52 protein-coding genes, 3 tRNA genes and 1 other annotated feature are annotated in these 51,486 nt (G+C 48.6%); of the genes, 4 read left to right on the forward strand and 51 right to left on the reverse strand.

The annotated features are described in order from the left end of the window. Window positions 1–224: 224 nt before the first annotated feature. The 43 genes from ACKX14_RS11295 to ACKX14_RS11505 form a co-directional block, all read right to left on the reverse strand. Window positions 225–965 (reverse strand): ABC transporter permease, encoded by a 741-nt coding sequence (locus ACKX14_RS11295; RefSeq protein WP_422447678.1) that lies wholly within the window; start codon window positions 963–965, stop codon window positions 225–227. A gap of 2 nt (window positions 966–967) precedes the next feature. Next, entirely contained in the window at window positions 968–1,711 is a 744-nt protein-coding gene (locus ACKX14_RS11300; RefSeq protein ID WP_422447680.1) for an ABC transporter ATP-binding protein, read from the reverse strand. A 19-nt stretch (window positions 1,712–1,730) separates the two neighbouring features. After that, the gene (locus ACKX14_RS11305; protein ID WP_422447682.1) at window positions 1,731–2,702 is read right to left on the reverse strand and encodes an ABC transporter substrate-binding protein; all 972 of its coding nucleotides are present in this window, start codon (window positions 2,700–2,702) and stop codon (window positions 1,731–1,733) included. A 5-nt stretch (window positions 2,703–2,707) separates the two neighbouring features. Further along, window positions 2,708–3,298: a UbiX family flavin prenyltransferase gene (locus ACKX14_RS11310; RefSeq protein ID WP_422447684.1), complete on the reverse strand. Its 591-nt coding sequence runs from the start codon at window positions 3,296–3,298 to the stop codon at window positions 2,708–2,710. A 4-nt stretch (window positions 3,299–3,302) separates the two neighbouring features. Beyond that, window positions 3,303–4,199 carry a UbiA-like polyprenyltransferase gene (locus ACKX14_RS11315; protein ID WP_422447686.1) on the reverse strand — a complete coding sequence of 299 codons (897 nt, stop codon included), beginning with the start codon at window positions 4,197–4,199 and terminating at the stop codon, window positions 3,303–3,305. Then, window positions 4,189–5,622: a menaquinone biosynthesis decarboxylase gene (locus tag ACKX14_RS11320; RefSeq protein WP_422447688.1), complete on the reverse strand. Its 1,434-nt coding sequence runs from the start codon at window positions 5,620–5,622 to the stop codon at window positions 4,189–4,191. The genes ACKX14_RS11315 and ACKX14_RS11320 overlap by 11 nt, the downstream gene beginning before the upstream one ends. Window positions 5,623–5,695: 73 nt before the next feature. Continuing rightward, window positions 5,696–6,556, reverse strand: a complete 861-nt coding sequence (prmC, locus tag ACKX14_RS11325; protein ID WP_422447690.1) for a peptide chain release factor N(5)-glutamine methyltransferase — start codon at window positions 6,554–6,556, stop codon at window positions 5,696–5,698. After that, entirely contained in the window at window positions 6,553–7,647 is a 1,095-nt protein-coding gene (gene prfA / locus ACKX14_RS11330; protein ID WP_422447692.1) for a peptide chain release factor 1, read from the reverse strand. The genes prmC and prfA overlap by 4 nt, the downstream gene beginning before the upstream one ends. Before the next feature lie 36 nt (window positions 7,648–7,683). Beyond that, entirely contained in the window at window positions 7,684–8,535 is an 852-nt protein-coding gene (locus tag ACKX14_RS11335) for a DUF1385 domain-containing protein (RefSeq protein ID WP_422447694.1), read from the reverse strand. Between the two features lie 69 nt (window positions 8,536–8,604). Then, on the reverse strand, window positions 8,605–8,814 hold the full coding sequence (rpmE, locus tag ACKX14_RS11340; RefSeq protein WP_422447696.1) for a 50S ribosomal protein L31: 210 nt from the start codon (window positions 8,812–8,814) through the stop codon (window positions 8,605–8,607). 473 nt (window positions 8,815–9,287) lie between these two features. Continuing rightward, entirely contained in the window at window positions 9,288–9,866 is a 579-nt protein-coding gene (locus ACKX14_RS11345) for a UbiX family flavin prenyltransferase (protein WP_422447698.1), read from the reverse strand. 37 nt (window positions 9,867–9,903) lie between these two features. Continuing rightward, window positions 9,904–10,962, reverse strand: a complete 1,059-nt coding sequence (locus ACKX14_RS11350) for a TAXI family TRAP transporter solute-binding subunit (RefSeq protein ID WP_422447700.1) — start codon at window positions 10,960–10,962, stop codon at window positions 9,904–9,906. A gap of 19 nt (window positions 10,963–10,981) precedes the next feature. Further along, the gene (locus ACKX14_RS11355) at window positions 10,982–12,907 is read right to left on the reverse strand and encodes a TRAP transporter permease (protein WP_422447702.1); all 1,926 of its coding nucleotides are present in this window, start codon (window positions 12,905–12,907) and stop codon (window positions 10,982–10,984) included. Window positions 12,908–12,978: 71 nt separating this feature from the next. Next, window positions 12,979–13,140 (reverse strand): hypothetical protein, encoded by a 162-nt coding sequence (locus ACKX14_RS11360; protein WP_422447704.1) that lies wholly within the window; start codon window positions 13,138–13,140, stop codon window positions 12,979–12,981. A 3-nt stretch (window positions 13,141–13,143) separates the two neighbouring features. Beyond that, the gene (locus ACKX14_RS11365; RefSeq protein ID WP_422447706.1) at window positions 13,144–14,544 is read right to left on the reverse strand and encodes a UbiD family decarboxylase; all 1,401 of its coding nucleotides are present in this window, start codon (window positions 14,542–14,544) and stop codon (window positions 13,144–13,146) included. A 264-nt stretch (window positions 14,545–14,808) separates the two neighbouring features. After that, window positions 14,809–15,273: an Lrp/AsnC family transcriptional regulator gene (locus tag ACKX14_RS11370; protein WP_422447708.1), complete on the reverse strand. Its 465-nt coding sequence runs from the start codon at window positions 15,271–15,273 to the stop codon at window positions 14,809–14,811. A gap of 37 nt (window positions 15,274–15,310) precedes the next feature. After that, window positions 15,311–15,694 (reverse strand): prenylated flavin chaperone LpdD, encoded by a 384-nt coding sequence (gene lpdD, locus ACKX14_RS11375; RefSeq protein WP_422447710.1) that lies wholly within the window; start codon window positions 15,692–15,694, stop codon window positions 15,311–15,313. A 177-nt stretch (window positions 15,695–15,871) separates the two neighbouring features. After that, window positions 15,872–16,861, reverse strand: a complete 990-nt coding sequence (gene amrS, locus ACKX14_RS11380) for an AmmeMemoRadiSam system radical SAM enzyme (protein WP_422447712.1) — start codon at window positions 16,859–16,861, stop codon at window positions 15,872–15,874. 45 nt (window positions 16,862–16,906) lie between these two features. After that, a complete protein-coding gene (gene amrA, locus ACKX14_RS11385; RefSeq protein WP_422447714.1) occupies window positions 16,907–18,304 on the reverse strand; it encodes an AmmeMemoRadiSam system protein A in 1,398 nt (465 codons plus the stop codon). A gap of 127 nt (window positions 18,305–18,431) precedes the next feature. Then, the gene (gene rocF, locus ACKX14_RS11390) at window positions 18,432–19,325 is read right to left on the reverse strand and encodes an arginase (RefSeq protein WP_422447716.1); all 894 of its coding nucleotides are present in this window, start codon (window positions 19,323–19,325) and stop codon (window positions 18,432–18,434) included. Between the two features lie 193 nt (window positions 19,326–19,518). Beyond that, window positions 19,519–20,700 carry an MFS transporter gene (locus tag ACKX14_RS11395; protein WP_422447718.1) on the reverse strand — a complete coding sequence of 394 codons (1,182 nt, stop codon included), beginning with the start codon at window positions 20,698–20,700 and terminating at the stop codon, window positions 19,519–19,521. Between the two features lie 97 nt (window positions 20,701–20,797). Continuing rightward, window positions 20,798–21,763, reverse strand: coding sequence for a cation diffusion facilitator family transporter (locus ACKX14_RS11400; protein ID WP_422447720.1), 966 nt, complete (start codon window positions 21,761–21,763; stop codon window positions 20,798–20,800). Window positions 21,764–22,046: 283 nt separating this feature from the next. Further along, the gene (locus tag ACKX14_RS11405) at window positions 22,047–23,174 is read right to left on the reverse strand and encodes a saccharopine dehydrogenase NADP-binding domain-containing protein (protein ID WP_422447722.1); all 1,128 of its coding nucleotides are present in this window, start codon (window positions 23,172–23,174) and stop codon (window positions 22,047–22,049) included. A 36-nt stretch (window positions 23,175–23,210) separates the two neighbouring features. Beyond that, window positions 23,211–24,146 (reverse strand): quinate 5-dehydrogenase, encoded by a 936-nt coding sequence (locus ACKX14_RS11410; protein WP_422447724.1) that lies wholly within the window; start codon window positions 24,144–24,146, stop codon window positions 23,211–23,213. Beyond that, window positions 24,143–24,679: a helix-turn-helix domain-containing protein gene (locus tag ACKX14_RS11415; RefSeq protein WP_422447726.1), complete on the reverse strand. Its 537-nt coding sequence runs from the start codon at window positions 24,677–24,679 to the stop codon at window positions 24,143–24,145. The genes ACKX14_RS11410 and ACKX14_RS11415 overlap by 4 nt, the downstream gene beginning before the upstream one ends. A 120-nt stretch (window positions 24,680–24,799) precedes the next feature. Further along, window positions 24,800–25,762 (reverse strand): hypothetical protein, encoded by a 963-nt coding sequence (locus tag ACKX14_RS11420; protein ID WP_422447730.1) that lies wholly within the window; start codon window positions 25,760–25,762, stop codon window positions 24,800–24,802. Between the two features lie 144 nt (window positions 25,763–25,906). Continuing rightward, on the reverse strand, window positions 25,907–26,881 hold the full coding sequence (dusB, locus tag ACKX14_RS11425) for a tRNA dihydrouridine synthase DusB (protein WP_422447732.1): 975 nt from the start codon (window positions 26,879–26,881) through the stop codon (window positions 25,907–25,909). 35 nt (window positions 26,882–26,916) lie between these two features. After that, window positions 26,917–27,705, reverse strand: coding sequence for a type III pantothenate kinase (locus ACKX14_RS11430; protein WP_422447734.1), 789 nt, complete (start codon window positions 27,703–27,705; stop codon window positions 26,917–26,919). A 4-nt stretch (window positions 27,706–27,709) separates the two neighbouring features. Then, window positions 27,710–28,231: an ECF transporter S component gene (locus ACKX14_RS11435; RefSeq protein ID WP_422447736.1), complete on the reverse strand. Its 522-nt coding sequence runs from the start codon at window positions 28,229–28,231 to the stop codon at window positions 27,710–27,712. A gap of 148 nt (window positions 28,232–28,379) precedes the next feature. Further along, window positions 28,380–28,688 (reverse strand): ArsR/SmtB family transcription factor, encoded by a 309-nt coding sequence (locus ACKX14_RS11440; protein ID WP_422447738.1) that lies wholly within the window; start codon window positions 28,686–28,688, stop codon window positions 28,380–28,382. Window positions 28,689–28,701: 13 nt separating this feature from the next. Further along, a complete protein-coding gene (locus ACKX14_RS11445; RefSeq protein WP_422447740.1) occupies window positions 28,702–30,069 on the reverse strand; it encodes a radical SAM/SPASM domain-containing protein in 1,368 nt (455 codons plus the stop codon). Window positions 30,070–30,224: 155 nt separating this feature from the next. After that, window positions 30,225–30,671 (reverse strand): DMT family transporter, encoded by a 447-nt coding sequence (locus ACKX14_RS11450; RefSeq protein ID WP_422447778.1) that lies wholly within the window; start codon window positions 30,669–30,671, stop codon window positions 30,225–30,227. 90 nt (window positions 30,672–30,761) lie between these two features. Further along, a complete protein-coding gene (gene ftsH, locus ACKX14_RS11455; protein ID WP_422447742.1) occupies window positions 30,762–32,567 on the reverse strand; it encodes an ATP-dependent zinc metalloprotease FtsH in 1,806 nt (601 codons plus the stop codon). Between the two features lie 68 nt (window positions 32,568–32,635). Beyond that, complete coding sequence (gene hpt / locus ACKX14_RS11460) at window positions 32,636–33,178, reverse strand: hypoxanthine phosphoribosyltransferase (protein WP_422447744.1); 543 nt, start codon at window positions 33,176–33,178, stop codon at window positions 32,636–32,638. Window positions 33,179–33,187: 9 nt separating this feature from the next. Beyond that, a complete protein-coding gene (gene tilS, locus ACKX14_RS11465; RefSeq protein WP_422447746.1) occupies window positions 33,188–34,630 on the reverse strand; it encodes a tRNA lysidine(34) synthetase TilS in 1,443 nt (480 codons plus the stop codon). A gap of 321 nt (window positions 34,631–34,951) precedes the next feature. Continuing rightward, complete coding sequence (gene spoIIE, locus ACKX14_RS11470; protein ID WP_422447748.1) at window positions 34,952–37,303, reverse strand: stage II sporulation protein E; 2,352 nt, start codon at window positions 37,301–37,303, stop codon at window positions 34,952–34,954. 380 nt (window positions 37,304–37,683) lie between these two features. Continuing rightward, window positions 37,684–37,758 (reverse strand) — tRNA-Glu (locus ACKX14_RS11475). A 16-nt stretch (window positions 37,759–37,774) separates the two neighbouring features. After that, window positions 37,775–37,851, reverse strand: a tRNA-Met gene (locus tag ACKX14_RS11480). 108 nt (window positions 37,852–37,959) lie between these two features. Beyond that, window positions 37,960–38,036 (reverse strand) — tRNA-Met (locus ACKX14_RS11485). A 173-nt stretch (window positions 38,037–38,209) separates the two neighbouring features. Next, entirely contained in the window at window positions 38,210–39,010 is an 801-nt protein-coding gene (locus ACKX14_RS11490) for a putative hydro-lyase (RefSeq protein WP_422447750.1), read from the reverse strand. A gap of 17 nt (window positions 39,011–39,027) precedes the next feature. Next, entirely contained in the window at window positions 39,028–40,032 is a 1,005-nt protein-coding gene (locus ACKX14_RS11495) for a 5-oxoprolinase subunit C family protein (RefSeq protein ID WP_422447752.1), read from the reverse strand. 59 nt (window positions 40,033–40,091) lie between these two features. Then, a complete protein-coding gene (gene pxpB / locus ACKX14_RS11500) occupies window positions 40,092–40,823 on the reverse strand; it encodes a 5-oxoprolinase subunit PxpB (RefSeq protein ID WP_422447754.1) in 732 nt (243 codons plus the stop codon). 12 nt (window positions 40,824–40,835) lie between these two features. Then, entirely contained in the window at window positions 40,836–41,606 is a 771-nt protein-coding gene (locus ACKX14_RS11505) for a LamB/YcsF family protein (RefSeq protein ID WP_422447756.1), read from the reverse strand. A gap of 229 nt (window positions 41,607–41,835) precedes the next feature. On the opposite strand from ACKX14_RS11505, the gene ACKX14_RS11510 reads away from it, so the two are divergent. The 4 genes from ACKX14_RS11510 to ACKX14_RS11525 all read left to right on the forward strand — a co-directional run bounded on the left by ACKX14_RS11510 (window position 41,836) and on the right by ACKX14_RS11525 (window position 47,714). Continuing rightward, window positions 41,836–43,308 carry a sodium:solute symporter family protein gene (locus ACKX14_RS11510; RefSeq protein WP_422447758.1) on the forward strand — a complete coding sequence of 491 codons (1,473 nt, stop codon included), beginning with the start codon at window positions 41,836–41,838 and terminating at the stop codon, window positions 43,306–43,308. Further along, complete coding sequence (locus ACKX14_RS11515; protein WP_422447760.1) at window positions 43,289–44,734, forward strand: sensor histidine kinase; 1,446 nt, start codon at window positions 43,289–43,291, stop codon at window positions 44,732–44,734. Before ACKX14_RS11510 ends, ACKX14_RS11515 begins: the two co-directional genes overlap by 20 nt. Window positions 44,735–44,994: 260 nt before the next feature. Beyond that, window positions 44,995–46,158: an NRAMP family divalent metal transporter gene (locus tag ACKX14_RS11520; RefSeq protein ID WP_422447780.1), complete on the forward strand. Its 1,164-nt coding sequence runs from the start codon at window positions 44,995–44,997 to the stop codon at window positions 46,156–46,158. A 218-nt stretch (window positions 46,159–46,376) separates the two neighbouring features. After that, on the forward strand, window positions 46,377–47,714 hold the full coding sequence (locus ACKX14_RS11525) for a sigma-54-dependent transcriptional regulator (protein ID WP_422447762.1): 1,338 nt from the start codon (window positions 46,377–46,379) through the stop codon (window positions 47,712–47,714). Window positions 47,715–47,853: 139 nt separating this feature from the next. Here ACKX14_RS11525 and rplL read toward each other — a convergent pair whose 3' ends face one another. The 8 genes from rplL to ACKX14_RS11565 all read right to left on the reverse strand — a co-directional run. Next, complete coding sequence (gene rplL / locus ACKX14_RS11530; RefSeq protein WP_422447764.1) at window positions 47,854–48,234, reverse strand: 50S ribosomal protein L7/L12; 381 nt, start codon at window positions 48,232–48,234, stop codon at window positions 47,854–47,856. Window positions 48,235–48,339: 105 nt separating this feature from the next. Beyond that, entirely contained in the window at window positions 48,340–48,858 is a 519-nt protein-coding gene (gene rplJ, locus ACKX14_RS11535; protein ID WP_422447766.1) for a 50S ribosomal protein L10, read from the reverse strand. 24 nt (window positions 48,859–48,882) lie between these two features. Then, window positions 48,883–49,052: a sequence feature (ribosomal protein L10 leader region), on the reverse strand. Beyond that, a complete protein-coding gene (gene rplA, locus ACKX14_RS11540; RefSeq protein WP_422447768.1) occupies window positions 49,051–49,752 on the reverse strand; it encodes a 50S ribosomal protein L1 in 702 nt (233 codons plus the stop codon). (Overlaps the previous feature by 2 nt.) Before the next feature lie 111 nt (window positions 49,753–49,863). Beyond that, the gene (rplK, locus tag ACKX14_RS11545) at window positions 49,864–50,289 is read right to left on the reverse strand and encodes a 50S ribosomal protein L11 (protein ID WP_422447770.1); all 426 of its coding nucleotides are present in this window, start codon (window positions 50,287–50,289) and stop codon (window positions 49,864–49,866) included. Between the two features lie 41 nt (window positions 50,290–50,330). Continuing rightward, a complete protein-coding gene (gene nusG / locus ACKX14_RS11550; protein WP_422447772.1) occupies window positions 50,331–50,858 on the reverse strand; it encodes a transcription termination/antitermination protein NusG in 528 nt (175 codons plus the stop codon). Between the two features lie 26 nt (window positions 50,859–50,884). Continuing rightward, window positions 50,885–51,091 (reverse strand): preprotein translocase subunit SecE, encoded by a 207-nt coding sequence (gene secE / locus ACKX14_RS11555; protein WP_422447774.1) that lies wholly within the window; start codon window positions 51,089–51,091, stop codon window positions 50,885–50,887. Window positions 51,092–51,110: 19 nt separating this feature from the next. Continuing rightward, complete coding sequence (gene rpmG / locus ACKX14_RS11560; protein ID WP_422447776.1) at window positions 51,111–51,260, reverse strand: 50S ribosomal protein L33; 150 nt, start codon at window positions 51,258–51,260, stop codon at window positions 51,111–51,113. A gap of 149 nt (window positions 51,261–51,409) precedes the next feature. Continuing rightward, the coding region (locus ACKX14_RS11565) for an EF-Tu C-terminal domain-related protein (protein WP_422447782.1) at window positions 51,410–51,486 on the reverse strand (77 nt) is incomplete at its 5' end.

Here is a 51,486-nt window from a genome sequence, read left to right on the forward strand (position 1 = left end):
TATCATGGCAAACCCGCCGCCCAGGGTAAATGCGCCGATTTTAAAAAAAGCCCAAAACATGAGCAAAAGTTCCCCCGCCCCCAGCTTTTTTATTTTTCCAGTCAACGCATATCACGTCCCTTTTTGTAATTTCTCCTTTAATGCTATTATATCATGCCTTCTTTTACCTCACCAAACTTTTGGAGATTACATTTCGGCTGCAGGCGGTCCCGCTTATTATGGTTTTACCTTTTCCACCTGCAAAAAATCCTATCCAGAGCGTCAACAACTGAAAATAAAATCAATCCCATCCCGCCGAGAACCAGAATTCCCGAATACATGTCGAGGTAATTCACCCTCATCCATGCATCCATAATAAAATAACCTAAGCCGTATTCGGTTCCGAAGGTCTCTGTAAAAAACAAAACCGAAACGGCCGTTCCCGCACCCAGCCTCACGGCGGTCAGCAATTCCGGCGCCGCGGCAGGCAGTATAATCTCTTTGAAAACAATTATATCCCCGGCGCCCAATGATTTCAGGGAATAAAACGTCTCTTTAGGTATGTTTCTCACCGTGTCGCGCATTGTGATTACGATTTGAAACACCGTTATTAGAATTATCATGGTGATCTTGGACAATTCACCCAGGCCGAACAGAATCATCACGATAGGCAACAAAGCGATTTTCGGCACGGGATATGTAAAATACATCACCGGCGCCAAAACCCTGTCCACAGGTCCGTAGTAACCCATTAAAAGCCCTAAAAAAGAGCCCATTAGCACCGAAATAACCAGGCCGGCGACAATCCTGTAAATGCTTAAGGCGGCGTGAATCGCGATCTTTGAAAAAAACACTTTCCGCAAGTTGTAAAAGACGGCAACCGGCGGAGGAAGCGCGGGACTTTTCACCGCAGCGGATGCAATATGCCATAATACAAAAAATAGAAAGAAGATAAAGATATAACGGCCGGTGTTTTTTACCTTCACTTCTATCTTCCCTTTATCAATTCTTTTAATTTAGATTTAATGCTGCAGTAAAGACCCCTGTCCCCGGCTTCACGGACGCCAAAGAATGGGTTATCCATGGTTTTGACGATTCGACCGGGAGGGCCCGTCATGACGGCTATTTTCTTCCCCAGATAAATCGCTTCCTCGGTACTGTGGGTCACGAACACCGTTGAAACGGAATCGCCTTTCCACACATCTAAAAAAAGGTCCTGCATTTCTTCCCTGGTTATGGCGTCGAGTGCGGAAAAGGGTTCATCCATAAGCAAAATATCGGGCCTCAGAATAAACGCTCTGGCTATTGCCACCCTTTGTCTCTGGCCTCCGCTCAACTCCCCGGGATACCTTGTAAAAAGGCCGGAAAGGCCCATTCGGGACAGTATGTGTTCGGCATACTCTCTATCGATTTTCGTAATTTTTTTCTTTATTCTCAACCCCAGCAGCGAATTTTCAATGACGTTTTTCCACGGCAAAAGACCGTAATCCTGAAGGACGAGGCCTATTCGATGCTTCCTGGGATCGATGGGGGTTTTATCTATAAAAACTTCGCCTTTAAATTCTTTTATAATTCCCGCCAGCACGTAAAGCAGTGTGGATTTTCCACATCCCGACGGGCCTATTACGGCAACGGTCCCCCCTTTTTCCACATCCAGGTTTACCCCCGCCAGAGCCCTGAATTTTCCTCGGGAAGTTTTGTAAAAAACTTCGAGATTTCGAACCGTGATCATATAAAACGCCCGCTTTAATTTAATCTATGAATCTACCGTCCACCACTTGGTCAAAAGAATACGCCTTCTTTATCAGGCCTTTTTTCACCAGCCAGTCCATCACCCCGTCGAAATCCTCTTTAGACGGCAGTTCCGCCTTTGTGTATTCCGGAAGGGCTATGGCGCCCTTAACATCTTCGGGGAACCCGGCCTTTTCTATCACAGTATCAATATAAGCCGACTTTTCATTTTGTTTAAGATATCCTACGGCTTGGTTATACGCCCTGTAGAAGGCCTTTATTTCGTTCTCTTTTTTTTCTAATGCCTGCTGAGTAAACAGCAATACCCCCGGATTAATCCCCAACCTGTCGGTGCTCTCAATAACCCTTGCACCATTTTTTACGGCCAGTGTGGCCAGCGGGTCAGGAAGTGTTGCGGCGTCTATTTTCCCTTTTTGGAGCATCTCAAGCCTTGCGGGTATTTGAGGTACCGCCACCTTGTTTACATCGCCGGGGTCTATGCCGTATTTTTCTAATATTTTATCGGTGGCATATTCAATAATGGTGTTGGTTGATAATGCTATATCCCTGCCCTTTACCTTTGCCACCTCATTGATATTTTTTTGTTTTCCTGTAAGCAGTTTGTAAGTCCCGTCGGTGCGGGAGGTGATCTTAACCTTGAATCCTCCGTCGTTGGCAAAAGCCGCCGCCAGAATATCCGAAACCGCTCCGTCTATTTTGCCGCTTTGAAGGGCGCTATCCCTTTCCACGGCGCTTTTAAAATGCTCAAGGCGCACCTCAACTCCCTGTTCTTTGAAATATCCCTGCGCCTCAGCAATGATAAGGGGTATAGAATCCACATCGGGAAGCACACCGATTACCAGCGGGCCGCCCCCCTGACTTTCAGCCGCCTCTTTGCTTTTCCGCGCCGAACTGTCCGAACACGCGCTCAGCAAAAGTATCAGGGAAATCGATATCAAAATCGCCGCCATTTTTTTGATTTTTTTGCTCATGATTTTTAAACTCCTTTCCACCCGTCATATAGTTGATTTGGAATGTTCAGAATGTCCAAAACCCTTCCCACTATGAAATTGACCATGTCGTCAATGGTTTTTGGATTTTGATAAAAGGCAGGCATGGCAGGTATAATCGAGACACCCATTTTGCTGAGTGCCAGCATGTTTTCGAGGTGTATTGAGTTCAACGGTGTCTCCCTGGGAACTATGACGATTTTTCTTTTTTCCTTCAAAAATACATCAGCGGTTCTCTGCAGTAAATTGTGTGACAATCCGTGAGCTATAAACGCCAGGGTCGACATGGAGCACGGTATTATTACCATTGCGTCTGCCTTGAAGGAGCCGCTGGCTATGGGCGCAAAAAGATCATTTATGTCGTAATTTTTAAGAGTACCGCCGAATGATTTTTCAAATTTGCCTAAATGTGAAATTAAAGCCTCCGTATCAAGCCCCAATTCATGCTTTAAAACCCTGCCCCCGTTTTCAGTGACCGAAAGGTGGACCTCGTGTTTCCCCTTTAAAAGCTCTTCTATTAATCTTACTCCGTATATGCAGCCGCTTGCGCCCGTTATGCCGACTACAAACCTTGCCATCCAATCACCTCAAAATAAAAATGTCCATAGAAGAAAATATAAAAAAAATCACGCTGACTATCTGATTAATGTCATAAGAAGCTATGGTCACATGTTTTAAGTCCGCGGGGGAAACCAGTTTGTGTTCCGCGTATAGAAAACACGAGATAATAACAAGGCCCAGCAGATAGAGGTAACCCATATCCATCAAAAAGTAGAGGTAAAATAACAGCCCCACAGAAATCCCATGAAAAGCGGCAGATACCTTAAGTGCGTTTTCTACGCCGAATTTCGCCGGAATCGAATGAAGGCCGTGGCCGGTATCAAACTCCACATCCTGAGAACCGTAGATGATGTCGAATCCCGCAACCCAGAACATCACCGCCGCGCCGAGAACAACGGCAGGCCACTGTATTTTGCCCGTGACCGCTATCCAGGCTCCCACCGGAGCTCCGCCGCAGGCAAGACCCAGCACCACATGACACAACCACGTAAACCGCTTGGTATACGAATATATCAGGAATAAAAATATAGCCAGCGGCAGCAATTGCACGCAAAGGGGGTTTAGTTCAAATGCGGCTAATACCAGGGCTGCAAAGCAGAACACAACTATTAAGAAAGCCTCATATTCTTTAACTATGCCCATCGGTATATGCCTTCCGGCGGTCCTCGGGTTTTTGGCATCTATATCCCTGTCCACCAGCCTGTTCAACGCGTTGGCCCCGTTTCTCGCCCCGAAAAGGGCCACCACGGCCCACAAAAACACCCTTACGGGCGGAAACCCTCCCGCGGCCCAGAACATGGCAATGAGTGAAAACGGCAGCGAAAATAACGTATGGGAAAACATGACCAATTCCCCGTAAGTCTTCAGCCGGCCCAGCATGGCACCAACCGGCGGTACTGCATGGCCTTTAGAATCCATATTCCTTCCACCTTCTATCGACCATTTCCTTTATTTTCGGGTCCATTACAATATCGTCAGGCCACTCTCTTTCATATCCTTCTTCCTTCCACTTTTTAGTCGCATCGATTCCCATTTTGCTGCCGTAATGCTTCACAGGCGAAGCGTGATCCAGAGCGTCCAGCGGCCCTTCAACTATTACCACATCCCTTCTGGCGTCGATATTGTTGAATACCTTCCACGCCACTGTCGAAAGGTCTTTCGGGTCTACATGCTCGTCCACTACAATTATAAGTTTCGTGTACATCATCTGGCCGATTCCCCACAGGGCGTGCATCACCTTTTTTGCGTGGCCGGGGTATCTCTTTTTTATCGATACTATTACGCAGTTGTGAAATACGCCTTCCAGCGGAAAATTTATGTCCACGATTTCGGGGCACTGTATTTTTAAAAGCGGTAAAAAAATCCGTTCGGTAGCCTTTCCCAAAAAGCAGTCTTCCATAGGGGGTTTCCCTACAACCGTGGCCGGATATATGGGATTTTTTTTGCGCGTCATGCACGTCAGGTGAAAGACGGGATAAAGGTCTTTAACCGAGTAGTATCCCGTGTGGTCCCCAAAGGGGCCCTCTTCCCTTAATTCATCGATATCCACGTATCCTTCCAGGATAAATTCCGCATTGGCGGGTACGTAAATATCGTTGGTCTTACACTTGACCAACTCAAGAGGCGCCTTCCGCAAAAACCCCGCAAATATCATCTCATCGATTTCTTTGGGGAGAGGGGCGGTAGAAGCATATATCGTGGCGGGGTCGCAGCCCAGCGCCACAGAAACGGGCATTTTCTCCCCCAGCCTTTTATATTTTTCATATATTTCCCTGCCGTCTTTATGGATGTGCCAGTGCATGCCCGTAGTTTTTTCGTCGTAAACCTGGAGCCTGTACATGCCCATATTCTGTGCGCCCGTCTCGGGGTCTCTCGTAATTACCAGGGGAAGGGTGATAAATTTTCCTCCATCCCCGGGCCAGCATTTTAAAACCGGCAGTCTGGAAAGATCCGGTTTTTCGACGACTTCCTGACAGGCGCCCTGCTTGACCTTTTTTGGAAATATTTTTGCAAGTTTTGCAAGTCTCGCGCCAGCTCGTATTTTATTGAACAATCCTGTGTAATGGGATATATCCATCAGGTCCTCTATTTCTTTCGCAACATCATCCAGGCTTTCAACTTCCAGCGCCAGGTTCATCCGCTCGTAAGTTCCGAAGGTATTGACTAAAAGCGGAAACTCCGAACCTTTCACATTTTCAAAAAGCAGTGCGGGGCCTCCCGATTTTACCACCCTGTCCACTATTTCGGTTACTTCCAGTTCGCTGTCCACCTCTGCCTTTATTCTCTTGAGCTGGCCCTTTTGCTCCAGCACCCTTACAAAATCCTGTAAATCTTTATACATATCTCGACACCCCGCCTTTTGATATTGGGAAATGTGAAGCTTTTATGAAAATGTTTGAAACCGGCCGGGCAGTTTACAGCTCCGGTCTCTTAACGGCGGATACCACTCTGTCTAACCCGGCGTAGTCTTTTATAACTTTTTTAACTTCAAACCCGGCTTTCTCCAGTAAAGCCTTTACCGGTGCGGCCTGGTTCCATCCGATTTCGAAGATGATGCGCCCCCCCGCTTTTAAAAATGCCGGGGCTTTAGATATTATTCTCCTGTAAATTTCAAGGCCGTCCGGGCCGCCGTCCAATGCCATAACGGGCTCCCTTTTTACATCTTCCGGCAGGGTCTCGATTTCGCCGCTCGGGATGTAAGGAGGGTTTGAAACCACCGCATCAAGATCTCCTATGCCTTTTTTTTCGAAAGGCTCCCACAGATCGCCGCGCATGAAAAAGACCCGCTCTTTCACCCGGTGTTTTACGGCGTTCTCCCGGGTCACTTCGCCGGCGGTTTCCGATATGTCGGAGGCATATACCACCAGCCCGGGATTTTTTACGGCCAGGGTTACCGCGATGGCTCCGCTGCCGCAGCAGAGGTCCGCCGCCCGGGGATTTCTCAAGTCTTTTACAGCCTCCAGGGCCTCCTCCACCGAAAACTCGGTCTCCGGCCTGGGGATAAATACCCCCGGCCTTACGGAAAATTCCAGGCCGTAAAACTCTTTGCGGCCCGTTATGTAAGCCACCGGCACATGCCGGCGGCGAAGGTCCAGAAGCCCTTCATAAACGGCCAGCTGTTTCCCCGTCAGCTCCACTTTATTTTCCACCATAACCTGCAGGCGGCTCATGCCCAGAACGTGGGCCAGGATTAATTCCGAGTCCAATACCGGGTTTTGGACGCCCGCGGCGGCCAGCCTCCTGCGGCCATAAAGCAGGGCTTCCTTTACCGTCACCGGACCACCTGCTCCCCTTCCGTTTCGGATTTTGAAAGTTTCTGCGCCTGGTCTTCGGCGATAAGCCCTTCTATTATCGGGTCAAGGTCGCCGTCCAGTATGCTGTCAAGCTGGTGAAGGGTAAGGCCGATACGGTGGTCCGTCACCCTCCCCTGCGGAAAATTATATGTTCGGATTCTCTCGCTGCGGTCGCCGGTCCCCACCTGGCTGCGCCGGTTTTCGGCGATTTCCCTGTTCTGCTCCTCCCGCATTTTCTCGAGCAGCCTGGATCTCAGGACCTTGAGGGCTTTTTCACGGTTTTTGAGCTGGGATCTCTCGTCCTGGCAGGTGACCACCATGCCGGTGGGGATATGGGTTATGCGCACCGCCGAATCGGTGGTATTGACTCCCTGACCGCCGTGGCCGGAAGCCCTGAATATATCGATGCGCAGGTCGTTGGGGTTTATCTGCAAATCCACTTCCTCGGCTTCGGGCAGGACGGCCACCGTGGCGGTGGAAGTATGAATCCTGCCCCCGGATTCGGTGGTGGGGATCCGCTGGACGCGGTGAACCCCCGACTCGTATTTCAACCGGCTGTAGGCGCCGGAGCCTCTGATTTCGAAAATTATCTCTTTGTAGCCTCCAAGCTCGGTAGGGTTGGAGCTCATGAGGTCTATCTTCCAGCCCTGGCGCTCGGCGTACCTGCTGTACATGCGGAACAAATCCCCCGCAAAAAGGGCCGCTTCTTCTCCGCCGGCGCCGGCCCTTATCTCCATGATGACGTCTTTTTCGTCATTGGGGTCCCTGGGCAGGAGCATTATCTTCAATTTTTTTTCCAGGTCCTGTTTTTTTTCCTCCAGGGAAACCAGCTCTCCTTTAATCAGTTCTTCCATCTCGCCGTCTCCGGAGGTTTCCCTGAGCAATTCCCTGTTTTCTTTTATTTCACTGACTACCTTTTTATATTCCCGGTAGCATGCCACGATCTCTTCCAGGGAAGCGTGTTCCTTTGTAAGCTTCCTCCATTCATCCTGTCTTGAAATAACGGCAGGGTCGCTTATCCTTTCCGTCAGTTCCTGGTACCTTTTTTCAACTGCTTCCAATTTTTCCAGCATAAAAATCACCTTCCGGTAAACGCGTATCTGAATACTTCATATCACGCTTTTTAGAGCCTCTATTGCCACTTCCAGCTGGGATTCGTCCGGTTCGCGGGTGGTGAGCCTCTGGAGCCACATGCCCGGGGCGTTTAAGAGTTTAACCAGGGGAGACCGGCTCCTTCCTGCCAGCCTTACGAATTCGTAGGATATCCCCGCCACCACCGGCAGCATCAAAATCCTGGACAATATCCGGGCGATAAGCCCGGGCCAGCCGAGAACGGAAAAAAGCAGTATGCTCACCACCATAACCACCATCAGGAAGCTGGTGCCGCAGCGCGGGTGGAGGGTCCTGTATTTTTTTGCATTTTCCGCCGTCAGCCTCTCGTTGTTTTCATAGCAGTGCACGGCTTTATGTTCCGCCCCGTGATATTCGAAAACCCTCTTGATATCTTTCATGGATGATATGGTAAAAAGGTAAATTAAAAAAATGGCTATCCTTAATATACCTTCTATAATGTTAAGTGCTATCGGGCTTTCGATGCTCTTACCTATCAGTTTTACCGCGGCGGTGGGTATGATGATGAAGAGCAGTACGGCAAACCCTACGGCCGACAGCAGGGCAAGCGTTATATCCCTGCCGGTGAGCTTCTCTTCTTCGTCGCCTGCAACGCCGGCGGAATAAGAAAGGGCCCGGATGCCTATAACGAGCATTTCCACCATTGCCAGCATGCCACGCAGCAGCGGGAGCTTAAGGAATTTATACCGGTCGGAAAGGGAGTGGTTTTCTTCCCTTTTAATTATAATCTCATCGTTTTTTCTCACGGCTATGGCTGTAAACTTGGGCCCTCTCATCATTACCCCTTCTATTACCGCCTGGCCGCCAATGCTCGGTTTTACGGGTTTCATGTTTAACCTCTCCCTGCATAAGGCACTCATATTAATAAAGGCTAGAGGTAACCTCTAACCTTTAAACGCCTACTCTTCATCCTTTATGCCGTATCTCTTTTTAAATCTCTCGACACGGCCGCCGGTATCCACCAGCTTCTGTTTACCGGAAAAGAAGGGATGACACTTGGAGCATATTTCCACGTGAAGTTCCGGCTTTGTGGAACCCGTCTCAAAGGTGTTTCCACATGCGCATTTGACTATGGCTTTGCCGTACTTCGGATGGATTCCTTCCTTCATCATTATCACCTCTCTATCGTTTATTCAACCGCATTATGGTGCTAATTCCGCAAACCTGTAAAAAACCTATAAAAAAACACCTTTGTTATTATAGCACACGTTGCCGTTTTTCACAAGGGTCTATGGTGTTTGTTTTGTTATGTGAGTCCAGACATGTTTCCGTAGTTTTTCTATTTATCTTTATTTTGGTCGTTTTGTGTCTCTTGTTTTACTTACCTTCATGTATGTATATTCCTTTCTGATACGCTGGCCTTCTACTACTTTCCGTTTTTCCATACACAGTATTGTTATGTTCTTTCTCCAATGTTATTACATGTCCGCAAAAAGGCTCGCTTAACAAATCACATTTAATAAATATTATCACATATAAATTATAACATAGAAAAAAGGGATTGAGATTTTTAAAACATAATATATATCTCAACCCCTGCTCACTGGCTATTTTGAACACTTATTTTTAAAATATTATTTTCCTATACAGCCTCTTTCTCAATGGAACAATATCCCCATCTTTTTAGATTATCAATTTCTATCCCGAATTGGTCGAGAACCCTTCCTACCGTCTGGTTTATTACGTCATCAAGCGTCTCAGGTTTTGTATAAAATGCGGGTACCGGAGGCATGATGGTAACTCCGATTTGCGACAATTTTAACATGTTTTCAAGATGCATTGGATTCAGCGGTGTCTCTCGCACCATAAGGATTAATTTCCTTTTTTCTTTTATAGTCACATCAGCTGCTCTTATAATAAGGTCCTCGGTATAACCATGAGCTATACCCGACAATGTCTTCATACTGCAGGGAGCCACTATCATGCCGTCACATTTGAAAGACCCGCTGGATATAGGGGCGGCTAGGTCATCTTCTTCATAGACAAAATCTGCCAAAGCTTCGACTTCTTCAACAGTATAGTTAGTTTCTGTTTTTATGGTTTCTTTTCCCCATTTACTTATCACAAGATGGGAACTTACCCCTTTTTTATTCAACTCTTCTAAAATCCTTATACCATATATTGAACCAGAGGCTCCAGTAATAGCAACTGTGAGTATCATTATAATCCTCCCCGGTGTTACCTACTTCTTTAGTTATTTATTTTAGTACACCAATTTCTCTATAATATTTTTCCGCTCCCTTATGCAATGGAGCTCCTAGATTTTCTACTAATTTATCTGGAGTTAGCTCTTTTAACGCTACGTGGACAGTTTTTAAATATTCGAGGTTTTCGTTAATTGACAAAGATATGTTATATGCTAATTCTTCAGGTGCATCTTTTGGTACAATTACAACTGTATAAGAAGTTATTGTTGGTATAGCACTATCGTTAAATTTATATGTTTTAGCCGGCACTTCTCCTTTACCATAGCCGTACTTTTCAACCAGTTTATTTATTACTTCTTCTTTAATCGGCAACATCACCAAGTCTTTATTTACAGATGCTTCTTGTATAGGTGAAGCAGGTGCTAATGTCATGGTGCTGAATCCATCAAGAAAACCGTCGGAAAGCATGTCTGATGAATCTCCCATATTTTTGAAAATTACTTGACCGCCCCACTTTTTAATGTCATCATATGTTATACCATACTCGTTAATCATTCTCCTGAAAGCTAGCTCACCAGTAGAACCCGGTGCATCAACAGATACTTTGATAGGAAGTTTTTTAGAAATGATTTCATCTATTGAATTTACCCCTAATTTTTTTGTAACTACAAATTGTAATTGACTTGGATAAAGTGAAGCAATGGTGGCGATATTGTCAATTTTCTGCTTAAACGGATCACCCCCGGTTATTGCGGATGCCGCAATAGCGCTATGGGTTAGGCCGATTTGGGCTTGGTTTTGCGCAACCCGGGTAACATTTGCCACTCCATCACCTGGTACTACTGTAATGGCAGAACCAGGAAAACTTCTGTTTATGGTTTCTGCAACCCCACTCATAACCATATACCATACTCCGCCGGGCGAACTGCCAGCAAATGTTACTCTTATAGGTTTACGATTGGAATTTTGATTTTCATTGTTTTGTGTTTCATTGATTTTTGAACCTGTGTTATTTTTATCATTTTGAGAGTTACTGCCGCAAGCCGTTACCATTGTCATAATCAGAAGTGCTGCTATGAGCAACACTAAAACAGACCATCTTTTTCTCATCCACATTATAAGCCCTCCCTTAATTATTATCTTTTGAGGTAATTGAATTTACTACTTTGCCCAGGCTTATGCTTAACGCAGCTAAAATCACAGCCACAATTGTAAGATACAATATTCCCGTAATTGACATAAATCCGGAAACCGCCAGGATAATTCTTTGCAATACATTCAAGTTTCTTCCAAACCACCCCTCAAATGCTGCTGCTATAAGGGCTACTCCAAAAATTCCGGATATAGCAGCTATAAATATTTGAATTGGCGAACCTATTAACAATAAGGCATTTTGATATATAAATATATACGGCATAATAAAGGCTACCAACCCAATTCTGCATGCCAAAAATCCGACCCTCATCGGCTCCGCATCAGCTATACCTGCCGCAGCAAATGCAGCAGTGGCTACAGGAGGCGTCATCGTTGCTACCGCTGCGAAAAATAATATAAACATATGAGCTGCCATAGGCGGTATACCAAGGTTAATTAATACAGGACCTGCTACAACTGCCGCAAGGAGGTATGACGGAGTTATATTCATTGCAAGGCCCAATATCAATGCTAGCAACATAGTAAATATTAAAGTGAATATTTCCGCATTTCCTGATAGAGCCATTAAATAGGAACTAAATTTTGTACCCACTCCTGTGAGATTAATAATACCGATCATAATACCTGATGTGGCACATGTCGAGATGACCAGTATTCCACTTCTTGTTCCATCTTCCAGGGCTTTTAGTATTTTTGTCCATCCCATTCTAGTTTCTGGTCTCAACCAGCTTATTATCAAAATAATTATTGTTGTCTCAAGCGCAACTCGTGATGGACTTAATCCTTCCATTAATCTTACAACCAAATATACGAGCGGGATAAAAAAGCCCAGACCCTTAATTAAAGTTTTTGCCAAAGGAGGTATTTCATCTCTTGATAATCCTTTCATCCCTAATTTTGCAGCTCTGAAATCAATTGCAAAAAAGATGGCTAGATAATATATAACTGCAGGAATTGCTGCTGCGGCTGCGACACTTATATATGGAACTCCAATAACTTCTGCCATTAAAAAAGCTACAGAACCCATAACTGGGGGCATAATTGTTCCTCCGGTAGAAGCGCAACATTCCACTGCTGCAGCAAAATCTGCAGGATAGCCAGATTTTTTCATCATCGGAATTGTTATAGTTCCCACACTGGAGACATTAGCTACGGGACTCCCTGAAATCATACCAAAAAGGCCGCTGGCGATGATACCTACCTTTGCAAGACCTCCTCTGCTCCACCCTGCCAATGATGATGCAAATTCAAATAAAAAGTCTCCTGCTCCTGAAGTTTGTAAAAAAGCACCGAAAATTATAAAAAGGATTATGTATGTCGATGCTATACCTAGAGCCTGCCCCCAGATTCCATCTGTTGTCAGGAACAATTCATCTATAATAGAACTGATAGAAAATCCATTATGCCCGAAAAGGCCCGGGATTACATTGCCATACAATGCATATAACAGGGATAGGATTGATAAAATCGATAACCATGGTCCGATTATTCTCCTTGTTCCTTCTAACAAAAGTATCATTGTTATAATCCCCATTAATATATCAAAACCTGTTACTACATCAGAAAACGGAAACCGTGTTACCAATCTATTTAAATTTGCCACTATATAAATACCTACTGTCATAGACAATCCAACAAAAACCCAATCGTACCATGGTATATAATTTTTTGATTTACTTCCCGGAGCTGTGTAAATCATGAAAGTTAAAGCGAAGAATAAGCTAAAAGTTATTCCCCTATGTAGTATAGGAGTTGGAAAGCCTATAACACTCCATAGATTATACAATGTGGTAACTATCGCTATTGTTTTCACTAATTTTGCTAATCCAGGAGGTAGTTTTCTCTTTTCACCTTCGCCCATTATATACTCAACTATATTTACTTTTTCATTTTGTGGCACGACATGAATACCTCCTTCTGTTTAATTCTTTGGCAGGGCTAATGCCCTGCCGTATTCATGTATAAATTTTCTTACCCCTGCTCCTCGATTATCTCTTTGGCTTCTTCGTCGATGAATCTTTCTCCGCAGAATGGGCACAGGAGTTTACACTGTTTTTTATGCCTGAAGTCGTCCTTTGATGCATAGAATTTTTTTTCACATTTGGGGCAGACAACCCAAAAAATTCTCGCCATCCCTTACACCCCCTGTATCCATTCTTCCAGTTTTATTCTTTTCATTACTTCTTCAGGAACTTTAATGCGTTCGGCAAAAGGCCTGCTCACGGGTTTTGTAGCATCGATGAGCATTTTATCGCCTACGGCGTGAATGGTGGAAGACGGATCTAGAGAACCTCCTCTGACTTTCCTGATGATGTCCACATCTTCACCGGCCTGTACCCTTGTGGCCACTGCCCACAAAACTTCTTTCTCATTGAAGGGGTCAATGTCGCTGTCCACTACTATCACATGCTTTAATTCATCGTGATAGGGCAGCGCAGCGATGGCCGCCACTTTACCTTCGCCGTCAACCTTTTTATCTATGGAGATATATGCGTGGAAACGGCAGCATCCGGATATGGGGAAATGAACAGCTTTCACGCCGGGCACCGACTTCTTGACTTCCTCATATATTCCCGCTTCTTTCGGTATACCTCCCAATATGGAAGTATCGGGGTGGCCGACAAGTATGTTCATATAGTAGGCATCTTTTCTGTAAGTAATTGCTTTTACTTTCACAACCGGTGACCATCTCTGAGGTCCATAGTAGCCGGTAAATTCTCCGAATGGCCCTTCAGCGTCTCGGAAGTTGGGTATTACTTCTCCTTCTACCACGATTTCCGCATCAGCCGGAACCAGCAGTTTATCGCCATAAGCTTCTGACGGAACCAGCCTTAAAGGTTCATTCAAAATCCCTCCTATTACTTCATATTCGTCGGTCTCCATGCTCACCAGGGCCTCGGATCCCAGATAGAAACCCGGATGATGCCCCAGCACATGGGCAACAGGCAATGCTTCGCCCTTTTGCGCCGCTCTCATGCAATAATTCCACAGGTGTCTGGGTGACATCCATAGTCCCAGCTCATCTTTTCCCCGGACCAGCATCCGGTGGTGAGAGGAATTATAGACTCCAGTGTCTGGGTCCGGAGCTATGACTGCGTCTACGAGATAAGGATAGCCGTCCATCTCGTGGTGGGTGATAACCGGAAGTTCTCTCAAATCCACCTCATCGCCGACTTTTATGACCTCTTTTACCGGTGCTTCATCTTTACTCACTATAACGGGCTTTATCAGATTTTGGCTTCTCTTTGCAAATTCCATACTGGTTTCCATGCGCCACTGGTCTTTAGAAAGGCCCAGGGCCACTGCGCATTTTTGCCTCGTAGCGAACATATTGGTCAAAACTTTGAACTGGCTGAGTTCCCCTTTGAGGTTTTTAACATTTTCAAAAATCAAAAGCGGATACTTATCCTGGTTTTCCAGATGCTGCTGAATGGCGGTAATTTCAAATTTGGGGTCGATTTCCCTTTTGATTCTGATAATGTCTTCAGGCATTTGTTTTTCCAAATCTTTGATAAAACTCCTCAGATCCTTAGGCATTCCTGCACCTCTCCCTTTTAAACTTTTAAATTTCTGTACTAAAGTCGAATAAAAAAACCGATTTCCCCCTCCGTGCATAATGTTTTAATTATATGTTTTATTCGCATTATTCAACATAAATTTGAAATTACCTTTCTACAATGCACGAAGTTGAAGGGTAAATCGGTCTTTTTAATATTCTTTGTTTTTTAATTTTGTCGAAATATAATACTTTGTATGTCAATTATCTTTTAAAAACAGGCAAATGACGTGTAGATATTGCTCTTAACATATTCTAAGGCCTCCGCTCTTGGATTTAAACCCCCGAATCAAAATATAACTTCTGACACTCATAATGCCGTTTAGAGAATAAATGTGTTCCGAGAGGAACTTTTCCAGATGTTCTTTATTTTTCAGTATTGCATGCACATGAAGGGTGCTTGGACCACTCATCTGATTTACGCTCTGCACATACTTTTGTTCAGCCAAGGTCTTAGCTATACTTTGCAAATGACGAGGCTCCACATCTATCTCAAAGAACGCGGACATTTCAAACCCCATCTTATAGGGGTTTATGACGATAGTGAATTTTTCGATGATTCCATTTCTTACAAGCATATTTACCCTTTCCCGCACAGCTGAACGGGACATGTTGAGCTTTCTACCCAGATCTGCGTACGTCATTTTACCGTTTTCTTGTAGCATTTCCAGGATTTTTTGGTCAATTTCGTCGAGCTCGGTGTATTTCACAGTTTCACCTCGCTTAAAAAAATTTGAGGAATTATAATTATTTTTTTATAAAATGGCTCAATATCATGTCCGTTAGCAACCGTCCGGAATTTTTCAATCTTTCTATATCTTCTATAGTGGCATTTTCAATGTGTACTCCTGCAGTGACCACCACCAACCGGTTCAACTTTTTGCAAATTTCTTCCGCTAAAGGAATGGCAATGCCGTCATCCTTATGTCCCAGCAAGTTAAATACCGATGTAGTACAGCTGATGCTACCGTCGCATTTTAAGCTTTGCCGGGGTTGGCTTATTACCACCGTGCCAATATGGGGCTTTTCTCCACCTCCCAGGTATATGTTTACTCCTTCTGGAACAACCGTCACCACCGCCTTTAGATTCAAGCGGCCTTCACCAATGGTTTCAACAAAAACTTCTTTCATAAAACGACCTCTTTTATAAACTTATGTCTCTTTTATAATATTAAATATTATACGACATTTTAAAGGTTTTACCTGCATAACAATTGCGATTCATAAAAAAAATCAAAATGTTACAGATCGTGCTCATTTTTGCTAACATATTTCCCGGGAAATAGACATTTTTATATGCATGCCGCACTATTTTTCGACTATGGGTACAGCCTGCCCGCAATTTTTGCACCTGCTGTCTTCCATTTCGACTTTTATGTCGTATCCCCTCCGGCAGATGAGGATGGCACCGCATTTCGGGCAGCAGGTGTTGTTTCCCTCATCGTCGATTATATTTCCCGTATACACGTAATCGAGGTACTTCTTTGCTATAGAGCTTGCCCGCTTTATGGTCTCCACCGGGGTGGGAGGAAGGTCCAGCTTGTAATTCGGGAAATAGCGTGTCAGGTGAAGCGGGATATCTTTTCTCAGCGAAGACAGCCACTTTGCCAGGGCTTCCACCTCATTTTCCCCGTCGTTCATTCCAGGGATAAGAAGGGTGGTGATTTCCACATGGCAGTCCCGCTGGGCCCTCTCCACCGTCTGTATAACCGGCGAAAGCCTGCCGGAGGCCAGATCCCGGTAAAAGTCTTCGGTATAGGCCTTGACATCTATGTTCATGGCGTCGATGTAGGGCAGGATCTCCTCCAGCGGCTCCCTCTCGATAAAGCCGTTGGTCACCAGCACGTTCTTCAAGCCTTCCCGGCGGGCAATCCCGGCGCACTCTATAACGAATTCATACCATATGGTGGGCTCGTTGTATGTGTAGGCAATGCCTATATTTTGCTTTTGCCTTCTGGCCGCCCGCACCAGTTCTTCCGCAGTGACCCCTTCGGTGGGCACATCGGTAAGCTGGGCTATCTGCCAGTTCTGGCAGAACTTGCACCGGAAATTGCACCCGAAACTGCCGCATGAAAAAATCCAGCTGCCAGGGTAAAAATGATACAGCGGCTTTTTTTCGATGGGGTCCATTCCCCAGGAAGAAACCCGACCGTAATTTAAAGAATACAGTGTGCCGTCGATGTTTTTCCTCACTCTGCAGGTTCCCGTCCGGCCGGGAGCAATCCTGCAGTGGTGCGGGCAGAGGAAGCAATGTACCGTTCCGTCTCCGTTTTTTTCATAATACATGGCCTCTTTCATAAGCCTTGAATTACCTTCCTTATTATATATTCCTTATTATATAATTTAACAATGCCTTTCCACTTCAAACCTTTCTATTTTATAATCCTCATGCGGGCTTATTCCGGCCTTTCTCAGGGCGATGTTGAGCTGTTCTTCCACCGTGTCCACACCCTCCAGGGCCGGCAGCAGCAGCCCTGACCTGAAGCCTTTTTTCACTATCACCCCGTATTTTCTGGGGTCAAGCTGGTCCGCCGAGTCCACAGGCTCGGGCTTTGTCAGGACATCCACAGAATACGTGAGTTCGGGGAGTTCTTCGGGCCGCACGGGGTAAAATCTCGGGTCCTCGCATCCGGCGCTTATGGCGTTCCGCCTGATCTCTTCGGCTATGTTTTTCTTTGTGGGCAGGAATGTGCCTATGCACCCCCGCAGCTCTCCGTGTTTTTTGATGGAAACAAACACACCGGCCCTTTTTGTCAGCATCTCCTCCGGAAGGTCTTTCGGGATGTCAATTACTCTCCCTTCCCTGACGTATGTTTCAAGGGTCAAGCGCGCCAGCCTCACGTAAGGGTCTTCGTTTTCCCGCCGCCTCCTGATTTCCTCCCGCCCTTTTTCTTTAAGTTCAGGCAGTTTGCTCCGGTCCGGCTCACCGGGGGAAAATTCCGCCACGCAGTAGCCCACGCCGAAGGGGCCTTCATATGAAAGAATCCGCGGCGTTACCTTAAAACCGTCTAAAGCCCCGAGCATTATCCATATGGATCTTAAACCGCATTCCCCCGCTTTTTCTATAAGGCTGCGCTCCAACGCCAGAATGCCTTCCACATCAAAATTCCCGAGCAGTGTCACAAGTTTTTCGTCAAATACCTTCCCCTGAGGGCTGTATCCGGCCGGGGCATCGGGGGTCAGCCTGTGGGACAGATCCCCGCTGGCCACCACCGCCACCTTTCTATCCAGCGCAAAAGCTGCTTCCTGGATCACCTTCCCGAAGGCGTAAAGGTCTTCGTAGGGCAGCATCCCGAAAGCTAAGGGAAGGAGCTTGAACCCGGAAGCAGATTTGGTAATGAAATACATCGGGACGAGTACGCCGTGGTCCAGCGTCTCCTTTATACCGTAGCGGGAAATATTCACACCGCTGGACTTTACCGCCGGCAAATTTCTTTCCGAAGCCCTTTTGATGATTTCTTCTTTTAACTCTTCATCGGCCTCAAACTCCATCTTTACTCCCGGCGCCCCGAAAGAGGAAAGACTGCCTTTCAGCGCGAAGTCGTAAATGCACACGGCATCCTGAAAGACCGGCCCGTGGGGCGAGATTATCACCACCGTATCCGGAGCCAGGTCCTTTATCCGCCTCCCCGCCGATTCGCAGGCCGCAATGGAAGACGCCACCTTTTCCGTTTCCCCTCCCCCCACTTCCTTTACCATAATGGGTGGATGAGGCATAAGATAACAGCTAACGACACCCATGGGTAAAACCTCCCCTGCATTTTATAAAAAAATATCCATTAATCTCGCCTTTCCCCTTTATATATTATTGTCTCAATCATTTTCCTCTCCAGTATATTATAATGCCCATTAATTGCCTGTGTGAGCACTACAAAATCTTCTCCCCGAGAGCCGATGCAATAAGCCCTACGGCCACCCTGGCCGTTTCGTTCCCCCTGTCCAGTATGGGGTTTACCTCCACAAATTCAAGGGAACGCAGTATTCCAGCTTCATGCAGCATCTCCATGGCAAGGGCCGCTTCCCGGTAGGTGATACCTCCCCGCACGGGCGTCCCCACGCCCGGCGCTACTGAGGGGTCCAGCACGTCCATATCAAAACTGAGATGCACTCCTGCGGTCGCATCGCCCGCCAGCTTGACGGCCATTTTTACAACCTCTCTCATGCCGTACTGGTCGATATCGTTCATGGTAAAGACATGAATACCTGATTGCCGGATTAACCTTTTTTCATCCCGGTCAATCGACCTCACCCCTATCAGAACCGTGTTCTGCGGCAGGACTTTTGGAGAAAATCCCCCGATCCCGGTCAGAGATTTGTGGCCCACGCCAAGGCTGGCCGCAAGACTCATGCCGTGGATGTTTCCCGACGGCGTGGTGGTATCGGTGTTAAAATCTCCGTGGGCGTCAATCCATATGACGCCGATATTTTTTAAGACCCCGCTCACACCGGCCAGGGTGCCCAGGGCAATGCTGTGGTCTCCTCCCAGCACCAGCGGAACGAATCCGCTTTCCAGGGTCCGGGCTACCTCTGCGGCCACCCTCTCGGAAGACTCCACGATTTCCTGGAGGTATTTGAGTTTAGCATCTTTAATCCTGCGGCTCTCCGGGGTGGGAACCTCTATGTTCCCGCCGTCTACCACTTCAATCCCGTTTTCCTCCAGGCGCTGCTGAAGATGGGCATATCTTATGGCGCTGGGGCCCATGTCGACGCCGCGGCGGTCGGCCCCGAGGTCCATGGGCACGCCTATGATTTTCACCTTCATAAAAACACCCCACGTCAAAGTATATCACAATCAATAATATATCACTTTCTGTTAAATTTAATTATACTAAAACCGGCAGTATTGTTGAAGCTTTACAGACCCGTTATGCCGGGTCTAAAAGGTTTGCCCGGCCAAGCTGTATGAGACTTTGTCAAAACCCTGACCGCAATTTGATGACAAATTTCAAAGGCGCTTAAAAAGCGCCTTTTTCAACGGAAAACGCACGAGAACCCTGTTTAATAAACGGAAGATACAAATACTGGAACACAAAGTACCCCGTCAGCGGGATCAGAGACAGAACAAGGTACAACCATTTAAAATCCACATACTGGCTCAATCCCCCGAGCATGGCCCCCATGGCAACCCCCAGGTCGAAGGCGGCGGTATATATCCCAAGGGCCATGCCCCTGTAGTCCACGGATATATTAAGCACCAGGAGGGCGCTCAATACTGGAAACAATACGGCGTAACCCAGGCCGTATACTATGGCCACGGCGATAAGCTGGTAGAAGTTCGACACGAAGCTCATGGAAACAAAAGAAACGGTAAGCAGCACCAGGGATACGGCCACCAGTTTCTCCAGGTGCCTGTTGCTCCACGGCCCCATGACCAGCCGGGTGGCCACTACGGCCACGGTATTTATCACGAAGAAATACTCTATCCCGGAAATCCCCCTTTCATCGGCAAAAACCGGGAGCATCGCCGAAATGGCCCCGAAGGTAACAAGGCCGCAGAAAAGCACCAGGGTTGGCAGGTATACGTTTTTCTTAATAAGGACCTCCGTAAATCCGTAGGAACGCCTTTCCTCCGCCTTCCCGCCTGCATCGCGCAGCAAAAATGCAAACAATGCGGCGATCAGGGCCAGAATTACGGTGGTTATTACGGGGCCGTCAAAGCCATAAATTTCCATCAATTTTACACCCAGGGCGGGAGCAAGCCCTTTGGCCGTAATGCACGCAATGCTGTGATACCCCATGAACTGGGCCACAGTGGCGGGGGATGATATGTCCGCCACAAATGTGGTGGCGGCCACTGTAAAAGCCCCAACGGTAAACCCGTAAACCATCTGCGCAAGGCTAAAACCGACTGGAATCACCGGAAACCTTAAAAGCAACGGCGTCAGGAAAAACAGGGCTATGGACAGGAGCATAAGCCTCCTGCGCCCCATGCCATCCACCCAGGTGCCGCCCAGGGGCCTTGCCACCAGCGAACTGAATGAAAAAAAGGCTATTATCACGCCTATGGTAAATTTGTCAATGCCCAATTTCAGCATATAAATGGGAAAAACGGGCATCATCACATAATATGTGGCAAGAAAGGCAACGGTCGCTATGAGATCGTATACGAAGTTCCTGGTGGTACTGTAACTTGCCATGACAATGCCCCCTCCAAAAAAATTTTACATACCATTATAACATAAAATTAATCAAAATTCACACCCGATATTCTATTTTCTGTCATCGGATTCGCCTTCAGGGGCCGGCGGGTATCAAATCTATTTCGGGCTCAACGTGGACAATCACCCGGGAGTTGGTATTGGCTTCTATTACTCTCTCCACCTGTTCGGATATGTTATGCGCCTCCACCAGCGAAAGATTGCTTTCCACCTGAATATGAAGGGAAATCACCTTGTGGGCGCCGTAGTCATGAACATTAATTTTATGAACCCCCTGGACTCCCGGCACCGAAAGAGCCAGGGAGGTAATCTTATTTATCATATCCTTTTCCGCAACCTCACCGATGAGCTTTGAGGCCGACTCCCGGCAGATGCTGACGCCGGTGTAGATTATAAGGGCGGAGACGCCCAGTCCGAACACGGCGTCCACCTTGAAATAACCGTAGTTGGTCGCCACTATGGCTATCGCCACAAGAACCGATGCTATGCCGTCGGTCCTGTGGTGCCAGGCGTCGGCGATAAGAGCCGGCGCACCGGTGCGGCGGCCCAGTTCGATGGAAAATCGGGCCATCCATTCTTTGAAAACGGCGCCAAAAAACATTACCAGGGCCACCGGATAGCTCCCTCTTACGGGTGTATTGATTATCAAGCGCTGGTATGAGGATTTTCCAAATTCCACCCCCACCAGTATCAGCATTATGGCAATTATCAATGTCGCTATAAACTCTATCCTCCCATGCCCGTAGGGGTGCTTTTCGTCGGCGGGCGAGCTTGAAAATTTAAAACCGAGCAGCACCACCACCGATGTAAGAATGTCGGAAGCCGTATGGACCGCATCCGCCATCAGGGAAATGCTGTTCAGCATTATACCGAAAAATATCTTCACCGCGGCAAGAGCCAGGTTGCCGACGATGCTGACCCACGCCTCAAGATAAGCGTATTTTTTCCTGACTGTCTCATCCGTTATCTTGTCGGACATCTTCTTTTCTTTTAAAAAAAACGATATTAAAAAATCTACACTTCGGGTTACCAACCTGTTCAAACTGCTTTACCTCCTTTATCCGCTTCGCACTATAAAAAAAGCTTGCGGGACAGAACCCACAAGCTTAACTTGCTGCGCATTTCAAGCGCCCGGCTTTTCTGCCTGTTCTCATTACGATGATAATTGTAACATTAACCGCAGCCAAAGTCAAGTGTGACAATGGTTTTCGGGTGATAACGGTTATTGGTATCTTTCATTGATATAAAAAACAAAAAGCCCGCCCTTCTTTAAACAGGGTCAGGCTTTATCTGCCGATAATGAGAAATTTTATCGTGTCCGGCATCTATGTGGTTACCGGACACACCCTGCCGGTTAACCCCCGGCCGCTTTTGTCCGCCCCCTCCAGTTTTTTCTGGGCGTTTTTCTTGATTTTCTCTATCTGCTCTTGAGTAACGGCCCTCTCGAAACTCCTGAAACCGGCCAGTTTAAAGCCGTGCTTTTTCGCCAGCCTAGAAATTTCCTCAACCTGCTCCACAGTGAGGTCCCTGCCCAGGGTAAAGTTTTCGTAGCGCCTTTCCAGTGCCAGTATCATGGTCTCCGCCATGCAGGCGTAGGATGTTTTCGGGGGAAATCCGAAGTTGAAGTGAAAGTCAACATCCCCCGGCACTTCCACAACGCCGCCTTCAATTATGAGCACGTCGTCCCGCTTTTCGGCCACCTCCCTGGATACGTCTCTGGGCCGCGCCACATCGCATACCACGGCGCCGGGCTTTAAATCCCCGGCGTCTATAACCGAATCGACGCTGCTGGTGACGGTGATCACCACATCGGCTCTTTTTAATGCGCTGTGGACGTCGGAAGAGATCCTTACCGAAAGCCCGGTATCATTTAAAATCCTGTCGGCGATTTTTTCCAGCTTTTCAGTCCGGCGGCCCACCAGCGTCAGGAACCGGCATTCTCTTGCAAGGATCTCGGCACACACCCTGCCTATGGAACCGGTGGCCCCCACCACCACCACTTCGGCATTTTTTATGTCATGGCCCATTATCCCGGCGGCCTTCTTTGCCCCTTCCAGAGCCGTGGCGACGGTATAGCTGTTGCCGGTGGTAACGGGGATGTTTAAATTCTTAGCAATGGTTATCCCCGCATCGCCCACCACCGAAGTAAAGGCCCCCAGGCCGACGATCCTGGCACCCAGTTTTTCCGCCAGCTTGCCGGCTTTGATTATCTTTTTCAGCACGTACTCCTCCGGCAGTGTCATCATCTGCCTGGTGGTAAGGGGGCATCCCACGAACCAGCCCTCCACTTCATTGTACGGGCTCTTCACGCCGGTGATGTGGGACACCCTGACCGGCGGCATATTTTTCATGATCCCTTCCACAATTCCTTCCGGCAGCTTCTTCATAAACCCGAATTTTCTTGAGACATCGGATATGTCAATTGGATGAATTATGAATGCAAAATTGTCCACAGCAAATCACCCCATACCCAGATTATAAGTTGTCGATCAAACCGCCGCTCCGGCCGGGAGCGCGGCCGCATCGTTCAGGGTTTCAATTCTCGGTGCAAATCCTATTTTATCCAGCAGTTCTTCGTAGTCGGCGGGCGTCAGCTCTTTGTAAGGTTTGGTTGAAAGAGAGACGAGCACCCCTTCCATAACATTGGTGCCAAAGGACCTGCCCTCCAGTTCCGGCGTCGTGGTTATAAGCATGCCGGCACCCCTTTCCCGGAGCATTTTTACATCCGCCGGCGTCACCGTGTTGGTTATGATGATTTTTCCGGAAATGTCAGGGGGCATATACCTTCTTATGAAATGGAAGTCTCCGGCTATGATATCGGCCTCGTCATAAAAGCGCCGGTAGCGGGGGTCTACCTTTTCCTGCTTCTCCCCGGTGGGATAGAGCATTTTAAAGGGAAGGCGGCATATGAACGGCGCCACGATTTTGGCCAGCAGGTCCAGGGTTTTCAACGAGCGGATGGGCACGGGAATCCCCAGGGCAAATATGAGATCTCCTATGATCAGATCGCAGCCGGCTCCGGCCAGCGCTTCTGCCATGCCGAAGCGATCCATGGCGGACACCAGCAGGACCCTTTTGCCCTTAAAATCCACCTTCTTTTCGACAACCAGGTAATTTATTACTTTCCTTTCGAGGGTATTCTTGAGGCCCGAGCCGTCAACTATGGGCGAGATTTTCGCCGCCCGGGCGATGGGCACGGCGTCTCTTATCATGTACCTCCTGTTGCCTGCCGAAAGGTAAAGGTCTATCCCCCCCATGCCGAAGGCACTGACCTTGCCATCCATCTCTTTTATTATTTCTATCGCCTTTTTTATGTCACCGTCGGTGCCCCGGCGCTCTATTATAAACTTTTCCCCGAGAATTTCCGCTTCCACTTTGTGATCCCGTTTCGAAGACCCCAAGCTCACGCTCAGCACGTGTTTCATAAATCATCACCTTTTTTTAGTTTTCTTATGATTTCTCTCAGATTTTCGGGGTTGACGTATTTATCCTCGGTTATGGGAGACTTGCCTATGTTCAGGGCCACCACTTCCTTGTCCAGAAGGGCTCTGAAAAGCCTCAGCCTCTGGTCCGAACCCAGGATGATGACCACATCGCACTGCCTCACCTTGTATATAAGGCTCATGACCTCATTCAGGAGTTCTATGCCCGTCCTGGAATACACAAAATCCCAGCGCTCTTTGTCGTTCATGAGCAGGATGAAATCCACTCCTTCCTGGCGGGCCATCTCCCGGATCTCCTCCACGTTCAGGAGCGGGAAACCTATCAGGGCTATGGTCTTTCCCTTCCGGATCTCGCCCAGGTTTTCCAGCCTGGATATAAAAGTCCTGTCGGTGCCGAATTTTTTGGCAACTTCTGCCTGGGAAAGGCCCTGCCGCCTCAATGTCAGCATTTCCTCTATGGTCCCCGTCAACTTGGACATGCTTATGAGTTTATCGCCGATTCTTATGAGGTCCATGCTGCGCAACTCCCTGTGTGCACGCTTTTGTGCTCAATGTTATTTTATGTTATGGAGGAAAAAAAATCAAGAGAAGGATTCGAAAAAAAGCAGTAAAAAAGAGAGCATATTTTTGCCCTCTCAGTGCCACGGATCCTGGGGAAATTTCATTATCACCCTTTTATAGACAGCCAGCTCCTCGGGGGTATCGTCGTGAAACATGCCTTTTTTCAACCCCTGGAGCTTTCTCAGATCCTTTTGGGTGGAAATCCCCATGTCTTTTGTAATCCTTGAGACGGTTTTAGTCCTGGCGGCGTCCAGGGAATCGACCAGGCTGGCGCCGCTTTTCAACTGATTTTTTAGTTCTTCGGTAAGATAAGATGAAGCCATCCGGGTCAGCGGGTTTCCGCATATGCCGCTCCTCGTCACCCCGAACACCTCCGGGAGTTTTCTGGCAATTCCTATTTCCACCGACCATTTGAGTTCTTCGGTTTCCCGCATCACACATTCTCTCAAGGTTTTGGGGGTGCACAGGGCGTAGTTCTTCAGCGAGCGGATGATGGCGTGTTCCAGTGTGTGGGCTTTCTCCGGCTCCACCTCCGACCCTATCCGCCCAACGATGGCCACATTTTTGCCCGTTTCATACTCAAAGCCGTATATGGTTATCTCTATATTTTTCCTGTCGGAACCGAAGGTGGTATAACCCCCGGCCGGGTGCCAGCCCGCTCCGCAGATCACCGGATACCCCTCCGACCGCAGTTCCTGTATATCAAGTTTTTCCACCCCAAGCGCCACCAGGCCTTCATCGGTATATTCAAAATTCCTCGCCCTGGCCCTCTCGCGGCCTATCACCCGGGCGAAAAGACCCTGTTTGTCCGGCGCCGTCGGAATGTTTCCCATCCAGAGGTCTTCAATCCTGGCCAGGACGCCCACGGGGTAAAAGGTTTCATCCTCCGATGAAATGGGGAAGAGAAAGACTTCACCGCCAATGCCGGCACCGGACAGCATTTTTGAAAAATAGGGGTCGAAAAAAACACCCTGTAAAACTCCGCCGTCGGGGCGGGGCAAAACTCCGTTAATAATGGGAAGGGCAAATAAGTCCAAACACTTTACCTCCTTTATTTTAGAATGGCTCCACCTGCGCTTGGGGCAAAACTCCATCGCCAGTGATGATATCCGGCGTCGCATCTCACCCTCCGCTTCGCCGTGCCGCTCCAGGCGTATAGCAAGGTATCTTCAGAACAGTCATCATATTGTCCGGTTTAAGTTGGAAAAGTAATCTTCGAGGGTGCGCTTTATCTGGTTTATATCTTTGCTCTGCTGGATTATCTGCTTTACCGGTGCGGACCGGGGTAGGCCTTTGAGATACCATGCCAGGTGTTTGCGCATTTCCAGCAGGCCGACGCGCTCTCCGTGAAAGGCTACGGCCCTGTCCAGGTGCAGCATCATGGTTTTGAACCTTTCTTCCAGGCTAACGGGAGGAAGATTTTCGCCGGTTTTCAGGAAATGCCTGATTTCCCGAAATATCCAGGGGTTTCCAAGGGCGCCACGGCCCACCATTATGCCGTCGCAGCCGGTCTTTTGTAAAATGGCCGCGGCATCTTCGGGGGAGAAGACATCCCCGTTGCCTATAACCGGGATGCTTACCGCCTTCTTCACTTCCCTTATCACATCCCAGTCCGCCCTGCCGCTGTAAAATTGTTCCCGGGTTCTGCCGTGTACAATTATTACGGCCGCTCCGCTCTTTTCCGCCATTACAGAAAATTCCACGGCGTTGGCGTGTTCTTCGTCCCATCCCTTGCGTATCTTCACCGTCACCGGCTTACCGGCGGACTCAACGGTTTTCTGTATTATTCTGGAAGAAAGCTCCGGGTCTTTCATCAGAGCGCATCCGTCGCCGTTTTTCACTATCTTCGGCGTGGGACATCCCATGTTGATATTTATAAAATCGAAGGGTTCGCCTGCGATCTTTCGAACGGCTTCGACGAAAAAAACGGGGTCATTGCCGAACAGCTGCACTCCTATGGGATGCTCATGGGGACCCGTCTTGAGCAGTTTAAAAGTCTTTTCATCATTATAATACAGGCCCCGGGTGCTTATCATCTCGGTTATGAGGATGTCGGCCCCCATTTCCTTGCAGATGCTCCTGAATGGCAGGTCTGTAATGCCCGCCATGGGGGCCAGAAACAACGGGATTTCGGGAAGATCAGAATTAAATAACATTTGCCGCCTCCGGTATTTAAACTTTGAGGGAAAACCTAATGTTTTCCCTCAAAAGATTCGGTGTTCTTTTCATACAACAGCCGCAATCCGTCCAGTGTAAGCATCATATCGACGGTGTCTATAGACCTCGTTTCGCTGCATATAAGGGGGGCAAGCCCTCCCGTGGCCACGGTAAATATGCGGCCTCCCCCCATCTCTTCTTTCATCCTGCCCACTATCTCGTCCACAAGACCCACGTATCCATAGAAAATGCCCGCCTGCATGCTGGCGGCTGTGTTCCTGCCGATTATTTTGTCGGGTCTTGCGATTTCGACGCGGTAGAGCCGGGCCGCGCTTTTAAAAAGGGCTTCGGTGGATATGCCGATACCCGGGGCAATGGCGCCTCCAAGGTAATCAAGGCCCGCCGTTACTGCGTCAAAAGTGGTGGCGGTGCCGAAATCCACGATGATTACCGGACCTCCGTATTTATGATGCGCCGCCACGGCGTTTACTATGCGGTCGGCCCCCACTTCCCGGGGATTTTCATACTTTATGTTGATCCCCGTCTTTATGCCGGGGCCCACGACCAGAGGCTTTACTGAAAAGTATTTTAAGCACATCTTTTCGAGTACGGGGGTTATTGTGGGCACCACCGAAGATATTATGGCCCCACGGATGGATAAAATGTTCACACCCGCGTCCCTCAGCAGAGATTTCAACATGATACCGTACTCGTCTTCGGTCTGTTCCTTATAAGTAGCCATTCGCCACGACGCTGTGAGGTTATGGCCGTGGTATATTCCAAAAACAATGTTGGTATTTCCCACATCTACCGCCAGCAGCATTTTTTCACCTTCTCATTCTTTTGAGAGTCCTGCACAAGACGGTGGTGATCGCCATGGCTACGACGATTTCCGGAATTCCATGGGTCAGGGCTATCCCCAGGGCCACGGGTCCGGCAAGGTAACCCCTTAAAACGGCAATACCCAGCACGCCCGCGGTATTGGTGAGGGTACCAAAAACCGCCGCCAGGGCGTAGCTTCCGGTGGCGCGATATACGCCATGGGATACGACACCGATGAAAATTCTCGGCAGGACGGCCACAAGAGGATCTGCAAAAAGCGCGTTGCCAGCCCTCAAAAAGCTGTAAAGGCCGAAAATAAGCCCTGTAAGAGCCCCTACCAGCGGTCCCTCCAGGACTCCGCCGAGAATGGCCGGGATGTGCATGATGGTGGCATGGCCGGCGGCGGTCGGCACGGGTATGAACCCGAGAGGGGTCATCCCCAGCACTATGGAAACCGCCCCCAGAAGGCCGGCCACTGTCACCCTCCTGGCCTGCAATCTCCTGACCACGGCAGACTCCGTCTTCATTTTTATCACCTCCGTTCCGGCTCATCGAGGATGCCGGACGATTTGAGCTGTGCTCAAACAAATTTTATCAGAATTTAAGATGGCGCGCAATACGGCGCAAAATAAAAAAATTCCGGTGCTTTCGCCCGGAATTTCAGAAACTGTTTTATCAAGCGCCTTCGAGGGCTTCCATCCGCAAATTGAACAATATGGTTTCCAGGTACATCAGGAATTCCCGGATATTTTCATCACGGAGGCTGTAAAACACATACTTGCCCTCCTGGCGGCACTTCAATATACCGCTTTCCTTGAGCGTCTTGAGGTGCCCCGAGATGTTGGACTGGGATGCTCCCAATTCGTTCACCAGCTGGGTCACGGTTTTTTCGCGTTCCCTCAAAGCCTCGATAATCCTGAGACGTGTTTTGTCGGCAAGCCCCTGTAAAAACTGGACTTTGAACTCGGTAAGATTAAATGTCAATATTTTCCCTCCTTCAATTTACAGCCGCTTCTTTTTCACCGGCGTTTTTTTCATACCAGATTCTGTCGGCAATCTGACCCCATTCCTCTGCATAGGGCTGCAGCTTCTTTGCAAATTCGGCCGCCGTTTCGTCAGCATGAATCTGGGTGGGATAAGCCCCGCTCTCTTCCACAATCTCCCTCAGCATCTCGGGGTTGTCTATGATGGGGCAGGGCCTTCTCAAATTCTGATTAAAGGGCTGGCGTTTCTGGTAGGCCCTCATCAAAGGCGAACCCAGCGCTTCTTTTAAAGAGACATTCTTGATATTGCATGTGGAATAATGCACAAAAGCGCAGGGCTCCACCTCCCCGTGGGCGTTGATATGCAGGTATCTCCGGCCGCCGGCTATACATCCGTTGGAGGCCTCCCCGTCGTTCCAGAAGTCCATCAGGAATATGGGTTTTGTCCTCCGGTACTCCAGTATCCTGTCGTACATGTACGCCCTCTGCTCCGGTGTCGCCATCATCGAAAGGTCCACATCCTTGCCTATGGGTATGTAAGTGAAATACCACCCAAAGGCCACACCTTTATCCACCAGCATATCCACAAATTCTTCACTGGCCAGTTCCTCGGTGTTTTGACGCGTGTAAGTCACCGAAACGCCGTAAATAAGACCTGCATCCCGCATCCTGTCCATGGCTTCCATGACTTTCTTGAATACTCCCTTACCCCGCCGGGCGTCGGTGGTCTCCTCAAACCCCTCGATGCTGAAAGCCACCGTTATGTTGCCCACCCGCTTCATTTCTTTGACGAAGCCGTCGTCGATGAGGGTGCCGTTGGTGAATAGATGGAAGCACTGGGAACCGTGTTTCTCCGCCAACTTTATTATATCATTTTTTCTGACAGTTGGTTCACCGCCCGACATAATTATAAAATATATGCCAAGTTCTTCGGCTTCGGTGAGTATCCTGTCCAGCGTGTCAAAGTCCAGTTCATCCTTCCTGTGGTAATCACCGGCCCAGCATCCTGTACAGTTGAGGTTGCACCTTTCGGTAGGGTCGATGAGGAGACAGAAAGGAACCGAGTAACCGAGTTTTTTCGCCATCTCCTGCTGTTTTGAAACGCCCAGAAAATTGGCGTTCAGGAAGAAGTTAACAGCGAATTTTTCTTTGACATGGGGATCGATTTCGGTAAGAAGTCTTTCCGCCAGTTTATACCAGTTGGAATCCCTGTTCTTTAAAAATCTCTTGACGTTCTGGACATCCACCTTTTGATGAGGCGCCATGGGTATTTTTTCAACCCAATCCATGATTTTGTCAATATTGTTCATGGGCTGCTTTACAATAAATTTCAAACCCTGTTCGATTACTTTCTCCCCCAGATAGGTATGCGCCAAGTCCATAAGAAAACCTCCCCTTTCGTCGTATCGTCATATGATGATACGTCTATATATATTATAGACCCCTGTTTACTATATGTCAAATGGCTTGTTTTTATGTTAAACATTTACAAAAATGGCATTAATCTATTTAGCATATAGGGCACGGTAATCGCAAATTAATTCAACAGCAATTTTGCCCCTACAGACAGAAACACCAGTCCCAGAAATTTGAGCCAGGTGAAGGGGATTTTTTCAAGGCCGAAAAGCCCGAAGTGGTCCACCAGGCAGGCGGTGAGTACCTGCCCCACGATAATGGACGTGGTGGCCACCGCAGCCCCCAGCTTTGGGATGCTCATCACCACCCCGTAAGTTATTATGACGCCGATGATGCCCCCCAGGTAATAGTACCACGGCAGCTGGGAAAAATTGCTCCAGTTTCCCCGGCCCAGGCCCAGAATCAGTATTATCGCCATGGTTATGGTGGCGGTAATGTGGACTATAAAAGTGGCTTCAGAAAGACCCACCGCCTTGCTCACCGCGGAGTTCATGGAACCCTGGACTGCCATGGCCACACCGGCAAAAAAAGCGACAAAAGCAAAAAAAATATCTCCGGAAATCGACAATTTTATCACCCTTTATTATCTTCCCTCCGCATCCACACCAGTATTCCACAAAAAATAAGGCTGCCGACATTGTCGGCAGCCTTTTCATAATCATGCGCTGGCAAATACTTCCAGAAATTCTTTTTCATCCAGTTTTTCGCGCTCCAGAAGGGCCTGGGCGACTTTGTGAAGCTTGTTTATATTCTCCGATAAGAGCGTCTTGGCCTTCTGGTAACACTTGTCTATTATATTGCGCACTTCTTTGTCAATGGATGCGGCCACTTCTTCGCTGTAGTTCCTCCCCCGGGCCAGGTCTCTGCCAAGAAAGACCTCTTCCTGCTTGTGGCCCAGAGTCATGGGGCCGATGGCCTCGCTCATGCCGTACTCCATGACCATCCTTCGGGCTATCTCCGTGGCCCTTTCCAGGTCGTTATAGGCCCCGGTGCTCACTTCGTTAAGCACCAGTTCCTCCGAAGCCCTGCCGCCCAGGAGATGGGTCACCTGGTCTAAAAGCTCGCTTTTGCCCATGAAGAACCGGTCCTCTTTTGGGAGTATCATGGTATAGCCGCCGGCTCTACCCCGCGGAACTATTGAAACTTCGTGCACCGGGTCCACATGGGGCAGCAGCTGTGCCACCACCGCGTGGCCGGCCTCATGATAGGCGACCAGCCTGCGCTCCCTTTCGGTCATTATACGGCTCTTTTTTTCCGGGCCGGCCACAACCCGCGTTATGGCTTCCTCCAGTTCGGGCATCTCTATCTTTTTCTTATTGCGCCTTGCCGAAAGCAGCGCCGCCTCATTCATGAGGTTTTCCAGGTCGGCCCCCGTAAAGCCCGGCGTCCTGCGGGCCAGCACCGATAGGTCCACATTTTCCGCCAGGGGCTTGTTTCGGGCATGGACTTTGAGGATTTCCTCCCGACCCTTGACATCCGGGCGATCCACCACCACTTCCCGGTCGAACCTACCCGGTCGAAGCAGGGCCGGGTCCAGGATATCGGGCCTGTTGGTGGCGGCCAGGATTATAATGCCTTCGTTGACGCCAAAGCCGTCCATCTCCACCAGCAGCTGGTTGAGGGTCTGCTCCCTCTCATCGTGCCCTCCGCCCAGACCCGCCCCTCTCTGGCGGCCTACCGCGTCAATCTCGTCTATAAAAACAATGCACGGGGCGTTTTTCTTGGCCTGTTCAAAAAGGTCTCTCACCCTGGCGGCGCCAACGCCCACAAACATCTCGACAAAATCGGAACCGCTGATGCTGAAAAACGGCACTCCAGCTTCGCCGGCCACCGCCCTGGCAAGGAGGGTTTTCCCGGTGCCGGGTGGTCCCACCAGCAGGACTCCTTTGGGAATCCGGGCGCCGATTTCGACAAATTTTTTGGGGTGTTTTAAAAATTCCACTATTTCCTGCAGTTCCTCTTTGGCCTCATCCACACCGGCCACGTCCTTGAAGGTGACGCGCTTTTTATCATCGGTGTGGAGCTTGGCCCTGCTCCTGCCAAAGGACATGACCCGGCTGCCGCCGCCCTGACTCTGCTGCATAAAAAAATACCAAGCCCCGATAAAGAGCAAAACCAGGAACACCGACGGCAGCACGGAGGACCACCAGGGGGCCGCGGGCTTGGGTTCGGCGTCCATTGTGATTTCCCCTTTTTCCACCTTTGGCTGTATCTTCTCCATGAAAGCCGGACCGGCTATGTCCGTGACATAGCTTGCGAAGCTCCTCCCGTCTTTCAAAACACCCGTAATATTATTGTCAACCATCTTAATGCTTTTTACCTGGTTTTTATCTATCAACTGGATGAGTTCGGAATAGCTGATGTGCACCTGCGCTACATCCTGGTTGGAATACCATTGGACCACGGAAAGTATCAAAATAAATATCAGCAGGTAAAAGCTGATGCTACGGAAAAAATTGTTCAAAAACGCTCCTCCCTTCCAGGAATACTCCTACGATATTTTACCACAGATAAATCCTTTTTACAATTGCTCTATTGCCTGTACACTTCGGGCTTTAAAACACATATATACGGTAAATTCCTGTATCTTTCGCCGTAGTCGAGGCCGTAACCCACCACGAAATAGTCGGGTATTTCAAAACCAAGGTAATCCACCTTTATGTCCACCTTGCGGCGGGTCGGCTTATCGAGCAGAGCGCATATTTTGATGCTGGCAGGCCTGCGCGATTTCAATATGTTGTAAAGGTAACTCAATGTCAAGCCCGAATCGATGATATCTTCTATTATCAGCAGGTGCTTGCCTTCCACGTCCTCCTCCAGGTCCTTCAATATCCTGACGACACCGGAAGACTCGGTGGAGGCGCCGTAACTTGAAACCGCCATGAAATCCACCTGCACCGGCAGGTTGATTTTGCGGATGATGTCCGCCATAAAAATGACGGCGCCTTTCAGCACTCCCACCAGGAGAATGTTATCCTTGTCTTTGTAGTCCCGGGTTATCATTTCACCCAGTTCTTTCAACCTGCAATTTATCTGCTCTTCCGATATCAAAATTTTTTCTATCTCATTAAACACTTTATTGCTTTAATCCTCCTGTCTCTCTAGTTTTAATAACAATACGCGCGCGGTAGCGGAAGTAATTTTAAACCTGTCGTCGATCCTCATGCCTGCCACCCATACAATCCGGCCGTTGTCTGTTACCACCGGTACTTTATCCCGCTCCTTTCCGGGCACCTTTTCATCGGTAAAAAAGTCCTGCAGTTTTTTAAAGCCGCCGGCTCCGAGGGGTTTAAATCGGTCACCCGGCCGACGGTTTCGAACAGTTAAATTTCCTTTTATTTTATCATAATCCAGCTGGGCTATCAAGGGATTGGTTTTTATTATCTCCCGCCCCGTGCCGCTCCTGACTTCCGCCTCTATGGCGACGCCAGCCTCCTTTATGAACACCCTGCCCGGGACGGGAAGGTCGTAACAATAATCGGGAATCCTTTCCTCTTCTCCACGGAATATGCAAAAATGCTCATAGTTTTTTCGGCCCTTGAGGCCTTTGGGAAGATCGACGACGGTACCGGTGGGGGATTTTTCTATAAACTGCACCAGCATGATGGTGTGGCGGTGCTCAAAATCCCTGACGTCGCCCACCAGGCATTCCACCGACTTCCTTATAATGCGCCTTTTCAAAGCCTCATGGAGAGATAAAAACTTTTTTATATCTATAAAAACTTTACCCGGCTCTTGCCGAGCCGCCTCTTCCCACGCCCTGCCAGTCTCCTCCTCTAAATACGACAAATCCTGCCTTGCGATGTCCGACAACCTCCTGAGGGATGCTCCGAAATGACCGCAGTACTTTTCCTCTATTAAGGGAATGAGTTCCAGCCTTATTCTGTTTCTGAAATAATCGGTGGTCAGGTTGGTCCTGTCTATCCTGTAAGGGATGCCCTCTTCTTTCAAATACAATTCAATCTCTTCCCGCGGAATTTCCAGGAGAGGCCTGATGTAAAAATCCCTCACCGGCTCTATGCCTACCAGGCCTTCCAGACCCGCACCCCTCAATATATTCATCAGCACCGTTTCCTCGTGGTCGTTCCTGTTGTGCCCCAGGGCCACTTTCCGGGCGCCTGTTTTGAGCCTCACCCTCTCAAAAAAGGCGTATCTCACCCGGCGGGCCGCATCTTCCGGAGAAAGGCCCGTCTTCTCGATATACGCCGGGACGTCCGCCCTTTCGCAGTAAAAGGTGATTCCCCACTTTCTGCACAAATCTTCAACGAACCGGGCGTCCTCTTCGGATTCTTTTCCCCTGAACATGTGGTCCAGGTGGGCCACCGCAATATCAACTCCCAGTTGGTCTTTAAACACCCACAGGAGATGCAAAAGGCATACGGAATCGGGGCCGCCTGAAACGCCGGCGAGCACCATATCGCCTTTTTCTATCATATTATACTTCGAAAGGGTGTCAAGAAAAGTTTTTTTAATATCCACGGTAAGCTCCGCTCCTTTGATGCCCGGCTGAAATCTATAATTTGTCACCCCTGCATGCCGCCCCCGCCGCCTGAATCAAGCTCAAAAATGTTTCTTGCTTACTCTGCGGCGCCTGCGGCCGTCACGAATCACCGGCGATGAGTTTCTACAATAGAATCATAAATAAATAATATGATGTTCTGCGCATATTTTCAACATTTTTTACTTTCTTATTCGATTTTTTCCTCATTTTGAACATAAAAAAAATCGGTCCGGACAAAATTTTGATTCTGGTGCAGAAACCGCTGCCGGAGTTGCCAAAAGCACTTCACACCAGAAGCATTTTTTGTGTTCGGACCGATTCACTTTTTTGTAGGCACAGGGTTTAACCTATACCGACTTCTCCCATATCCTCGCCACCAGCACGGTCATGTCGTCCCTTGCGGGGGATATTTTTTTGGCGCACTCGAGTATCCCGTCGGCGATTTCCTGGGGATTGGACGTGCGGGCCTGAGCCAGCAGCCTCCGCAGGGCCTCATCCCCGTTTTCCCGCATTGAAAAGGAGTCCAGCACTCCGTCGGTCACCATAACCACCATATCCCCGGGCCTGAGGTGCCGTTCCGAAACCACCGGAGAAATGTCGTCCATTATTCCCACCGGAAAGCTGCCTCCTTTTATTACTTCCACCCTGCTGCCGCGCTTGACAAATCCCGCCGCGGAGCCTGCCTTTATGAATTCCGCTTTGCCGGTGTGGGTATCAATGAGTGCCAGGTCTGCGGTGGAAAAGCTCTCCTCGCAGGCGCACAGTCCAACGGCCGAATTGGTTATCTTTAGGGCCGAACTCCCGTCAAAACCGGCTTCCAGCAAGCGTTCCAGAAAAGCCAGAGTCTTCCCGCTATGCCTGGCCGCCATTTCCCCGACCCCCATACCGTCGCTCAAAGCCAGCAAAAATTTGCCGTTTTTTAACTCCAGAAAAGAAAATCCGTCGCCGGAAACGCCCATACCCTCCCTGGCCGTACCCGCCACTCCTACGGCCACCCCGTAAGCTCCGGATGAAACGGCCTTCATCAAGCACCTGGAACCCCCGCTCTTTAAAGGGCATTCCACTTCTTTTATTTCAAACTTCTTTCCCAGCACCTCCGTCAGCGCCGCCGGTATACGGGATTCGCACTGCCTTTCCCCCAGACACGGTTTTTTTGCCATTTTGACCCGGTATTCCCGGCGGTCTTCTTCGATATGCAGCGCTTCCATCCTCACGCCGAGCCGGGCAAGGCTGTCCAGCAATTTGCCCTCCGGATACCCGTCGTATTCGTCAAAAGGCCAGTTTTCAGCCAGAGCCTTGATAATGCCCGCGGCTTTCTTAAAACGGCCGCATATCGTATCGCGGGTGTTTCTTACAATGGAATTCACCCTCTGTTCCAGGTTATATACAGCGCTCTGTTCCCTGACTATCCTCTTTATATCGTCAATCCTGCCGCACCGCGCCTTAAAAAGGTAAGGCAGGATATGCGATACGGGATTTTCTTCATAATTCCTTATCAATTCATAAAAGGCATGCACGGTCCTGCTATTTTCCCTCTCCCAGCAGGTCCTGCAAAGTCCGCATGTGGAACAGACCCTGCTCCTGGCCTCCTTCATAACCCTGTCGAGGTATCCCTTCCGCAGGGCTTCCCTTTCGTCGTTTAAAGGCTCCAGAAAGCTTTTGCCCATTTCCTCCAGCAGAACGGCCATATCATAAAGCTCCAGCCTGGCGAGGTTCACCGCACCGGGACCCGGCACGGCGGCCGCCGGCGATGCCTCCAGGTAAAACTTCATCCTTTTAATGGCCGGCTTCGGGATCATCAGGAACAGCCCCACCGCAACAATAAGCGCCGGCAGGGGGATTATGCTTTCACCCATTGAGTTTACGTAGAGGTTGTACAAGATGTATCCCAGGACAAAACCCGCCGCCGACCCCGGCTTGCCCAGCCTGTGAAACGTGCCTGCAACAAGCCCTGAAAAAGCCATAATTGCCGCAAACCACGGCGACAGGGCCAGAGAAGACCCGGTGACGCCGATTATAATACCCGCAGCCGCTCCCGCCCCGGCGCCGTTTATGAGAGCCATTACCAGCACCGCCAGGACCCCGAGCACATCTTTAAGGTTTACCCCGGAAAATTCCAGACCCTGCGCCATGGGAAGTAAAACCCCGGCCAGTACGGCCAGGCATATATTTTTTTCCGCCTCTCCCACTGGCACCCTGAAAACCCAGTGCAGCCCACCCGGGATTATGAAAATCATTATGCATGAGAGGCCGCATTCCATGACAAGAAGCAGCAGATCGTAGGGGGAATAACCCCCTGTCACCAGAAATATGAGCCCTCCAAGGGCGTTGGATATAAATACCAGGGCCGCCGTCAGAAACTCTCCGGGCTTTAAATGCTTTTGGAGCACGGTAAAAGCCGCGGTAAAAATCGCCGTGGCGAAAAAGTATCTCAAGGCGGCGGGACTTTTCACGGCCGATACTATTCCCAGCAAGGAAAACAAACCCGCCGCCGCAAATTTTTCCCTGTAAAGGGCCGCAGCCGCGGTAAAGGAAAGACCAAAGGGATACAGCCCGTTTAGAGAGGCTCGTCCAAAACAGAACGCCAGCAGGGAAAGCCATAATGATTCCGATGAAATAATGCCTGTCAAATTGAGCGACAGGGAAGAAATTTTGCCTTTATTAAATTTTTGGAATTCTATCTGGGCTTTGTTTATCAAGTAAATCACCTACCATGTTTTGTTGGTAGGTTTTATTATATATCAAGGGGTTAGTAAAAATTGTCAATCAAGAGGGGCGATTTTAAAAAATCGTATGACATAAATTCCAATTATCATACAGTTTTTGAAAAAATTCAGGCTTCCAGGCTTACCCGTTTTCTACAGTTTGTGTCATCTGGTGGATTGATAAAGTTCTTTTGCTGTTTTCCACAGACATGTCAAAACTCGACTTCTAAATAATCTGCAATGGTCTGGCTCTATGGTGTCCCGGCCGTCACATGTTAATTTTACTTACTCTGCTGCATGACATGCGGGTTCCATTACAAAAAAATAAGCCGCCCGATAGCGGCTTTTTTCTTAATAAATAAAATATTAAAATATGGTGACCCTGCGGGGATTCGAACCCCGGTTACCGCCGTGAAAGGGCGATGTCTTAACCACTTGACCACAGGGCCGTATATAAAATATAAATGGTAGCGGCGCAGGGATTTGAACCCCGGACACTGCGGGTATGAACCGCATGCTCTAGCCACCTGAGCTACGCCGCCACGTAGTGATGCGAGAAATAGGAGGTGTGATGTGAGATTAAGCAGGATTTTGCCTTTCGGCAAATTCACATATTCCCGCTTTCAACTTCTCACTTGGCACTTCTGATATGGTGGCGGGGGCTGGATTTGAACCAGCGACCTCCGGGTTATGAGCCCGACGAGCTACCAGACTGCTCCACCCCGCGTCATCCAAAATCACGACACAGTTTATATTCTACAATAAAAATTCCGTCCCGTCAAGACCCCCAATATAGAGCCCCTCCATAAAGGTCCTCATAAAACGCTTAATCCTCACATCGCAGCCCCGATAAAAGCCTCATTAGAGCCCTTATATAACAGCCGCAATGAAAAACCGCAGCTAGAACACGCTTAACATCTCTTCTTTCAAATCCGTTATAAACATGTGGCCGGGGGAATGGGTTATCATGATCCCGGGTTTTGATTTCATTGCCACAGCCTGCGGAGTAACCCCGCAGGCCCAGAAGACGGGTACTTCCCCTTCCCTTATCTCCACGGCGTCGCCAAAATCCGGTTTATCCAGAGAAGCTATCCCGATGCTTCCCGGGTCCCCGATATGGACGGGAGCGCCGTGTACCGCCGGAAACCTGGATGTTACCTGGACGGCCCTCACCACAAGGCTCTGCGGGATGGGCCTCATGCTTACCACCATTTGGCCCCGAAAGATTCCGGCAGGCCTTGTCTCAATGTTTGTAATGTACATGGGCACATTTTTGCCTTCTTCAATGTGCCTAACCGGGATATTATTTTCCAGAAGGGCTTTTTCAAAGGTAAAGCTGCAGCCCAGAAGAAACGCCACAAAGTCGTTCCGCCAGTAATCCCTTATATCCTGAACTTCGGCTTCCAGCACGCCGTTTTTATAAACCCTGTATTTGGGTATATCGGTCCGTAAATCCGCCCCTTTTGCAACGCCTTTGGGTTCCGCGCTGCCCGCGTCCGTGACATCCAGAACGGGACAGGGCTTGGGATTTCTATAGGCAAAAAGTAAAAAATCGTAAGCCAGATCTTTGGGGAGGATTACAAGGTTGGCCTGAGTGTAGCCGAGCGCCACACCGCAGGTGGGGCCGGTCAGCACGCCTTCACGGATCAATCTCCTGGCATCGGGTGCTTTAAGATTTTTGAAATCTACTTTTTCAGCCATTATACCACCCCAATATTTTAAAGCGTCTCCACGCTCACGTCATAAGACCTGCCGTTTACGTTTACGTCGAAATATCTCAGCGGTTTCAGAGTCTCCCTGATTTTTTTGATTTTATGTTCACTTTCCATTAAAATCCTGTGGGCCTCGGAAATGTCCACCGCTTTAAATCTCAACCTGTCGCCCGGCTTTAACTGCGCAAGCTGGGCCAGGTCAGCAGAAATGACCGTCGCAATCTTTGTGTAACCGCCGGTGGTCTGGGCGTCCTTCATCATTATAATGGGCTTTCCGTTTCCCGGTATCTGGACGGCGCCGGGCAAAAGCCCGTCGGTTATTATGTCATGTTTTTCTATGGCCCTTATCTCCGGACCCTCCAGCCTGTAACCCATCCTGTCCGAATCCTTGGTAATTGTATATGTGGAACTGAAAAAAAGTTTAAGGGCTTCTTCTGTAAAGTGGTCGCTCTGGGGGCCGGGTATCACCCGGATCTCGGCCTCATCGGAGTATGAAGGGATGAACTCATCCAATACCTTCCTGAAAATGGAAATCGAACCGGCGTCTTTGCTGGAAAGGATGTCGCCTTTTTCTATGCGCCTGCCCCTTACTCCTCCTATGCCGCCGCGAATGTATGTGGATGCACTGCCCATGATCACATCCGCCTGGAACCCTCCGGAAACGGCCAGATACGCCCTGCAGCCGGACTTTATAGCCCCAAAGGACAGGACATCCCCCTTCCTTACCGGAAAGGAAGACCAGCACGCTCTCGGAGAACCGTTCACCAGAGGCGGCATTTCCGCTCCGGCCACCGCCACCGTCACATCTTCCATGACTTCGAGGGTCGGCCCCATGACGGTTATTTCGAGGGCGGGGGCCGATTCGTCGTTGCCCGCCAGAATGTTGGCCACCCGGAAGGAAAACTCATCCATGGCCCCGGCCGTGGGGACCCCCTGGCTTTCATACCCGAACCTGCCCATATCCTGAATTGTGGTAAAAAGGCCGGGATTTATCACCTTGAAACACTCCACTTTTTCTCCCTCGCTTTAAAAGTTACTGTCAGCTTTTAATTCCTGGCCGCGGGCAGGATTTACCCGCCGTCATATTCGTAAAACCTGACCCTGTAAATACCCCTGTTTATCTCGTCCTCAATTTTATAAAATTCGTCCTCGCTTATGCGCACGAATTTGATGTAGTTGCCGGCTTCCAGAAGGATGGGCTTTTCCCTTTTGGGATCGTACAGCTTTACGGGGGTTTTGCCTATGAGCCTCCACCCTCCCGGGCTTGTCAGGGGGTATATGCCCGTCTGGCCTCCCGCAATGCCCACCGAACCGGCCTTTATCTCGGTCCTGGGCTTTTCCAGGCGGGGTGTGGCGATTTTTTCCGACATGCCTCCAAGATACGCAAACCCCATGGTAAAGCCCAGCATGTAAATCCTGTATACGGGCTCTGTGTGAATTTTTATCACTTCTTCTTGAGTCATGCCGTGATACTCCGCCACAAAACCCAGGTCCGGTCCGAATTCACCTCCGTACGCCACGGGGATTTCATAAACCCCGGGCCTGAATTCCTCCACATCATCATGTCCGCCGCCGGCCTGCAAAAGACCCAGCAGCTCGCCGTACCCGATCTTCAGCGGGTCATATTTCACCAGCAGCGACCTGTATGTGGGGATCATGGAAACGATTCCCCCGTATCCTGCTTTTTTTAATGAATTGTAAAGGCCCAGCACCCTTTTGTTGCACTCTTCGCTTATTTCGTTCCCAAACTCCACGACAACGGCCCTGTCTCCACAGGGGAGAATCTTTGGTTTCTCGTACACACTACCAACTCCTCACATGAAACTGCCCATGGGGGCGATTATCACACCGTTTTCCTCCAGGGTCTTCTTAATCTTGTTGGCAAATTCCACCGCCTGGGGATTGTCGCCATGGACGCAGATGGTGTCGGCCTTGACTTTGACGAGACTGCCGTCAACGGCCTCCACGACCCCTTCTTTGACCATTCTCAGGACTCTTTTGCAGGCAAGTTCTTCATCATGAATTACGGCATTGGGAAGTTTCCTGGAAACCAGCGTCCCGTCGGGGTTTAAGTTCCTGTCGGCAAAGACCTCGCACGCAAATTTCAGGCCGGCTTTCTCCGCCGCTCTCTGCATGGCGGTATTCGCCATGCCCACGCAGATGAGGTTCTCATCGACGGCGGCTATGGCCTCTGCGATGGCTGATGCAAGCTTTTCGTCCACCGCCGCCATATTGTACAGGGCGCCGTGGGCTTTTACATGCTGCATTTTGATGCCCCGGCTCCGGCAAAAGGCCTGCAGAGCTCCAATCTGGTAGACGATATAGTTTTTGGCTTCCGCCGGTGAAATATCCATATTTCTCCTGCCGAAACCCGCAAGGTCCGGGAATCCGGGATGCGCCCCCACCGCCACACCGTTTCTCTTCGAGATGTCAACGGTCCTGTCCATCACCATGGGGTCACCGGCATGAAAACCGCAGGCTATGTTGGCTGAAGAAATAAATTTTGCAATCTCCTCATCCATCCCTATTTTATAGGCACCGAAGCTCTCCCCAATATCGCTGTTCAGATCCACCATGTGAGCCATAAAACCTTACCTCCACTCTCTTATGATTTGTTTATGTAAGATTTTTTGCAAATTCCGTACCAAGTGACTCAACCGCGAAACGGGTGTCCGGCGCATATTATGAATCTTTCTCAAGAAGCCGGAGCGCTTCGGACCGCTCCAAAAGTGCTATTTCGCTCTTTTTTTACTTTTTACCACTTTCCTATATTCTTTTCAAGATGTATTATTTTATTGTAGGGGAGGGATGGTCTTGAACGAATCCTTGTTGTTCATGATATTTTTTTTAATATACACATTCCTGATGATCTATTCGGGTAGGAGCGGGTTCTACGACACCTACAACACACGGGATTTCTTTGTGGCCAACCGCTCGCTGGGGCTTTTTTTGAGCACTTCGACTTTTGTAGCCACCTGGTTCAGCGCCGCGTCTTTTTTGGGGCTGGGAAGTTCTCTGTACATTTATGGCATTTCTTCAATTATATACAGCATACTGCAGTGGTTTACAGGCGCTCTCTTTCTTTTCTTTCTGGCTTCTTTGATAAGAGATTATGAAATACTGACATTTTCGGAATTTTTTTATGTGAGGTACGGTTCCAGGCCTCTGCAGTTCTCGGTGGCCGTTTTAATGATAGTCAGCTACATTCTGTATATAACCATGCAGATCAAGGGATTCGGCCTTGTCATGCGGATGCTTTTAAACATCCCTTACAATGCGTCCATACTCCTGGTATACCTCTATATACTCTATACCACTTTCGGGGGACTGTATTCCGTGGTAAAAACCGACGCCGTAAATACCGTCATCATTTTTTTATCCTGTCTAATTTTCGGCGTCTTTATAATTAGACAGAACCACGGCATTGTCAATATTTTCCGCGGTGCTGCGGTTATAGACACTCCGGCCGTTTCCGGCTGGGATATAAAAACTCCTGCAGGGGGGCTTTTAGACCTCTTCTGCAAAGGCCTGCAGCCCCCGCTGTACGTCTTTACATCATTGTTCGGATGGGGTCTGGGTCTGGCGGCCAATCCCCAGTATGTGATAAGAATCATTTCGGCGAAGAGCAATGCGGTGGCCAAAAAAATGATATTATTTTCCCTGCTGATCCTTTCGGCCATATATGGTTTCATCATCATCGGTTCCCTGGGCCTCAGGGTGTTAATCCCAACGGCCCCTCATATAAATAACATCGACGAAATAATCCCCTTTGTCTTTTCAGCCGTGGCCCGCAATTATATCACCGGGATTATTTTGATAGGGATTATTGCGGCTTCGGTATCCACCGCCAATTCCGAGCTGTTGCTCATAGCCAACAGCTTTACCTACGATATCCTCGGTCAATTCAGAAAAGATGATATAGACGATGAAAAAATGCTGTCCTTAAATCGCATGGTGATCGGCGTCGCCGGCACCGCAGCTCTTCTCCTCTCCTTTAATCCTCCAAACATGGTCATCGAATTTGGCGGAAATATATGGGGCATCTTCGCCGCATCCACATTCATCCCGTTGTATGCGGGGGTGTTTCGGAAAGACGTTTCGAGGGTTTCCGCCGAAGCTTCATTTTTCTCGGGCCTGTTTTCCTATCTGTTGATCCTGATTATGTTTCCGTTTTTTAAAAACACCGCCCTGCGCCACATCCATCCGGGGTTTTTCGCCTTTATCATCTCGGCTATGGCTTTTTTTATAGCGAAACGGGGGGCAAAAGATGCGAAGCTTCGAGCTTAAAATACTCATACCTTTTTTAATAATAATTATTTTGTCTCTGGCCACGGTGGGTATAGTGTCCTATTACGGGTCCTGCAAAATCTTTGAATCCATAACGGCTCAGCAGTCTCAGGAAAAATTTACCGTAAATTCTTCTTACATTACCAATCAGCTCCTGGAATTGCAAAAATACACCATTCTCATAGCAATCATAGCCATAATAGTCGCGTCGCAGCTTACAATATTCTTTTCCTACAATCTTGCAAAACCCATAAAAAAACTGGCCATGGCCTGTGACGAGGTATCAAAGGGAAATTTCGACATAGAAATAGACTACAAGAAAAACGACGAAATAGGGATTTTAAAAGACGCATTCAAAAGGATGACGTCAAAACTGAAAGAGTACATTGCAAAGGTCCTGGAGGTCACGAACCTCAATCAGAAAATTATAGACGGGGTAAACTACGGAATAGTCGTATTTAACGGCAAAGGCGCCAAAATCCTGGTAAACAGGTCGGCATCCTCATACATTAAGAAGGATACCAGTTTTAACCGCTTGATCGAAAAGTTGATAGACGACTTCTTCAGTGGAGACATTCCACCTTCCGGGACACAGCAATTCGCCGATAGAGAAAAATCCACAAAATACGTGGAATATGAAATAAATTCTTTTGAAGACATTTTTATTCTGTGTTTTTCAGATATCACGGAAAAAGAAAAAATAAAACAAAAAATGGAACACATAAACCGGCTTGCTTCAATCGGCGAGATGTCGGCCGCCATCGCCCACGAAGTGAGAAACCCCCTGCAGGGCATCCAATCCTGTTTTCAGGTTTTGCAGGCCAAATTTCCGGAAGATGACGGAACTTCCGCAAAACTTTTCGACCTCATCTACCGGGAAATAGAGCGTATAAACGGTATAATCTCCAACCTGCTGAACTTTTCAAGGCCGTCGGAGCCGGAACCGGTGATGCTGTCCTTGAAGGGAGTATTAAATGAAATACTGCCCTTTTTATCGCCCCTCATGAAAAAAAAGGGGTTATCTTTAAATATCTCAATCGATCATGGTGCGGAATATCTCTATGTAGACAAAGCCCATCTGAAGCAGATGCTGCTTAACCTCCTGACCAACTCCATCCGGGCAAGCCATATAAACGGCGAAATAGACATCCTTTCCTCCGCCGCAGCCGGTGAAATTGTTATAACCGTAAGAGACCGCGGCAGGGGCATCCCCGAAAAAAACCTCGAAAAGATCTTCACACCCTTTTTCAGCACTTTTGAAGGCGGCACGGGGCTGGGCCTTTGTGTGGTGCAAAGCCTCGTCTTTAAAAATCGAGGCCGTATATGGATAGAGAGCCGGGAAAATAATGGAACTTCAGTGTATATCGCTTTCCCGTGTTCGTTTTCGCACATAACGAGCGATGCTGTCGATAACACTCGTAATTAAAAATTTCTGCATATTCCATAACCCCTTGCAAAAAGAGGATTTTCAAAAATCTAAATCCTCTTTTTTTGTTGGAATAAAAAATGCTTTGTCAGAAGATAATTGATTACAAATTCTTTCTCCGGCGAACCACATCGGTGGCATTCATGTCGGGTCAGAAGGAAGGGGGTAAGTAAACTTACGCAAAAATATTTCGACCAACGAAAAAAAACTTCAAAAAAACGGAGGGATGGCATTTGGAAAAGAACAAATATTCTCTCAGCATGCTGGTCGGCGCGGCATTCCTGATGGCAACATCGGCCATAGGTCCCGGTTTTTTGACCCAGACCGCAGTTTTTACTCAAAAATTCCTTGCCAGTTTCAGCGCTATAATACTAATCACTGTTTTAGTGGATATCATCGTCCAGATCAACATATGGCGGATAATCGTGGCCGCCGGAAAGTTCGGACAGGAAATAGCCAATGATGTTATGCCCGGCCTCGGTTATATTATATCTTTTATAGTTATGGTGGGCGGTTTAGCTTTTAACATAGGCAATATAGCCGGGACGGGCATGGGTTTAAACACCCTTTTCGGCATAGACGCAAGGACGGGCGCCGCCATCTCCGGTATTATATGCGTAACCATTTTTCTTTCCAGAGAAATAGGCAATGCCATGGACAGGTTTACTCAAGTTCTCGGCGTCCTGATGATTTTCCTGGCGGCATATGTCGGAGTCGCGGCCCATCCTCCGGTGGCCGAGGTGGCCGTCAGAACCTTCTCCCCCGGGAAATTTGATTTCCTCCCGATGATAACATTAATCGGCGGTACGGTGGGAGGCTATATAACCTTTGCGGGCGGACACCGGCTCATCCAGGGCAACATGAAAGGGACAGACGCGGTAAATGAAGCCACCAAAAGCGCCGCTCTGGGGGTAATCGTGGCGGGTGTGATGAGGTATGCGCTGTTTTTTGGCGCCCTGGGAGTCGCCGTAAAAGGCGTTGCTTTCGACCCCGTAAACCCTGCCGCCACTCCTTTTCTCACGGTGGCGGGGACAATCGGCTATAAAATGTTTGGTCTCGTGCTCTGGTCTGCGGCCGCCACTTCGGTGGTGGGGTGTTCCTTTACTTCTCTTTCCTTTATAAAAACCTTCTTCAGGCCCGTGGAACAGCATTTCCAGAAATTCATAATAGGTTTTATAGTGCTGTGCACCACAATTTTTGTAATCGTGGGAAAACCGGTTACGCTTTTGATATTTGCTGGAGCCGTAAACGGTTTGATTTTGCCTTTAACCCTGGGTTCCATGCTCATCGCATCGAGGAATAAAAAAATCATGGGGGACTATCGTCACCCGACAGTACTTCTTGTTCTGGGCATTTTGGTGTTTATCCTCACACTGTACGGCGGAATCAGTTCTCTCGCCGGAATAAAGCAGCTTTTTAAATAGAAAGGGCCTAACGTAAAGCGGCAAAGCTGTTTTGGCAGCGGTGACGGCCCGGCTTTTTACCGATGTCCCGGGCCGTAATCAATATACATACTTTGCGTTATCAATAGTCATACTTTGAGATGGAATCGGTACTGAGGCACAGGTTCGCCTGTGTTTTTTTAGCTCATAGAGGATAATTATATATTTATGTCGAAAACTTTATACAGGTGATATATTGTATGAGCTACAAGATTCTTATCGTGGACGATGAACCCACCATATGCAGCGCCTTAAAAATTTCTCTTGAGGACGACGGATATAAAGTGCAGGCGGCCCTTTCGGCTTCAGAAGCTTTGTCCTGCCTGAAAAGTTTCCCACCCGATGTGGCTGTGGTGGACCTGAGACTTTCGGACATGGACGGGATATCTTTGTTGTCACAAATAAAAGATTTCGATGAAGATATCGCGGTTATAATGATAACCGCCTACGGCGAAACCAAAACGGCGGTGGAAGCGGTTAAGAAGGGCGCCTATGACTTTATCACCAAACCTTTTGACATAAGTGAATTGAAGATCTCCATTGAACGGGCTCTGCAGGAGAGGGCCTTAAAAAATGAAAATACCATCCTCAGGTCAAAAGACGAAAAAACCGCTCTGATAACCCGCGACCCCGCTATGCTCCAAATCCTGGCCCAAATAGATGCCATCGCGCCGGTGGACTCAAGCGTCCTTGTGGAAGGCGAAACGGGCACGGGAAAGGAGCTTATAGCCCGCATCATTCACGAAAAAAGCCGCAGGGCAAAGAAACCTTTTATTACGGTCAACTGCAGCACCATACCAACCAATCTCTTTGAAAGCGAACTTTTCGGCCACGAAAAAAATGCGTTTACCGGCGCTTCAGGGCGTAAAAAAGGCCTTCTTGAACTGGCGGATGGAGGGACTTTTTTCTTTGACGAAATAGGCGAGCTTTCGCCGGACCTGCAGGCCAAGCTTTTAAGATTTCTGGAAGAGCGGCAGATCCGGCGAGTGGGAGGCCTTGTCAGTATTCCGGTGGACGTGCGCATAATAGCGGCCACAAATAAAAATCTAAAAGAAGAAGTAGATAAAAACAGTTTCAGAAGCGACCTTTACTACAGATTAAACGTGGTCCTTTTGAAAATCCCTCCTCTCAGGCAGCGCCCGGGGGACATTCCCCTGCTGCTCGATTATTACAGGCAAATTTTTAACCGCCAGTTCAAAAAAAATATAAAAGGCTTTTCCGAAAAGGCCTTATCGCTGCTTCAAAACTACTGCTGGCCCGGAAATGTAAGAGAGCTCAAAAACATACTGGAGCGGGCTTTTATTCTGGTAAAAGGCGACATCATCACGGAAAAGGAACTGCCTGTGGAACTCAAGGTAAAGGAGACCCGTGCGGATGCCCCTTCGATAAAAAGGGAATTTGCATCCCTGGAGGAACTGGAAAAGCAGTATATAAGTGAAGCATTGGAAAAGACCCGGTGGAATATAACAAAGGCCGCAGAGCTTTTGGGCATCAGCCGTTTTGCGCTGCAGCGCCGAATTAAGAAGTATTTTGGATGAAATATTTTGGATGAAAATAAAGCAAAAGCCGATCGTTCAATTAATTTTTCCGTTTATCGGAAAACACAGCTTAAAATGCGTGTAAAAAAGGGGCTGACCCAGTTGTTTCTGGACAGCCCCTTTTTATTCATCGACCGTGTTATTTTATCTCCACTGTGGCGCCGACTTCGGCGAGTTTTGCCTTTATCTGTTCCGCCTCTTCCTTGCTTACCTTTTCCTTTACAGGTTTCGGAGCACCGTCCACCAGGTCCTTGGCTTCTTTCAGGCCGAGACCGGTAACTTCCCTGACCACCTTGATGACCTTGATCTTCTGGTCTCCGGCATTGGCAAGGATGACATCGAACTCCGTCTGTTCGGGAGCTGCTGCCTCGGCAGCGGCTCCACCCGCCGCCGGTGCTGCGGCAACGGCTACGGGAGCCGCGGCGGTGACACCAAACCTGTCCTGAAGTTCCTTTACCAGCTCGGCAAGCTCTAAAACCGTCATATTCTCAATGGCAGAAATGATTTCTTCCTTTGTCATTTTAAAAATTCCTCCTCTTTTATTTTTGATTGAAAATGACTTGCTTTCCTTTCGTCAGCATGTTTGAAACTCCTGCTGCTAAACAAAAGGCCTTTGCCTGACACATCAGGACGCTTTTTTGTCCTGTATGGCCTGCAGGGTATATACCAGATTGCGCAGGGTGCCCTGCAGGACGCCCACAATGCCGTAAAGAGGCGATTGAATGGAACCCACCGCTTTGGCCAGAAGCTCTTCTCTCGGCGGCATTTTGGAGAGGTCCGCTATCATGTCGCTGTTCAGCACTTTTCCTTCAACGACTCCGGCTTTTATCTCCAGTTCCTTGTGGGCTTTTGCAAAATCCACCAGCACCTTGGCCGGCGCCACGGGGTCCTTATAGCTGAAGGCAATCGCCGTGGGTCCCTCCAGGAATTGGTCCAGGTTGTAGTTAAAGTCCTTTATGGCTATACGGGTTAAGGTGTTTTTAACAACCTTAAACTCCACGCCCTGCTCCCGGAGCTTCTTCCTGAGCTCGGTTATATCGGCTACGTTTAGCCCCCTGTAATCCGTAAGTATGGCCGCTTTCGACCGGCCGAACTTGTCCCTGAGTTCCTCCACAGTCTTGACTTTTTTCTCGTTTACGGCCACTTTCTCACCTCCCCCTGAAAATTTTAGGGAATAAATAAAGCCCTCCTGCAGAATGCGCAGAAAGGCTTGTAGTCGCATATTAGCCCAAGCGGGACCCGACTTTGTAAAAAGGTCCAGCGCTCTTTCCCTTTCCGCCTCGGTAGGAAATTAAGCCTTCCGGCACCTACTGTCTGCAGCGAATTCTTGATTTTTTTATTTGGACTCAATCAGTCTCGCGGGATTTATCTTAATCCCCGGCCCCATGGTGCTGGATATGACTACGCTTTTGATGTACTGACCCTTGGCGGCCGCGGGCTTTGCCTTAATTATCGCCTCCATTAGGGCTCGAAAGTTATCCAGCAATTTTTCACGACCGAAAGATTTCTTTCCTATGGGAGCATGAACTATACTTGTCTTGTCCACCCGGTATTCAATCTTACCGGCTTTTATCTCCTTTACGGCCTTGCCCACATCAAAGGTCACCGTGCCGGCCTTTGGATTGGGCATGAGGCCTTTGGGTCCGAGAATTCTTCCGAGTTTGCCGACGGCGCCCATCATGTCTGGAGTGGCTACGGCCACGTCGAAATCCAGAAAACCGTCTTCAACTCTTGATACCAGGTCTTCGGCGCCGACGATGTCAGCTCCCGCTTCCTCCGCCTCCCTGGCTTTGTCCCCTTTGGCAAACACCGCCACCTTTACCGCCTTTCCGGTGCCGTGGGGAAGAGTCACAACGCCCCTCACCTGCTGATCCGCGTGTCTGGGGTCCACCCCCAGGCGCACCGCCACCTCTATGGTCTCATCGAACTTTTTATTGGCTGTTTTCTCCACCAGTTCTATGGCTTCCACGGGGTCATACAGCTTCGTCCTGTCAACAAGTTTGAGCGCTTCGAGATAATTCTTACCGTGTTTCGGCATTCGTCAAAACCTCCTTGTGGTATTAGCGGAAATTTCCTCCCACTTTTTTGGCTAAGTATCAAATTTTAAAACAAACGCAGGCTGTACATTCCTGCGCACTTCGCCTTCAGATCATTCCACCACCGTAATGCCCATGCTTCTGGCCGTGCCTTCAATCATTCTCATGGCGGCCTCCAGGGAGTTGGCGTTCAGGTCCTTCATCTTAAGTTCCGCTATTTCCCGGATGTCTTTTTTGGTAACTTTTGCCACCTTGTTTTTATTCGGCTCGCCTGAACCTTTCTCAATCCCGGCGGCCTTCTTCAACAGCACCGCCGCCGGCGGAGTCTTGAGCACAAACGTAAAAGATCTATCCTGATATACAGTAAGTTCTACCGGTATTATGAGGCCGGCCTGAGCGGCTGTCCTTTCATTAAACTCCTTGCAGAAATTCATTATATTTATCCCAGTGGGACCCAGAGCGGGACCGACCGGAGGAGCAGGTGTCGCTTTACCGGCGGGAATCTGAAGTTTAACTATGGATACGACCTTTTTAGCCATATTTCACACCTCCTGTAACATGCTCCATTGGTTGGAATGCATTATAATTTTTCCACCTGGTTGAATTCCAGTTCGATGGGAGTCTCCCGTCCGAACATGGAAATTAGCACTTTCAATTTTTGCTTTTCGGGATTTACTTCCACGACTTTTCCGGCGAAGTTTTCAAAAGGCCCCGACACGACTTTGACGTTCTGGTTAACGGCAATGTCTATCTTGGGCTTGGGTTCCTCTATTCCCATCTTCTTTAATATGTTCTTAATTTCAGATTCCTGCAGGGGGATGGGTTTTGTGCCAGCTCCCACAAATCCGGTGACTCCGGGGGTGTTTCTCACCACATACCAGGAATCATCGGTCACTATCATCTCCACCAGGACATAACCCGGAAAAACCTTGCGCTGCGTGACCTTTTTCTTCCCGTTTTTGATTTCCACTTCTTCCTCCATAGGCACCAGGACCCGAAAAATCTTGTCCTGCATACCCATGGACTCCACCCGCTTTTCCAGGTTTGCTTTGACTTTATTTTCATAGCCGGAATAGGTGTGAACTACATACCAGTTTTTGGCAGACATACCACTTCTCGATGCCCCTTCCTTCTTCACCGGAGAATCAACGACAGCAATTTATAGAGGATGGTATCGGTAATCCATATTATACCGCTCACTATGGCAACGGATACTAAAACCACTATGGTATACGACACCAGATCGTTTCTCGTAGGCCATGTAACTTTCTTAAGTTCCGATCTTACCTCTCTGAAGAACCTCTGCGTTCTTTTCAAAAGACCCTCGCTAGCGGCCGCCATTGAACCTATCCCCCCAACTTTATTTTGTCTCTTTGTGGAGTGTGTGTTTCCTGCAGTGCTTGCAGTACTTGTTTAATTCCAGTCGGTCAGGGTCATTCTTCTTATTTTTCTGGGTAAAATAATTCCTCTGCTTGCATTCGGTGCACGCCAGTACTATGTTGACCCTCATCTCGCCACCTCCTACCGCTCATGCTTCTATAAGTACATGGATCGTCCTTCTTCAGCCACTAATTCAATTTATCATAATTCCGTGTTATTGTCAACAAAAAGCATAAATCAAAGGGGAATCTTGCGATTCCCCTCGTTTTCTCCATTTATCTATTCTATAATCTCCGTAACTACGCCGGCTCCCACGGTCCTGCCGCCTTCCCTTATGGCGAACCTCAGCCCTTCTT

This window comes from Thermorhabdus hydrogeniformans, from assembly GCF_049310025.1.
Taxonomy (GTDB): Bacteria; Bacillota; Thermosediminibacteria; order Thermosediminibacterales; family Tepidanaerobacteraceae; genus JBJYKD01.

What these genes read in the sequence shown, in the direction of transcription:
- ACKX14_RS11520 (WP_422447780.1), top strand. Translation starts at nt 44,995, where the DNA reads ATGCTGGTCGGCGCGGCATTCCTGATGGCAACATCGGCCATAGGTCCC.
- amrA (WP_422447714.1), bottom strand. Translation starts at nt 18,304, where the DNA reads ATGGGTGTCGTTAGCTGTTATCTTATGCCTCATCCACCCATTATGGTA.
- ACKX14_RS11395 (WP_422447718.1), bottom strand. Translation starts at nt 20,700, where the DNA reads ATGGCAAGTTACAGTACCACCAGGAACTTCGTATACGATCTCATAGCG.
- ACKX14_RS11335 (WP_422447694.1), bottom strand. Translation starts at nt 8,535, where the DNA reads ATGAAACCCGTAAAACCGAGCATTGGCGGCCAGGCGGTAATAGAAGGG.
- ACKX14_RS11360 (WP_422447704.1), bottom strand. Translation starts at nt 13,140, where the DNA reads ATGGCGAGAATTTTTTGGGTTGTCTGCCCCAAATGTGAAAAAAAATTC.
- ACKX14_RS11365 (WP_422447706.1), bottom strand. Translation starts at nt 14,544, where the DNA reads ATGCCTAAGGATCTGAGGAGTTTTATCAAAGATTTGGAAAAACAAATG.
- prfA (WP_422447692.1), bottom strand. Translation starts at nt 7,647, where the DNA reads ATGCTGGAAAAATTGGAAGCAGTTGAAAAAAGGTACCAGGAACTGACG.
- rplA (WP_422447768.1), bottom strand. Translation starts at nt 49,752, where the DNA reads ATGCCGAAACACGGTAAGAATTATCTCGAAGCGCTCAAACTTGTTGAC.
- ACKX14_RS11435 (WP_422447736.1), bottom strand. Translation starts at nt 28,231, where the DNA reads ATGAAGACGGAGTCTGCCGTGGTCAGGAGATTGCAGGCCAGGAGGGTG.
- rplK (WP_422447770.1), bottom strand. Translation starts at nt 50,289, where the DNA reads ATGGCTAAAAAGGTCGTATCCATAGTTAAACTTCAGATTCCCGCCGGT.
- rplL (WP_422447764.1), bottom strand. Translation starts at nt 48,234, where the DNA reads ATGACAAAGGAAGAAATCATTTCTGCCATTGAGAATATGACGGTTTTA.
- ACKX14_RS11305 (WP_422447682.1), bottom strand. Translation starts at nt 2,702, where the DNA reads ATGAGCAAAAAAATCAAAAAAATGGCGGCGATTTTGATATCGATTTCC.
- ACKX14_RS11515 (WP_422447760.1), top strand. Translation starts at nt 43,289, where the DNA reads ATGCGAAGCTTCGAGCTTAAAATACTCATACCTTTTTTAATAATAATT.
- lpdD (WP_422447710.1), bottom strand. Translation starts at nt 15,694, where the DNA reads ATGAAAGAAGTTTTTGTTGAAACCATTGGTGAAGGCCGCTTGAATCTA.
- ACKX14_RS11350 (WP_422447700.1), bottom strand. Translation starts at nt 10,962, where the DNA reads ATGAGAAAAAGATGGTCTGTTTTAGTGTTGCTCATAGCAGCACTTCTG.
- dusB (WP_422447732.1), bottom strand. Translation starts at nt 26,881, where the DNA reads ATGTTATTTAATTCTGATCTTCCCGAAATCCCGTTGTTTCTGGCCCCC.
- amrS (WP_422447712.1), bottom strand. Translation starts at nt 16,861, where the DNA reads ATGAAAGAGGCCATGTATTATGAAAAAAACGGAGACGGAACGGTACAT.
- nusG (WP_422447772.1), bottom strand. Translation starts at nt 50,858, where the DNA reads ATGTCTGCCAAAAACTGGTATGTAGTTCACACCTATTCCGGCTATGAA.
- ACKX14_RS11300 (WP_422447680.1), bottom strand. Translation starts at nt 1,711, where the DNA reads ATGATCACGGTTCGAAATCTCGAAGTTTTTTACAAAACTTCCCGAGGA.
- rpmG (WP_422447776.1), bottom strand. Translation starts at nt 51,260, where the DNA reads ATGAGGGTCAACATAGTACTGGCGTGCACCGAATGCAAGCAGAGGAAT.
- ACKX14_RS11445 (WP_422447740.1), bottom strand. Translation starts at nt 30,069, where the DNA reads ATGGACTTGGCGCATACCTATCTGGGGGAGAAAGTAATCGAACAGGGT.
- ACKX14_RS11505 (WP_422447756.1), bottom strand. Translation starts at nt 41,606, where the DNA reads ATGGCTCACATGGTGGATCTGAACAGCGATATTGGGGAGAGCTTCGGT.
- ACKX14_RS11490 (WP_422447750.1), bottom strand. Translation starts at nt 39,010, where the DNA reads ATGGCTGAAAAAGTAGATTTCAAAAATCTTAAAGCACCCGATGCCAGG.
- ACKX14_RS11345 (WP_422447698.1), bottom strand. Translation starts at nt 9,866, where the DNA reads ATGATACTCACAGTTGCTATTACTGGAGCCTCTGGTTCAATATATGGT.
- ACKX14_RS11525 (WP_422447762.1), top strand. Translation starts at nt 46,377, where the DNA reads ATGAGCTACAAGATTCTTATCGTGGACGATGAACCCACCATATGCAGC.
- ACKX14_RS11410 (WP_422447724.1), bottom strand. Translation starts at nt 24,146, where the DNA reads ATGAAACACGTGCTGAGCGTGAGCTTGGGGTCTTCGAAACGGGATCAC.
- ACKX14_RS11430 (WP_422447734.1), bottom strand. Translation starts at nt 27,705, where the DNA reads ATGCTGCTGGCGGTAGATGTGGGAAATACCAACATTGTTTTTGGAATA.
- ACKX14_RS11310 (WP_422447684.1), bottom strand. Translation starts at nt 3,298, where the DNA reads ATGGCAAGGTTTGTAGTCGGCATAACGGGCGCAAGCGGCTGCATATAC.
- secE (WP_422447774.1), bottom strand. Translation starts at nt 51,091, where the DNA reads ATGGCGGCCGCTAGCGAGGGTCTTTTGAAAAGAACGCAGAGGTTCTTC.
- rocF (WP_422447716.1), bottom strand. Translation starts at nt 19,325, where the DNA reads ATGAAGGTGAAAATCATAGGCGTGCCCATGGACCTCGGGGCCGACCGC.
- ACKX14_RS11415 (WP_422447726.1), bottom strand. Translation starts at nt 24,679, where the DNA reads ATGGACCTCATAAGAATCGGCGATAAACTCATAAGCATGTCCAAGTTG.
- ACKX14_RS11320 (WP_422447688.1), bottom strand. Translation starts at nt 5,622, where the DNA reads ATGTATAAAGATTTACAGGATTTTGTAAGGGTGCTGGAGCAAAAGGGC.
- rpmE (WP_422447696.1), bottom strand. Translation starts at nt 8,814, where the DNA reads ATGAAGGAAGGAATCCATCCGAAGTACGGCAAAGCCATAGTCAAATGC.
- ACKX14_RS11315 (WP_422447686.1), bottom strand. Translation starts at nt 4,199, where the DNA reads ATGGATTCTAAAGGCCATGCAGTACCGCCGGTTGGTGCCATGCTGGGC.